The sequence below is a fragment of the Nonomuraea sp. NPDC050404 genome, assembly GCF_040655495.1.
Classification (GTDB): domain Bacteria; phylum Actinomycetota; class Actinomycetes; order Streptosporangiales; family Streptosporangiaceae; genus Nonomuraea.
In genome coordinates this window covers 315358-371037 of sequence record NZ_JBFAKB010000008.1, presented here as the reverse complement: position 1 = coordinate 371037, position 55680 = coordinate 315358, and the positions used below count along the sequence as shown (strand labels likewise).

Here is a 55680-nt window from a genome sequence, read left to right as displayed (position 1 = left end):
GACGACGCCCACCTGCTCGATCGGCCCTCGTGCGAGGCGCTCGGCTTCATCGCGCGGCGGCTGGGCCACGATCCCATCCTGCTCGTCGCCACCACCCGCACGGCCACCGCCACAGACCTCACAGCCACCGCCCGCACCGCCACCGCCGCCGCCACCGCCGGGAGTCACGCCTCCGCAGGCCCGGCTGCCGCCGCCGCTGGGAGTCATACCTCGGCCGGCGATGCGGAGCGCGCCGTGTCGCCGTTGACGCTGGACGTGCGGCCGTTGGACGACGTCACCGCGCGGGTGCTGCTCGGCAGGCACGCGCCCGCGCTCACGGTCACCGCCCGCGAACGCATCCTGCAGGTGGCCCGTGGCAACCCGCTGGCGCTGACCGAACTTCCGCTCGCCTGGCGGGACGGCGGCCCGTCCGGCTCGTGGACCTCCCCGGCGGTGACGCCCCGGCTGGCGGAGGCGTTCGCCGGCGGGCTGCGCGATCTCCCGCCGGCGACCAGGGACGCGCTGCTGGTCACGGCCGTGGACTATGTGGGTGACCTGCCGGAGATCCTGGCGGCCGCCGCGCTGCTGGCCGGGCACGAGGTCACGGGAGACCTCGACGCCGCGCGGGACCTCGTGCAACTGATCGGCACCACCCTCCGCTTCACGCACCCCGTGATCCGCGCCGCCGTACTGGCCGCCGAACCCCAGGACCGGCGCCGCGCCGCCCATGCCGCCCTGGCGCGGGTGCTCCCCATGGAGCCGCACCGGCGCACCTGGCACCAGGCCAAGTCCGCGGCGAACCCGGCGGGCGACCTCGCCGACGCGCTGGCCGACCTGCGGCCGAGCACCCCCAACCGCCGTGGCGTTGCGCCCATCGTCTGGGCGCTCGAACTGTCCGCCCGCCTCACCGCCGACCGCGTCGTACGCGCCCGCAGATTCCTCACCGCCGCCCAGTACGCGTCCGGTCTGGGCCGCCCGCACATCGTCCACGACCTGCTGAACGCCGCGGACCAGGCGGGCCTGACGCTCTCCGACCGCACCAGGCTGGAGTGGCTGCGCGACGTCTGCGACGAGGACACCTCCCCCGACCCGGCGCGTGTGACACGGCTGTGCGCGATCGCGAAGCGTTCCGCCGCCGCCGACGACCTGGGGGTCGCGCTCGACCTGCTGCTCGGGGCCGCGCTACGCATCCAGCGGACGGCGCCGGGCCCCGCCGCGCAGGCCGTCGTGGCCGCGACGGCCGACGTGCTGGCCGCCGGGGTCCCCGCGAGCACGGCCGACCCCCGGCACATCGCCGCGCTGGCGCTGGCCGAGCCCGTGCTCAGGAACCAGGCGGTGGCCGAACGGCTGCCCGCCTCCGCGGCCGTGTCGGACCTGCCCGACGCGGAGGGTCTGCGGCTGCTGGGCATCGCCGCGCACGCGATCGGCGATCCGGTCAAGGCCGTGGCGCTGCTCGGCAGGGCCGAGCCGACGCTGCGCGACCACGGCCGCGCGGGGCCGCTGGCCCAGGTCCTCATCCTGCGGATGTCCGACCTGTGCGTGCTCGGCGACTGGGAGCGGGCCATACCGGTGGCGGAGGAGGCGCACCGGGTGCTGGCCGGTACGCGGCAGCCGGGCTGGGCGGACGCGCTCATGGCCGCCGAGGCGGTGGCGGCCGGGCTGCGCGGCGACACCGAGCGGGCGCTCAAGCTGGCGGCCAGGGCCGACGGTACGCGCCGCTTCGACCTGGTGGCGGGTGTCCGGCTGGCCAGGGGGCTCGGCTGGCTGGCCGCGCGGCGGCACGAGCGGGCGCATGAGGAGTTGCGGCCGCTGTTCGTCAAGCCGATCGCGGGCCTGGGCAGGCAGGCGTTCGCCGCGGTGATCCCGTACATGGCCGCCGCCGTGGGCGCCGATCGCCTGGAGGAGGCGCGGGACGTACTGGCGAAGCTGGAGGACGTGGCCTGTATCGCGTCGGCCGCGCTGCTGCACGTGCAGCTCCCGTACGCGCGGGCCGTCCTGGCCCCTGACGCAGAGGCAGAGGAGTTGTTCCGGGCGGCGCTCGGCCTGGACCTGGCCCGCTGGCCGCTGGTGCGGGCGGCCACCGAGCTGGCGTACGCGGACTGGCTGCGCCGGCACGGCCGCACGCCCGAGTCCAGGACCGCGCGGGACGCGGCGCGGGACACGCTGCGCCTGCTCGGGGCGCCGCTCTGGGCCGACCCCGAGCGGGACGGCACCGTGCGGTGTCAGGCCGAGGACGTGCTCTCGCCACGGGAGTTGCGCATCGCGGAGCTCGCCGCCGCTGGGTTGTCGAACCGGGAGATCGGCGCGCAGGTGCATCTGTCCGCCCGCACGGTCGGCTCGTACCTGTCCGGAATGTTCCGCAAACTGGGTGTGACCGCGCGGGGACAGCTCGCGAGGCGGCTGCGCGGCCCGCTGATCACCTGAACCGGATCTCCTTCCCATGTCGCCGAACCCTTGCGCCCCCTTAAACCAAGGCTTAGCATAAGTCTTAACAAATGAGTCCGGAGGGTCGCCGTCATGGACGCGAAGCTCAGAACACATAGTCGTTTTGATGTACGCGCCTTCCCCGACGGGTTCGCCTGGGGCCTGTCCTCAGCGGCCTACCCGACCGAGGGCGCGACCGGCCGAGGCGGGTGCAGCTGGGACGCCTTCTCCCGCATCCACGGCACGATCCGCGACGGGAACACCGGCGAGATCGCCTGCGACCACTACCACCGCTGGGAGGCCGACCTCGACCTGCTCGCCTCGCTCAAGGTCGGCGTCTACCGGCTGTCGGTGTCCTGGCCACGGCTGCAGCCGGACGGCCGGGGCGAGCTGAACGCGGATGCCGTGAGCTTCTACCGCAAGGTGCTGGCCGGGCTGCGGGCCCGCGGCATCGAGCCGTACGTCACGCTGTACCACTGGGACCTGCCGGCCGCGCTGGAGGCCGGGGGCGGCTGGACGGAGCGGGAGACCGCCCGGTGCTTCGCCGAGTACGCCGGGCGTACGGTGGCGGCGCTCGGCGACCTCGCCACCCACTGGATCACGCTCAACGAGCCGTGGTCATCGGCCTTCCTCGGCTACGGCTACGGCACGCACGCCCCCGGCCGGACCGATCTGACGGCCGCCGTCGCCGCCGCGCACCACCTCGCCCTGGCCCACGGCCTGGCCACGATGGCCATCCGCGAGGCGGCCCCGGCCGCCAAGGTCGGGATCACCAACACCGTCACCGACGTCACCGCCGCCGGCGACTCGGCCGCCGACCGCGCCGCCGCCGAACGGCTGGACGCCGTGCTCAACCGGATGTTCCTCGCGCCGATCTACCGCGGCCGCCACGACCCGCTCACGCTCGACTGCGTGGACCCCATGGGCCTGTGGGCGCTCATGCGTACCGGCGACCTGGAGATCATGAGCACCCCCACCGACTTCGCCGGCATCAGCCACGGCCACCCGGTGATCGCCCGCCACGACCCCGCGGCCCCCTTCGAGGCGGGCCGGCAGCCGGCCCCCGAGGGCGCGCCCGCCCGCCTGCACCAGGTGCTGACCCGGATCGCCACCAATTTCACCCGCCTGCCCCTGTACGTCACCGAGAGCGGCGCCGGCTACCACGGCGGCGTCAGTCCGGCGGGCCAGACCCACGACCCCGAGCGGGTCCACCACCTCAGCGGCGCCTTCACCGCCGCCGCGCACACCCTTTCCGACGGCGTCGATCTGCGCGGGTACTTCGTGTGGTCCTTCATGGACAACTTCGAATGGGCCGAGGGGTACAGCAAGCGCCTGGGCGTCGTCTACGTCGATCACCGTACCCAGCAGCGGGTGCCCCGGCTGAGCGCGCACTGGTATCGCGATCTCATCGTCGCGCACGGCAATGTCCAGGACCTGGACTCCGCTCCGGCCGCCTGACCATCCAGGCGATTGAGGAACGCTCTATGAACGATCTCGTCACCGGCTTCGTCCGGGCCGACGGCGCCCGACTGGTCGACGGCACCGGCAACCCCCTCCTGCCACGCGGCATCGGCCTGGGCAACTGGCTGCTCGCCGAAGGCTACATGTGGAAATTCGGTGACGAGCTCAGCTCACAACGCCAAATCGAACAACACCTGCAAACCCTCGTCGGCCCCGCAAAAGCCGCCGAGTTCTGGACCCGCTTCCGCGCCACCTTCATCACCGAAGCCGACGTGGCCGCCATCGCCCGCCTAGGCTTCGACCACATCCGCCTGCCGTTGAACGCCCGCCACCTCGTCGATGCCGACGGCGTCTTCCTGGACGGCTTCACCCACATCGACGATCTGCTGCGCTGGGCCCGGACCCACGGCCTGCTCGTGCTGCTCGACCTGCACGGAGCCCCCGGCGGGCAGACCGGCACCAACATCGACGACTCCCATGGCGAACCCGAACTCTTCATGCACGAGCGCAACCGGCGGCTCACCATCCACCTCTGGGAAGAGATCGCCCGCCGCTACAAGACCAACACCACCGTGCTCGGCTACGACCTGCTCAACGAACCCCTGCCCAACCAATGGCAGCACGTGTATGCCGCCGACCTCATCACCCTTTATCGCGACCTGACCGCCGCCATCCGGGCGATCGACCCGTCCCACCTGATCATCTACGAAGGCTCACACTGGGCCACCAACTGGTCCATCTTCACCGAAGTCCTCGACCCCAACTCCGCCCTGCAATTCCACCGCTACTGGTGCCCACCCGACCGCGCCAGCATCCAGCCCTACCTCGACACCCGCGACCAGCTCGGCCTCCCCATCTACATGGGCGAAGGCGGCGAAAACACCGCCCAATGGATCTACGCCGCCCACCGCCTCTACGAACACCACACCATCGGCTGGAACCTCTGGCCGTGGAAGAAGCTCGACACTCTCACCTCACCCGTCTCCGCCAACCCGCCCGGCGACTGGCACCTCATCGCCGACCCAGCGCTCCCCCCGGACCGGGCCTGGGACATCCTCCAGCGCTACCTCGACGCCATCCCATGGGACGCCTGCACCCGGCGTCCCGAGGTCGTCAACGCCGCCTTCGGCCGCCCACCCCTCCACATCCCGGCCTGGGGCTACACCGACGACTCCCCGGATTACCGCGACCGCTTCGCCACATTCCAACTCAACGGCTACTGGCACCACTCCACCGGAGCTCTGCCCATAACCGTCCACGCCGGTCAGGAACTCCACTTTCCCCTCGAAAACCGCCCCTCGGCATGGACGGCCGACGCCGACGATCCGGACGCGTTCGACATCACCTGGCAGGACGACCGGCTGGTCGTCCGTGCGAGAAGAACCGCCCAGTTGCGGTCCCTACAAGCGTTGTAGATACCGGCGCGCCGTACCAGGATCCGCCAGCCACGCCCCGTATTCGCTCGGCTCACTGAACATCGAGGCGAAACGATGAGCGACCTCGGGAATGGACTGCGCCGCCGTTAATGTCTCGACCACGTGATCCGCCGGTGGCGCCAGCAGGTCATTGCTCAGGCGGGTCGAATGTTTCGCGTAATTCCAGTAGCGGGCGTAGCAGCCTTCCATGAACGCCCGGTCGAACCGCCGGCCCCCGTGGCCGAGGATCGAGTCGAGGTAGGAGACCGCACAATGTGCGGCGTTGTTCGCGCCTTGACCGGCGATCGGGTCATTGGTGATCGCCGCGTCACCCATCGCCAAGACGTACCTGCCGGACGGAAGGGTGCCCACCGCGTGGCGCACCGTGGGCGTCACGCGCCCGATCAGCGAATCCGACTGCCCCGCCGGCCAGGCGCCGGCGAAGACGTCCGCCTCCCAGGCGAAGTATCTCCGGATGAGCTCTCTGGTCAGCTCCCATTGTTGTTCGATGTCCGTGACGCCCTGCCAGCAGTCCAGCGGGCCGCCGGGAATGCCGGACAGGCAGAGACCGTGGACGGGTCCGTTGACGGAGAAGATCGGCAGCCAGTAGAGCTCTCCCACTCCGGGCTGCGCGTTGAAGGTGAGCTGAAGCGGTGGTGAGGTCGCGGAGCTGCCGTTGACCGACACGTAGATCAGCGCCAGGGCTCGTTGCGGCTCCCGGTACGGGGAGTGCGCGTCGTCGCGCCGGAACAGGGCGGAGAACTGCTCTCCGCGCCCGGTCGCGACCAGCACCAGGTCGTTCTGGGCCGCGTAGCGGTCCATGTCGTCGATATCGGCCCTGCCGATTCGCAGGTCGCCACCGCGTTTGACGAACTCCTCCAGCCAGCGCGACATTTTCAGGCGTTGATCCACCGAAGTGGCGGGGCGGTCGAATCGGGTGCTCCAGGAGACCTGCCGGTCGGGAGACTCGTTGCCGCCCATCGAGAACCGGAAGTCGACCACCCGCGCCGCCACGTCGTCCCAGTGGTGCAGGCCCAGTTTGCGCTCCTGGCGCAGTGCCGGGTCGAACAGGCACTGGCCGGAGAGCACCCGCCCTGCCTTGATCTCCTCGGCCGTGCGCTCCGACACGATCGTCACGTGATAGCCGGCACGCTGCAGTCCCAGCGAGACCATCAGGCCGGCCTGTCCGGCGCCGATGACGGCGATGCTTCGCATGGTTCCCTCCCGTTGTCGTGGCTTATCGGCCGTTGATCGTCCCGCCGTCGATGCGGTAGTTGACGCCGCTGATGTAGTCGGCCTTCGTCGAGCACAGAAAGGCCACGAGTTCGGCGACCTCTTCCACGCCGCCCATTCTTCCGGCGCAGTTCTTCCTGATTCCCGAGACGAGTTGCCTGCGGACCTCGGGCCAGGTGTTTCCGAAACTCGGCCCGGGGTCGCCGTTGGCGAATATCCTGGCCAGGCCGGGTGTCTCGATGGTGCCCGGACTCACGCAGTTCACCGTGATTCCGCTGCCGCCCAGCATTCTGGCGAGCCCGACGGAGAAGTTGAGCAGGGCGGCTTTCGTGGCTCCGTAGCTGATCTGCGTTCCTGGCGGCGGGGCGTCGGCCGAGATGCTGCCGATCTGGATGATGCGCCCCCAGCCGCCCTGCCGCATCTGCGGAAGCACGTTCCGCACGAAGCGGACGGCCCCGATGACATTGGTGTCGTAGAGTTCGAGCCATTCTCCGGTGGACGTCCTCTCCCAGTCCGGGAAGAAGTCCGGCATCCGGCCGGCGTTGTTCACGAGGATGTCGATCGGGCCGTGTGCCTCCTGCGCCCGCTCGACGATGGCGGCCACTTCGAGGTCGCTGCTCACGTCCCCGATGAGTGCGACGACCTCGGTGCCGTGGCTCGCGATCTTCTCGGCCACCTCGTTGGTCCGGTCGACATCGCGTCCGTGGACCGAGACGAGAATGCCCTCCTCGGCGAACTTCATCGCGATGGCGGCGCCGATCCCGCTGCTGGAACCGGTCACCAGGGCGTGCCGCCTGCCTGTGAGCGTCTTCATTGGGGCACCCGTCCCCACACCGAGTAGAGGGTCGACATCGGCTCGGAGGACTCGGCGCTTTCCAGATATCGCTCCAGCCGGCCGATGAATCCCTCCTCCAGCAGTCCGAGCCTGATCAGTTCCGCTTCGTTCTGCCGCAGCGTCAGGGTCAGAACCTGGTCGGTGGATTCGCCCTTTCCGACGATCATCCGGTTGCTGGTGAGGCCGATCTCGCGCAGTCCCAGTGACGCGAACGTCGCATCCAGGGTCCGGGGCCAGTGCAGATCGGAGCCCATCACCCTGGCGAAGTAGCGGCTCGCGATCTCCGCCGCCTGATTGACCATGGACGACGACGGGTCCGTCTGTTCCGGCTCCAGGCCGGCCGCCTCCACGACCAGCCAGCCTCCCGGTTTCAGCCAGCCCACGACCTTGTTCAGTGCCGCCTCGCGGTGTTCGCCGCCGATGTGCTCGAAGACGCACCTGGCGTGCACGAGGTCGAACCGCCGGGCGGGGAAGTCGTCCCTGACGACATCGTGCTCGACGACCTCCACGCCACAGTCGCGCGCGGTGGCCAGCAGGCTCAGGTCGAGTTCTGTGGCCACGACGCGTCCACCGGGGCCGACCATGCCCAGTAAATACTGCGCCATCGTGCCGGAACCGGCTCCGATTTCGAGGCAGTGCCAGCCCCTGCGGATGCGGACCGCGTTGAGAACTTTCATGGAGGTCGGGTCCAGCGCTCCGGTGAGGGCGCACAGCCGGTGTTTCTCGGTGTCCTTCCCGTAGGACAGCGGGCCGCTGCGGTACGCGCTGTTCTCGTAGAAGGACATGGGCTCGGTCCGGCCGAGCAGGTGTTCCGTGATCATTTTGACCTCGAGTGGATGTGGGTTATTCCGGCCATGCCAGGTAATGCCGGCGGCCGTACAGGAGCGGCGCCCGGTCCGAGAGCCGCCGGGCGTACACGACCTCGCCGAGCACGATCGTGTGGGTTCCTTCGTTCAGCAGGCCGCGCACGGAACACCCGGCGAGCGCGTGCGCGTGCTCGGCCAGGTGGGGCCCGGCGGGGCCGCCGGTCCAGCGCACCTTGTCGAATCGCGCCGGATCGCCGGAGCTGAACAGTTCCGCGATTTCGCGGCTGCCGTCGTGCAGCAGATTCACCACGAAGCTCGCGCTGTTCGTGACCGACTCCAGCGTGGGGCTCTCGTTACGCAGGCACACGAGCAAGGTCGGCGGTGCGATGCTGAGACTGCAGAGCGACGAACAGGTCATTCCGCGCGGCCGCCCTTCGCTTTCGGCGGCCGTCACAATGGCCACGCCGGTCGGGAACTCCGCCATCAGCGATCGATAATCGGCGGCCAGATCGACGGTCCCTTTTCTGACGGCCACGGAAAGGCTCCTGGAATGCGCGATTCGCGGACGCCTGTCATCGGCCAGCCCGCGCATCAGAAGGCTCCCGCCACGGCCGCCTGCCGCCAGTGCAACTGCCGGAGGTAGTCGAAAAGCGGTGGCGCCGTGTGCACGAGTTCGCGCTGCTCGCGCTTGATTCCGGCGAACACCGCCTCCGCGGACTCGATGGCCTCCCGGCGAAGTCCGGCCGGCGGGCGGCCGGGCAGGAAACCCAGCCCGGCGAGCACGCAGTGGTAACCGCCGTCGCTCCAGAACTCGCCGAGGCCGGCCGCGGGCATGTCGCCGGCGCGATACCTGCGCACCTTCTCCGTGAGCTCTTCAACCGGCTTGAGTTCCTTGCAGGCCCGCCAGAAAGGCGTGTCCTCGCGCGGCGCGAAGCGAAAGTGGCTCTGCACGAAATCGCGGGAGTCGGCGAACATCGCCTCGATCTCCTGGTTGAACCGATCAGCTGCCATCGGGTCGAACCGCCTGTCCGGGAAATGCTTGACCAGCCGGCACAGCGCCCCGTGGATGAAGTCGACGCCGGTGGACCCCAGCGGCTCCAGGAAAGAGCAGGACGGCCCGATGCTCACGCAGTTGCCCACCCACGCGCGCCGGTTGCGGCCGGCCCGGTAGCGCAGGTGGTTGAGCGGCTGGATCTCCGGATCCAGCCCCCACATCCGGCAGAACTCCCCGGTCGCCTCGTCCTGGCCGCCGAATCGGCTGGAGTACACGTAGCCGGTGCCGAACCGGCCCGGCATCGGGATCTTCCAGGTCCAGCCGGAGCTCATCGCGATGGCGGAGGTGAACGGCTCGACGCCGTGGGCGGCGTCGTCGTGCGGGACGGCGGTGGTCACCGCCCGGTCGTTGAGCAGGTGGTCGTCCAGGTCCAGGAACGGCTCGCGCATCGCCTGGTTGATCAGCAGCCCCTGGACCCCCGAGCAGTCCACGAACAGCTCACCCTCGATGGCGCGGCCGGCCTTGGTGCGCAGCGCCGTGATGTGGCCGTGCCGGTCGATGACCGCCTCGGTCAGCTGGTCCTCGATGTGCGTCGCGCCCTGCTTCTTGACGGCGAACCGGCACAGGAAGTCGGCGACCAGGTGGGCGTCGAAGTGCCAGGCGTAGCTGGTCCACCTGGTGCCGTCCATGCGGCGCGGCGACAACTTGTGGTCGAACGCCACCGGCCTGCGGTAGCAGGCGTAGTCGTACGGCTCCCCGGTCCGGCCGGTCAGCCGCCCGTGCGTCCAGTAGTGCGTCAGCGGCAGGCCGTCGTGACCGGCGGGCGGCCCGAAGAGGCGGTCGAAGTGATCGGCGCCGCCACCCAGAGGCCGCGGCGTGGCCCGACCGGTCCCCGGCGTACGCCAGTTGACGAACCGGGTGCCCATTCTGAAGCTGGCGTTGCACTCTCGCATCCACTCCTCCTCGGAAATTCCGAGAAAGTCGAAGAACGACGTGTGCAGATTGGGCGCGGTGGCCTCGCCGGCGCCGATCTCCGGAATCGCCGGGGCTTCCAGGACGGTGATGTTCACCGCCGGCCCGAGGGCCCTGCCGAGATATGAGGCCGTCATCCAACCGGCGATTCCGCCGCCGAGAATGACCACTTTCCTGATTCGGCGCTCTTCCCGATTCATGCCTCCATGACACACCGGCCGGCTCTTCCCGGGTGGCCGGCCGCCGTCCGGACCTGTCGAGTTTGTTTTGATGCTTGACAGCTTCGTGCCGGATGCCGCTTGACGTCTCCGGCCGGAAAAGCGGATGACCGGCGAGCGGCACGGGCGCGAGAATGCCTCCCATGTCCCAGGCGATGCTGCGTACCGGCCGGATCGAACTCGTCCCGCTCTCCGACGAGCACCTCGAACACCAAGTCGAGCTGGACGCCGACCCTGAGGTCATGCGTTACCTCACCGGCCGCGCACGCACCCGCGAGGAGGTCGAGGCCCTGCACCGCGAGCGGCTGGCCGCCGGGCGCCGCCGTGCGGGGCTCGGCTTCTGGGTCGGTTTCGTGGACGGGCGGTTCGTCGGCTGGTGGATCCTGGAGCCGCCCACCCGCGCCGACCAGGGCCCGGTCGAAGGGCAGGCCGAGCTCGGATACCGGCTCCTTCGCCGCCACTGGCGCCGGGGCCTGGCCAGTGAGGGGGCTCGCGAGCTCCTCCGTCACGGATTCGAGGACCTCCGGCTGACCCGGGTCTTCGCCGAGACCATGGCGGTCAACGCCGCCTCCCGCGCGACGATGGCCACCCTGGGCATGGAGCACGTCCGTACCTTCCACGTGGACTGGGACGAACCGCTGCCCGGCGCCGACCTCGGCGAGGTCGAGTACGCGATCACCCGCGAGCAGTGGCTCGCCCGATCGGCTCAGGACAGGCGGTAGCGCGTGGCGAGTTCCGGGCTCTGGGCCCCGAAGGCCGCCAGACCGGCCCGGAAGATCGCCTCCAGCAGGCCCGCGTCCTCGACGCCCGGAGCGGTGACCACCTCGCCCAGTTCCAGTCCGCGCAGGCCGGCGGAGACGACGTCGGCGGCCGGCATGCGGGGCACCGCGCTCAGGTCCATGCCCTGACGTTCGTGGAACTCGGTGGCCACCACGCCCGGGACCAGCACCTGCACCCGGACGCCCGTCCCCTCCAGCTCGGCGGACAGGGTCTGGGACATCGCGACGAGGTGGGCCAGCGTGCCGGTGTAGACCGCCCGCCGGGGCATCTGGGAGTGCGGGGCGGGGCCGCTGAAGGCCAGCATGCCGGCCACGTTCACGATCGTGCCGGCGCCGCGCTCCAGCATGCCCGCGACCACCGCCCGGCTGAGCAGCGTCGGCGCGACGACCTTGACGTGCACGACTTCCCCGGCCTTGGCGGCGGGCAGGTCGGCGAGCGGCATGTAGTGGGCGACGCCGGCGTTGTTGACGAGCATGGTCACCGGCTCGGCCGCAGCGATCCCGGCGACGGTGTCGATGCCCGCGTCGGTGGACAGGTCGGCGGCCACCACCCGTACCGCGGCCCGGGGGTGCGCGGCGGCGAACTCGTCCAGGCGTTCCTTGCGCCGGCCCACGATGATCAGGTCGTGTCCGTCGGCGGCCAGGCGCTCGGCGAAGGCCCGGCCGATTCCGGAGGTGGCGCCGGTGACGAGTGCGAGCTTGCTCATTGTCGTTCCTTCCGATGAAAGCCATGACGGCTCGATGAGCCGCCGGACCATGCTCAGGGGGCGGTGGCGGCCCTGCCAGAGCCCCCGCGATCCTGGGGGTGACAGGACCAGGCAGGCTCCCGACGTGGGGCGTTACGGTGGATTCATGACTGAGGAGCCGAACCGCCTGGGCGACTACCTGCGGGCGCGACGCCAGCTCGTCACCCCGGAGCAGGCGGGGCTCCCGGTGCTGGGGATCCGGCGGGTGGCCGGGCTGCGCCGGGAGGAGGTCGCGATGCTGGCCGGCATCAGCGCCGACTACTACCTGCGCCTGGAGCAGGGCCGCGACCGCAACCCCTCCGTGCAGGTCCTGGAGTCGCTGGCCCGCGTGTTGCGGCTGGACGACGACGCGGCGGCCTACCTGCTCGGCCTCGGCTCCCCCAAGCCACGCCGCCCGCGGCGCAGGCCACGCAAGGAGACCGTCCCGCCCGGCATCGCCAAGCTCGTGGCGACGCTGCCGCTGCCCGCGTTCGTGGAGGGCCGCTACTTCGACGTGCTCGCCGCCAATCCGCTGGCCACCGCGTTGTCGCCGCGCCTCGTGCCGGGAGGTAACCGGCTGCGGGACGTGTTCCTCGACCCTGCCGAGCAGAGCCTCTACCCGGACTGGGAGCTCGTCACCGCCGGCCTGGTGGCCGGCTTCCGCCAGTCCGTCGGCACCGACACCGACGATCCCCGCTTCATCGAGCTCGTCGGCGAGCTCTCCCTGGCCAGCCCCCGTTTCCGCCGGTTGTGGGCCCGGCACGACGTCCGGGCCAGGAACGGCGTGCCCGCGCCCGTGCACCTCGACCATCCGCAGCTGGGCGAGCTGTGGCTGAACCGCGAGAAGCTCAGCGTCAGCGGCACGGCCGGCCAGGTGCTCGCCATCTACCACCCCGACTCCGGCACCGGGGACGCCGACAAGCTGGCGCTCCTCGCCTCCGCCGTGCTGCCGCCGGCCGAGCGTACGACGGGTGACGGCCGCCGCCTACTCCCGGAGCCGTAGACGCGGGGGAACCTACGGTCACGGGCGTAGCGCGTACTGTCTCCGGCCGTACGACGACGGCGGCGGCCTCCCGCGGCGAGGATCAAGGCTCCACATCGCACAACCGTCGAGGGGCCACGAACCATGCAGTCACTGGTACGCCACATCACACCCGTCTCCCCGGACCGCGCGACCGGCGTCGTGGCGGAGGTCTACGCGCAGGTCAACGCCGAGTACAGCAACATCGGCCCGGCGGTGATGATGATGTCCCCGTCACCTGAGCTGCTGGCGGCCGGCTGGTCGCTCATGCGCGAGGCCCAGCTGGCCGGCGAGGTTCCGGCGCTGGAGAAGGCCGTGGTGACGCTGGGCGTGGCGCAGGTCAACGAGATGGACTTCGAGATCCAGGCGTTCCTGGGAGTGCTGCGGCTGCTCGGTCAGAAGGAGCTCGCCGACACCGTCGAGGGCGGCGGCCGGCCCGCCGATCCCGCGCTGGCGGCCCTGCTGCGATGGGCGGTCGCCACCGGAGGCGACCCGGTGGCGGCGCCGTTCGGCGGCGACGCGGTGGCCGAATATGTCGGTACGACGCTGTTCAGGCACTTCATCGACAGGATGGCGGCCGTCATGCTGCCTGCCGGGCTCACCCCGGGCAGCATGGTGGCCGGCGACGAGCCGCCGTTCGAGGGCGCCCCGGTCCTGCGCGACCTCGACCAGGACCTGCGGCCGGGCGTCACCCTGCCGCTGCTGGACGGGCTGCCCGCCGGCGAGGAGCCGGGGTGGGCGGCCGGTCGGCCGATCGGCACGGCGTACGCCGCGCTCGTCGCCACCGCCGCGCAGGGCGCCGGCCTCCTGTCGCCCGCCGCGGCGCAGGTGGCGGCCGGGACGATCGCGGAGCACCGTGGCCGCCGCAGGCCCGCCGGCGACTGGCTGGAGGAGTCGCTGTCTCCGCTGGCGGAGCACGAGCGAGCGGGGGCGAAGGTGGCGATCCTGGCGGGGCTGGCGCCCGAGGAGGCGACCGGCGAACTGGTCGCCGCCTGGCGGGCCACCGACCGCCGCTTCAGCGACCACTGCACGGTGTACCTGCTGGCCTACGGCGCCATGGCCGCGGTCACCCACATCGAGGCCGGCCTCACCGCCACCCTCCCCCGGTAGCCGGTCACCAGGTCACTTCGGCGCAGCAGGCGTTGAGGCCGGACCCCGCGCCCATCAGCAGGACCCGGTCGCCGCGGCGGAGTTTGCCCGCCTGCGCGGCGAGGGTGAACGGGATGGTCGCCGGACCCATGTTGCCGTAGGCCGGGAAGGTCAGCGGAACCCGCTCGGGATCGATCCCGACCGCCCCGCACAGCGCCCGGCTGTGAGCGGTGGAGACCTGGTGGGTGATGTACCAGTCCATGTCCGACCAGTCGAACTCCGCCGCCGCGGCCGCCCAGGTGGCCGTGGCGATGTCGGCGCCCGCGACGAGCAGCCCCTTGGCGTCGGTGTGCATGCCGTCGAGATCGCCGACGCAGAGCCGGTGGTGCTCGGTGTGGGCGCGGGTGGTCGTGGCCGTCAAGGGGTGCCCCTCGGGGTGCTGGTCACGCCGCCCGAGCACCATCGCGGCGGCGCCCGAGCCGAGGGTGAGGGTGGCGAACTGCGCGAACACCTCTTCCCGCGTGGCGTCCTGACGCGCCAGGCGCTCCAGGGTGCGGGTCTGCGTGAGGCGCGCGCATTCGCCGTCCACGATCAGGGCGTGCTCGACGCGACCGGCGTCGATCATGGTGGCGGCGAGCTGGACGGCGTTGAGGAAGCCGAGGCAGGCGTTGCCCAGGTCGAAGTTGAGGCACGAGGTCGGCAGGCCGAGGGCATGGTGCACGGCGACGGCCGACGACGGCTCCAGGTGGGCCCGGCTGACCGACGTGTCGATCAGCAGCCCGACCGAGTCGGCGCCGATCCCGGCCTCGGTGAGCGCGCGTGCCCCGGCCAGGGCCGCGACCTCGGTGAAGGTGACGTCGGCCGGCCACCACCGCCGCTCCCGCACCCCCGCCACATCCTCCAGCATCCCGGCGCGCAGCCGCAGCCGGGCGTACGTGGCGGCCAGCCGCTCGTCGAACTCGGCGGAGGTGACCACATGCGGGGCTTCGAGCCCGCACACCGCCAGCACGGCGGCGTTGCCGAAGTGCTGGGTGTCGTTGCCGGTGGCAGAGCCGCCGGCGCGGCGCGTGCCGGATCCTGTCGTCAGCGTCGTGAGCATGTCGTTCTCCTCCGGGAAGATGTGAAGCGCGGCTTGTCCAGGTGGAGACAGGACACACCCCGCCGTTACGGCATACTCAAGTCGCAGATCGGGTGATCTACCTCACTTGTGACGCTTTGTCGGGCGAAATCATGACGCAGTGTCACTAGTGGCAGAACGGAACCGGCAGGAAACTGGCGGCATACCCGCTGTCAGACCCCGGAGCCGCACCATGGACACCAGAACCCCGCGCATACTGCTGATGGCCAACACGGCCGTCTTCCTGCTGGTCTGCGCGGCGTTCTCCCTGCACAACCTCGGCCTGGCCCCCTTCTCCGAAGACGTGCGGTCGTGGCTGGATGACAACCAGTGGCTGATGTGGACGGCCATGGCCATCGCCGTGGCGAGCGCCCTGGCGCTCCCGCTGCTCAGCCCGAGACTCCGGCAGCCGGGTGACGACCGGTGAGCCCGTCCCATGGAGAATCACGCATGACGCGCAAACCCGGAACGATGACGCGGCGACGGCTGCACCAGATCAACGTCTGGGCTCAGCTCGCGGTCCTCGCCCCGATGGGTGCGCTGCTGGTGGTGATCGAGTCCGGGACGTGGTGGGAGGCCGTGGTCCTGAGCGCGGGGGTGCTGGCGGGGCTGGTGGCGATCGCGCGGTGGCCGGCCAGCGGCCTCTCCCGCGTCGCGATCCCCTGCCTGATCGTCAGCGCGGCGGTGTGGTTGTACGGCGTGCTGGTGTCGGGCGACATGACGGCCTTCTGCGGCATCGCCATCGTGGGCTCGATCACCATCCCCCACCTGCCGCGTCACCGGGGCATCGCCGCCGTGGGCCTGACCGTCTTCGTCGCCGCCGCGGGCGCCACGAGACTGATGGTGCCGCAGGACGATCTCGCCCGCGTTCTGACCAGTTACGTCCTCGTCCCCGCCGGGGTCGTGGTGCTGTCCACCGGCTTCATGTTCATCAACAAGCTCTTCTACGACCTCATCGCGGAGCTGCAGGAGTCACGCGACCGCGAGGCGGAGCTGGCCGTCACCCGGGAGCGCATGCGCTTCGCCAGCGATCTGCACGACATCCAGGGTCACACGCTGCACGTGGTGAAGCTGAAGAGCGCGCTGGCCGAGAAGCTGGTGCGTACCGACGCCGCCCGGGCGCAGGAGGAGCTGCGCGAGATCAACGCCCTGGTCGGCGACACCATCGCCCAGACCAAGGCGCTCGCCTACGCGCAGCGGCGGCTCAACCTGTCCGCCGAGCTGGAGAACGCGAAGAACCTCTTCGAGGCCGCGGGCATCCGGGTGCACGTCGAGCGTGAGGCCGAGGTCGACGCGCACGCGGGCGAGCTGCTCGGCCAGGTCCTGCGGGAGACGACGACCAACATCCTGCGGCACGCCCAGGCCGGGCAGGTGCGGATCACCCTGTCGAAGGCGGGTATCACCATTGTCAACGACGGCGTTCATGAGGCTGCGCCGCACAGGCTCAGCGGGCTCGCTACCCTCAGGGACCGGATGGCGACCAACGGGGGCGAGCTGACGGTGCAGCAGAAGGACGGGCGTTTCCTGACGGCGGCGGCATTCCCGCACGGCCGTTCGGCCGCGGCCCTCTGACGTGTGGAAGGACGACCGATCTTGACCGTGGAAGGACTGCCGATGACCACCGTGGTGCTCGCCGATGACGAGGCTCTCCTCCGCAAGGCGCTGGCGTCGCTGCTCCCTCTCGAGGGCGAGATCACCGTGCTCGCCGAAGCCGAGGACGGTGGGGCGGCCGTGCAGGCGACGCTGCGGCACGAGCCCGACGTGCTCGTCATCGACCTGGAGATGCCCAGCGTGGACGGGCTCGACGCCGTCGCGGAGATCCGCAGGGTACGCCCGCACCAGGTGATCCTCATGCTGACCCGCCACGCCAGGCCCGGCGTGCTCCGCAAGGCGCTCAAGCTCGGCGTGCAGGGCTTCGTCAGCAAGTCCGCTGAGCCGGCGCACATCGTCTCGGTGATCAAGACGCTGCACGCCGGCAAGCGGTGGGTGGACCCGGACGTCTCCGCGCTCGCCGTCGTCGACGACTGCCCGCTCACCGACCGCGAGATCGATGTGCTGCGGACGACCGGCGAGGGCTACTCGGTCGCCGACATCGCCACCCGGCTCCACCTGGCGGAGGGCACGGTGCGCAACTACCTCTCCAACGCCATGCAGAAGACCCAGACCAGAACCCGCCACGAGGCGGCCCGGTACGCGCGCGAGCACGACTGGTTGTGAGCCGGTTGCGTACGCGGTACCCAGTAACCTAGTCTGACCTCCTAACCGCGTACGTTGTACCCAATGGAGGGGCCGTGGCAGAACCGATCGTCAGCGAGGACGACCGCGACACGGCCGTGCGGCGCCTGCGGGACGCCTACGCCGATGGGCACCTCTCGCACGAGGACCTGGACGAGGCCCTCCACCACGCGCTCACCGCCAGGACGCGAAGCGAGCTCAGCTCGGCTCTGGCCGCCCTCCCGCAGCCGGACGCGGGCGCCACGGCCACGATCGCCGCCGCCGGCGGGCGCATCCGGCGGAGCGGCGCATGGCGGGTGCCCCGGACGCTCAAGGTGGAGTCCGCGCTGGGACGGGTGCACCTGGACCTGTCCCGGGCGGTCATCGAGCATCCGGTGGTCGACATCGAGCTGCGGCTCGGCACCGGCAGGGCCGTGATCACCGTGCCGCGCGACGCGATCGTCGACGTCGAGAGCCTGTTCACCGGGTGGAAGAGCCCGCTGCACAAGACCCCACGGGGAGCCCGCCCCGGCGGTCCGACGATCCGGATCTCGGGAGCCATGGGCCTGGGGCAGCTGAAGATCTGCCACGCGAGGCATTGAGCCCCCGGGCCGGGCGGCGCTATCGAGCCACGCGGAGCTTGAGACGGCCACGGACGCCGAACGCGAGCGCGCTCAGCAGGCAGGACACGACCGAGGCCAGGAGGATGGCGCCTTTGGCGTCGGTCAGGTGGGACGGGCTGGAGTAGGAGAGCTCGGCCATGAGCAGGGAGACGGTGAAACCGATCCCGCCGAGCAGGCCGACGCCCGCGATGTCGAGCCAGGACAGTTGCGGGTTGAGGTGCGCGCGGGTGAAGCGGGCGGTGAACCAGGAGGAGCCGAGGATGCCCACCAGCTTGCCGCCGACCAGCCGGGCCAGCACGCCCCAGGTGACGGTGCTGGACCAGAAGCCGCCCACCCCGGACAGGGTGATTCACGCCGACATCAGCGCGAAGAGGGGCAGCGCGACACCTCCTCCCCCGCCGCCCCCGCGTTGATCGCCAGGAACACCGCGGCGGGCACGATCACCCCGCCGAGCGCGGCGACGACGGGCAGCAGCGCGCGGCGGGGATCGCGCAGTTGGCCCAGATCAGCGCCACCAGGGCGGCGCCGATGAGCAGCAGGCCGCTGACCGTGTCCGAACGCAGCGCGGCGATGATCCGCGTGAGAGCAGGCATGAAGAAAACGTCTCCGAGACGGTACGAAGGATGGCTGCCGGCCTCTGGGGCCGGCCCCCGGGCCGTATGCGCTTCAGGCGACCTTCGTCGGCGGGCGAATGCCCATGATCACGCCCACGTGCTGACGTAGCCGTTCGTGCCGGTCGGACGGAACTCCAGCGGCCGAAGCGGCCGGACCCGGGCGCAGGGGCGGACATCGTACATCGCCGCCTCCCTCACCACCCGTTCCACCTGCCAGATCTCACCTTACCCGGATCAGTGCACCGCACCGAGTTCGATGACCAGCACACCACCGGCGATCAGGCCGATGCCCAGCCCCATCACCTTGGTGAAGGTCTCCTTGAACAACACCCGCGAGGCGAGCGCGGTCAGCGCGACGCCGGAGGCGACCCAGATGCCGTAGGCGACCCCGAGCGCCATGCCCTCACGCAGGGCGACGGTCATGAGGGCGAACGCCGCCAGGTAACCCCCGACCACGATCACGAACCACCCCTTGCGCGCGTCCGGCCGGGACGCCATGCGCAGCGCGAGGGTGGCCGCCACCTCGACGAGGATGGCCGCGATGAGCATGAACCACATCATGAGGGGCTTCCTTCCCGTACGCGGTGCGCGTTCTGACCGAGCTCCACGCACAGGACGCCCGCGATGACCAGGGCGATGCCCGCGCCCATCACGAGGGTGAGCGCGTCACCGAAGAACACCCTGGCCAGGAGGGCGGTCAGGGCGACGCCGGCCGCGCCCCAGATACCGTAGGCGACGCCGAGCGCCATGCCCTCGCGCAGGACCAGGCCGAGCGCCGTGAACGCGCCGAGGTAGCCGGCGACCATCAGCACGTACCAGGCGGGGTGGTCCAGGGCGGCGCGCATCGACAGCGTGGCGGTCACTTCGAGCAGGATCGCCGACACCAGCAACGACCATTTCCTCATCGCTACGCCTCCTCCCTCATGAGTTCGTCAACGACCCCGGACAACCGCGCGTGGTCGGCGGCGGGGACGGGGAAGACGCCGGTGGCCGCGGCCGTCCAGTAGCCGTCGGCCAGCAGCCGCGCGGCGGTCAGCCGTGCCCGGTCCCGTTCCGGCAGGTCGTCGGGCAGCGACAACCATGGCTCGAAGCGCCGCACCCAGCCGGCGGTGAAGGCCTCCCGGTAGACCGCGTCGAAGAAGACCGCGAAGTCCGCGCGGTCGAACTGCCCGGTCATGGCGACCTCGACGTAAACGCGGATCCGCTGGTGCGGCGTGGCCGTCTCCAGGGGCCGGCCCAGGCGGGCCAGCATCAGGTTCTCCCACCGCTCCGCGACGTACTCGACCACGCCGAGCACCAGCGCTTCTTTGGTGGCGAAGTGGTACATCAGGCCCGGTTTGGTCAGCCCGGCCTGCCGTGCGGCCGCGTCCAGGGTGAGCGTGCCGCCGCCGTCGGCGCGCAGCAGTTCCAGCGCGCCGTCCAAGATCTGTTCCCGTTTACTTGATCCCATGCACGTTACTTTACCATCCGGAAGGTAAAGCTACCTTCCGGATGGTAAAGCAAGGCCGGCTCAGGACTTCGTGCGGAAGGCCGCCAGTTCCTTGGCCGCCTCCCGCAGGTCCTTGGCCGTGTCGATGGCCCGCCAGTACACCCCCTGCGGCAACTCGTAACCCGCCAGAAGGCGCTGGCGGGCGAGGTGCGGGAACGTGCTGCGCTCGTGGTCGCCGCGGTCCGGCAACATCGAGGTGAACGAGGCGGAGAAGACGTAGACGCCGGCGTTGACGGGGTAGGGCGACGGCGGAGCCTCGACGAAGTCCAGCACGTTGCCGAACCGGTCGATGTCCACGGTTCCCCACGGGAGGCGGGGACGGGCCAGGGCGAGGGTGGCGTGGGCCTCGCGCTCGTGGTGGAAGTCGGCCATGGCGCGCAGGCTGAAGCGGGTCCAGATGTCGCCGTTGGTGGCGTACCAGGGCTCGTCCGGCCGGGGCAGTGAGGCGGCGGCGAACTTCAGCCCGCCGCCGCGCCCGAGCGCCTCGGCCTCGACGACCGGGGTCACGTTGAGCGGCAGCTTGGCCTCGTTCACCCAGTCGAGCACCACCTCGGCGAGGTAGCCGCAGGAGATGACGGCGTCGGTCACCCCCTCCGCGGCCAGCCATTCGAGCTGGTGGCCGATGATGGGAAGGCCGGTGCCCGGGATCTCGACCATCGGCTTGGGCCGCGTGTCGGTGTAGGGGCGCAGCCGCGAACCCTGACCGCCGGCGAGGATCACGGCCTGGGTCACCGGCCGCGACACGAGCGGGGACTCACCGGCGGAAGGGATGAGATCGTCGAAAGTCATGCCCCGCAATCTAGACGTCCTGCGGGGTCCGGGCACCCTGTCCGGCATCGCCAGGTGGTGCGGCGCACGCCGAAGGCGCCGAGCGAGCGGATGCGCACGAGTGCGGCCGCCGCGAAGCCGATGAGGCCGGCGATGCCCGACCAGGCCGCTGTGATCAGCCCGAACACCGATCCCATCGGTTGCCGTGCCCGCCCGGCAGTACGAAGGCGTCATGATCGCACCGTGACGTACTGTCATATGGGGTCATGACGCAGTGTCACTGATAGTGAAGGAGAGTGCCGTGCCGGTTGATCGTGAGCGCAGTGTGGTGTTCGGCGAGGCGGTCGAGTTGTACGAGTCGGCCAGGCCCGGCTATCCGGAACAGCTCGTCACCGAGGCGCTGGCGTACGCGCCGGCCGGCCCGGTGCTGGAGGTGGGGGCGGGGACGGGCAAGGCCACGACCGTTTTCGCCACCCGCGGGGTAGATCTGACGTGCATCGAGCCGGATGCCAGGATGGCGGCGGCGCTGGCGGCCAAGTGCCCCGGCGTACGGGTGGAGAGCGGGATTTTTGAGGATTACGTCCCCGACCGGCGGTTCGCCCTGGTGTATTCGGCGCAGGCCTGGCACTGGGTGGACCCGGACCGGCGCTGGGACCTGGCCCACGCGGCGCTGGCCCCCTCGGGAGCGCTGGCGTTGTTCTGGAACCACTATCTCGTCACCGACCCCGGCCTGCGGGCCGCTCTCGCCGAGGTGGCCCATCGCCGCGGCGTGACGAGCTACAGCCTGCACCAGGACGAGGTGAACCTCCGCGAGCGGCCCCCGCATCCGCTGGCCGGCGACCCGCGCTTCACCGACCTGGACGAGCGCTTCTACACCCGGACCGAGTGGTACGGCACCGACCGCTACCTCGACCTGGGCCGTACCATCTCCGCCTACCGGATCCTCGACCCCGGCGTCCGCGAGGAGGTGCTGCGCGAGCAGGCTGACCTGCTGGGCGACGGCGTGGACATGACCTTCACCACCGACCTCACCCTCGCCCGCCGAGCCGGCTGAAAAATCTTCCGAGATCCCTGTCGATCTCGGCCCGTGCCGTTCGACGCGTTGCCGGAAGCACCCGCAACGAGAGAAGGAACGGGCGATGAGGAAGATCATTGAGCAGGCCGTGGTGACGCTGGACGGGCAGATCAGCACCCCGCAGAACTGGCTCGGCGAGCTCTGGGCAGGGGAGTTCCAACAGCGCTCGCACGACCTGCTGTTCTCGGTGGACGCCCTGCTGTACGGGCGGGTCAGCTACGAGCAGCACGCGGCGGTCTGGCCGCACCTGGAGGAGCAGTTCGGCGACTACGCGGTCAGGATGAACACCATCCCGAAGCACGTCGCCTCGACCACGCTGAAGGAGACCTCCTGGAACGCCGCCCTCATCGAGGGTGACGTCGCCGAGCGGGTCGCCGAGTTGAAGAAGGGCCCGGGAGGCGACATCCTGAAGGTCGGCAGCGGCGGCCCGCTCAGCCGCACGCTGCTGGAGCACCAGCTGGTGGATGAGTACCTGTTCTGGCTGGTCCCCGTGATCGCGGGCAGCGGCGGGCGCCTGTACGAGGGCATCGACAACACGTTCCTGCGCCTGGTGGACGTCGTGCGGCTGGAGAACGGCATCCTCGGGCTCACCTATGCCGTGAAGTGACCAGGTGCGGCGCGAGCCGTTCGAGTTCGTCCACGGCCGAGGGCAGGTCGGCGGCCAGGGGGTGCAGCAGGACGTGGTCGGCCCCGGCGTCCAGGTGGGCGCGCAGGCGGCGGACGACCGCGGCCTCGTCCCCCCAGGCCAGGATGGCGTCCACGAGCCGGTCGCTGCGGTCGTCCGCCAGGTCGTCGTCGCCGTAGCCGAGCCTGCGGTAGTTGGCCGAGTAGGCGTTCTCGACGTTGCGCTGCCCGGCCCGGAACAGGGCGCGCAGCCGTTCCCTGGCCGTGTCCGGGTCGGGGTCGGCGGCCAGGATCTGGTGCGGGATGACCAGCGGGTCCGGCCCGAGTGACTCGCGGGCGATCCCGGTGTGCTCGACCGGCTGCAGGAAGGGGTGCACGCCGGCGGCCCGGGCGGCGGCCAGCCGGTGCGCCCTGGGGCCGAGGGCGGCCAGCACGCGGGGGTAGCCGATGCCGGGCAGGAGGCGGGTGGCGGCCTCGTCCATGGCGTCGAGGTAGTCGCGCAGGCCGCTGACGGGCCGCTCGCCGGGGTGGCCGCCGAGCCCGAGCACGAGCCGGCCCGGATATGCCTCCGCGAGCGTGGCGGCCGCCGTGTGCATGGCCGTCGGCTCGCGTACGCCGACGTTGGCGATGCCCGCGCCGGCGATCAGCCGCTCGGTCGCGGCCAGGACGACCGCGAGTTGCGTGAAGATCTCGCGCCCACCGGCCGGCGAGGCGGCGGGCGGCTCCCCGGTCCACAACGACCGGTAGCCCAGCCGTTCCATGCGGGCGAACTGTTCCCGTTGCACGGGTATCGGCGTGCCGAGCAGCGTCATGGGCGCGATCCACACGCCGTACGCGCCGAGCCTGTCCCTGGTCTCCCCGAGGTCCATCGCCGTCACACTCCTCATCCGGAACCATGCGGAGGCTGCCTCCGCTTCCTCTGCGGGATACGATACGGAGGCAGGCTCCGGTTGGCAACGGCGAAGGGGACGAGCATGGGCGGCGAGACGACCGCGCGACCGCTGCGGGCCGACGCCCGGCGCAACCGCGACCGGCTGGTGGCCGAGGCGCGGGCCGCCTTTGAACAGGACGGCGTGACCGCCTCGCTGGAGGACGTCGCCGCCCGCGCCGGGGTCGGCATCGGCACGCTCTACCGGCACTTCCCCACCCGAGAGGCCCTGCTGGAGGCGGTGCTGCGCGAGCGGTTCGACGCGCTCGGCGCCGAGGCCCGTACGCTGCTCGGACATGCCCGCCCCCGCGAAGCGCTCATCACGTGGGCACACGGCTTCGCCGCCGCCGGCACGACCTTCCGCGGTCTGACGGCCGCCCTGTCCGCGACCCTCCGGGACGAGTCCTCCGCCCTGCACGCCTCGTGCGTGTCCATGCGCGCGGCGGGCGAGGCCCTGCTGGCCCGTGCCCAGCACAGCGGGGAGATCCGCGCCGACCTGACCGTGATCGATCTGTCCACGCTGGTGTTCGGCGTGGCCTGGGCCTACGAGCAGAACTCCGGCTGGGGTCCCGGCGACCTCGACCGCCTGTTCCGCCTGCTGTTCGACGGCCTGACCGCGCGCTAGGACGGTTCAGAAACAGAACGGTTGGTTTGCCGCGTACACTGACAGACAGAACAGTCTGTTTAAGGAGTTGCGCTGTGCGAACAACCGTTGGTCTGCGGGCGGACGGATCGGCCCTGCGGCGAACCCCGCTGCGACGTCGCGACCTGCGCCCCGACGACCTCGCGGTCCGGGTCGACCACTGCGGCGTCTGCCACACCGACCTGCACGCGGTGAGCGGCCACGACGGCGCGGCGGGTGATCTCCTGGTGCCGGGCCACGAGTTCACGGGGGTGGTGACCGAGACCGGGCCCGCCGTCACCCGCTTCTCCCCCGGCGACCCCGTCGCGGTCGGCAACATCGTCGATTCGTGCGGCGAGTGCCCCATGTGCCGGGCCGGTCAGGAGAACTTCTGCCACGAGTTCCCCACCCTGACCTACGGCGGCACCGACCGGCACGACGGATCGCCCACCCTGGGCGCTTTCTCCCGCGAGTACGTCGTCCGCGACCGCTTCGCCCACCCCCTTCCTCCCGGTCTGGACCCGGCCGCCGCCGCTCCCCTGCTCTGCGCCGGGATCACCGTCTGGGAGCCCCTGCGAGCCCTGGGAGTGGGTCCGGGCACCCGCGTCGCCGTGGCGGGGCTGGGCGGCCTCGGGCATCTGGCGGTCAAGATGGCCGTGGCCCTGGGCGCCGGCACCTCGGTCATCAGCCGCACTCCGGGCAAGGCAGAGGACGCGCGCCGCCTCGGTGCCGACGAGCTCGTCGTGTCCACGGATCCGGCGCAAATGGCCGAGGCCAGAGACCGGTTCGACATCGTCATCGACACCATCTCCGCGCCGCACGACCTCGGCCCGTACCTGCGGCTCGTCGCCATGGACGGCACCCTCAGCCACCTCGGGCACCTGGGACCGGTCACCGTGGAGACCATGGACCTGCTCGTGGGGCGCAAGAGGCTCAGCTCCGCGGGCAGCGGCGGCGTGCCCGCGACCGCGGCCATGCTGGCCTTCTGCGCGGACAAGGGCATCGCCGCCGACATCGAGGTGCTGCCCTCTGCCCGCGCGAACGAGGTGCTCGACCGCCTCAGGGGCAACGATGTGCGCTACCGCTTCGTGCTCGACCTGTCCGACCTGGACTGACGGCCGGCCCGGCTCAGCCGTTCGGTGGATTCCCGGTTCAGCCTGCGTCCCATGAGATCGGCTGATGTGCGCCCGGTGGCGGCATTGGGAGGGTGAGGACGCCCGGTCGTCAGGGAACCGGGGGCCGGAAAGGGATCGGGATGAGTCGCCTCACAGGACGTAATCAGGTAAGCCGCCGCCTGCTGCTCGCGGGGGCGGGCGCCGTGGCGGGCGGCGCCTTGGGGGCCGGCGTGGCGGGGCACGCGGTGGCGGCGGCCGAGCCGGTGAAATTCGAGCCGGTACGGATCCGGCCGGGTGACGCGCGCTACGAGGGCCTGCGGCGGGGCAACAACTTCCGCTTCGCGGGGCGGCCGGAGGAGATCCGCGTGGTCGGCTCGACCGAGCAGGTGGTGCGCGCGGTGAACGAGGCGGTACGCGCCGGGCGGCGGGTCGCCGTGCGCAGCGGCGGCCACTGCTTCGAGAACTTCACCGCCGACCCGGCAGTGAAGACGCTGCTCGACCTCTCGCCGATGGACGAGGTCGGCTACGACGCCGACATGCGGGCCTTCTCGGTGCAGCCGGGAGCCACGCTCGGGCACGTGTACCGGACGTTGTTCAAGGGCTGGGGCGTGACGATCCCCGGAGGCAGTTGCCCGGCGGTGGGCGCCGGCGGGCACTTCTCCGGCGGCGGGTACGGGGTGTTGTCCCGCCGGTACGGCTCGGTGGTGGACCACCTGTACGGCGTGGAGGTCGTGGTGGCCGACCGCGACGGAAGCGCCCGAGCGGTGGTCGCCACCCGCGAGCGTGACGACCCCAACCGCGACCTGTGGTGGGCGCACACCGGCGGTGGCGGCGGCAATTTCGGCATCGTCACCCGGTACTGGCTGCGCTCGCCCGGCGCCAAGGGCGACCCGTCGCAACTGTTGCCCGCGTCGCCGAGCGAGATGCTCGAAGCCGTGATCGCCTGGCCCTGGCAGGGCATGACCGAGCGGACGTTCACCCGGCTGGTGCGCAACTTCGGCGTCTGGCACGAGCGCAACAGCGCGCCCGGCGCACCGGGAACGGGCCTGTACCCGATCTTCATGCTCTCGCACCGCAGCGCCGAGTACTTCCCGCTGGCCGTGCAGGCCGACGCGGGCCTGCCCGGCGTGGACCGGCTCGTGAACGAGTTCATGTCCGCGATGACCGCCGGCACGGACGTCGAACCGATCGTCAACTCCCGGCAGACGATGCCGTGGCTGCACAAGATGACCTGGCCCGGCACGGGAGAGTCCGGCGACGCGACCACCCGCCGGTACAAGAACAAGGCCGCCTACCTGCGCCGTTCACTCACCGGCGGGCAGATCGCCGCCGTGCACCGCCACCTGACCAACGCCACCGGCGACCCGGGCTCCGGCATGCTGCTCATCGGCTACGGCGGCCAGGTGGGCGCGGTGGCGCCCACGGCCACCGCGGTCGCCCAGCGCGACGTGGTCATGAAGGCGGTTTACCACACGGCCTGGGGCGCCGAGGCGGACGACGCGGCCCGCCTGTCGTGGGTCCGGAACTTCTACCGCGACGTGTACGCCGGCACCGGCGGCGTCCCGGTGCCCGGCCCGGTCAACGACGGCTCCTACATCAACTACCCGGACGTCGACCTGGCCGACCCGGAGTGGAACACCTCCGGCGTGCCGTGGCAGACCCTCTACTACAAGGGCAACTACCGCCGCCTCCAGCAGGTCAAGGCCCGCTGGGACCCGCGTGGCGTCTTCCGGCACGCCCTGTCCGTCGAACCGCCCGCCTGACCTGCTTGGTCCCGGCCTCGGATCAGACCTTGGATTCGACGCGGCCGATCGCGCCCGTGCCGGTCGTCAGCGCGTCGCGCGCCTCCTGCCAGGCGGGATCGCCGGGGTGGAGCTCGCTGCGCAGGTAGGCCCAGGTGAGCCGCTGGACCGCGGCCACCCGCTCGGGGTTCTCGTCCGTGGTCTCGGCGACGTCGTATCCGGAGATGCCGCCGAACCCGTGCTCCGCGCCGTACAGGGTGAGCAGGGACTTGGGGCCGGGGGCGAGGACGTACGGGTCGGCGTGCCATCGCGCGCCCACGACCGTCAGATGGGCCGAGTCGTCCTTGTCACCGGCGACCACGAGCGCGGGGGTCGTCATCGCGGAGAAGTCCATGCTCAGGAAGAAGGGCCAGTTCCTGGCCACGGTCTCGGTGAGGGCGTCGCCGCCCCTGCCGGGCGCGCCAAGCAGGACACCCGCCTTGATCCGCGGCTCGGCCAGGTCCGTCTCCTTCCCGTCGTACGGATCGGTGAGGCGGGCGCCCAGCAGCAGGCTCGCGGTGTGCCCGCCCATCGAGTGGCCCGCCACGGCGACCTTGTCCGGGTTCAGGCGTCCGCGCAGGTACGGGACGGCGGCCTCGATCGCGTCGAGCCGGTCGAGGATGCGCGTCATGTCCTCGGCCCGCGATCGCCAGTACATGGGCTCCCGCGGGTTGGCGAGGTCCAGCTTGAGCGTCGCGGAGCTCAGGTGGGTGGGCTGGATGACGGCGAAGCCGCGTGCCGCCCAGTGGTTGACGAGGGGGGCGTAGCCGTTCAGCGAGGACAGGTGGTTGGAGTGGCCCTGCCCGTGCGAGAGCAGGATGATCGGCAACTCGTCCCCTGTCACGGGTGCGGAGACCCGGACCGCCAGATCGACGGCCCGGCCGGGAGCCGGGAGCACCACAGGGCTGACTGACAGAACTGGCTTGTTCATTGCGGGTGGTTCCTTTTCGGAGAAAACGGATCACTGTTCCGATTAATATACGGATCACCGTTCCGTTTTGTCAATCGGCCGTCGCAGCCCTGTCAGCCGACACCGAGCAGTGCGTGCGCCCGTGCTCGGTCGGCGCGGAACTCGGGTGTCGGGCCGCGGTGCACGATCCGCCCCTTCCGCATGACCGTCACCTCGTCGGCCAGGCGGAAGGCCAGATGCAGGTCCTGCTCCACCAGCAGGATCGCCAGGCCCTCGCCGCGCAGCCCTTCGAGCAGGCCGGCCACCTGGTCCACGACGGCGGGCGCCAGGCCGTCCGACGGCTCGTCCAGCAGGAGCAGGCGGGGGGCGCGTACCAGGGCGCGGCCGATCGCGAGCATCTGCTGCTCGCCGCCGGACAACTCGTCGCCGCGGTGGTCGCGGCGCTCGGCCAGCGCGGGCATCAGCTCGTACATCCGCTCCACCGAGCCACCGCGACCGGCCGCGAGCCGCAGGGTCTCCGCGACCGTGAGCGGGGCGAACACGCGGCGGCCCTGCGGGACGATGGCGACGCCGGCCCGGGCGACGGTGTGCGCGGGAGCGCCGGCCAGGTCGCGCCCGCCGATCGTGACGCTGCCCGAGTAGGGCTTGAGCAGGCCCATGACGGCGTGCACGAGCGTGGACTTGCCGGCGCCGTTGCGGCCGAGCAGCGCCACGACCGCGCCCTCGGGCACGCTGAGGTCCACTCCGTCGAGCACGGTGGTGCCCGCGTAGCCGGCGCGCAGCCCGCGCACGGTGAGCACGTCCGTCATCAGGCCCTCCGGAAAAGGTCGTCGGTCCTGGTGGTGCCCAGGTAGGCGGCCCGTACCGCGGCGTCGGCCCTGATCCGCGCGGGCGGCCCGGAGGCCAGAACCCGCCCCAGGTGCAGTACGGTGACCCGGCCGGCCAGCCGGAACACCACGTCCAGGTCGTGTTCGACGATGAGCAGGGTCAGGCTGTCCGGCAGCCGTTCGACGAGTTCGGCGAAGCGTTCGGTCTCGGCGGCGGACATGCCCGCCGTCGGCTCGTCGAACATCACCAGCGTCGGCCGCGCGGCCAGCACCATCGCCACCTCCAGTTGCCTGCGCTCGCCGTGCGAGAGCGCGGCGGCGTGGTCGGCCGCCCGCCCGGCCAGCCCGACCGCCTCCAGGTGCTCGCGGGCCCTGGCCTCGGTACGGCCGAAGCGCCGCGCGGACCGGTCGAACCTGTGCGCCACGCGGTCCACGCGCTGGACGGCGAGCGCGACGTTGTCCAGCACCGAGCAGTTCAGGAACAGGCTGGCCTGCTGGTAGGTGCGCAGCAGGCCCCGCCTGGCCCGTTCTGATTCCGGCAGGGCGGTGACGTCCTGCCCGGCGAACAGCACGTTCCCGGCGGTGGCGGGCAGTGTCCCGGCCACGGTGGCGAACAGCGTCGACTTTCCCGCGCCGTTCGGGCCGATGAGGGCGTGCCGCTCGCCCGGCAACACCGCCAGATCCACTTCATCGACCGCCCGCAACGAACCGTAGACGTGCGTAAGGCCACGCAGCTCCAGCAGGGGCGCCACCGGAGCTCCTCCTCCTTGCGACTTGGAGAGAGCCTCTCCTTCCTCCGGCTTCAAGCGAGCCTCGCCGTCCTGCGGCTTCAAGCGACCCTCTCCTTTCTGCGGCGGATCCCGGCTGCTCGCAGGCCGGCGATGCCGCGCGGGAGCAGGAAGACGACGGCCACGAAGACCAGGCCCAGGAGCAGCGGGCCGTGGCCGCCGATGGAGGCCGACAGGTTGTCGCGGACGAGCAGCACGAGCGCCGCGCCCAGGCAGGGCCCCCACAACGTGCCGGCGCCGCCGATGACCACGCTGAGCAGGGCGAGCGCGGCGACCTCGAAGCCCAGGTCGCCGGGTGAGACGAAGCGGGCGTGCGCCGCCCACAGCGCCCCGCCGGCGCCCGCCACCGCTCCCGCCATGCAGAACACGCCGTACCTGGCCAGTGCCGGGCGGTAGCCCAGGGCCCGCAGCCGGGGCTCGTTGTCGCGTACGCCACGCAGCGTCCTGCCGTACGGGGAGCGCACGACCAGCGCGACCGCCGCGAACACGGTGATCGCGACCGCGAGCACCCACCAGTAGACGAACCCGGCGGCGATCAGCGGCGGCCCGCCGAACAGGCTGATCGGCGGCATCCCCGCCAGGCCGTTGCTCGCGCCGACGACCGTCCAAGTGTCCGCGATCTGGTGGATCGTCTCGCCGATGGCGAGCGTCAGCATGAGGAAGACGATCCCCCGGGCCCGCACCGCCACCCAGCCGGTGAGCGCGGCGGTGACCAGTCCCGCGGCCAGGCCCGCGACCGTCTGTGCGAGCGCGTCGGTGGTGAGGTGGATGCCGGTCAGCGCCGCGGTGTAGGCGCCTGCGCCGAAGTAGGCCGCCTGGCCCAGCGTGGGCAGCCCCGCGACACCGGTCAGCAGGTCGACGCTGAGCACCAGCACCGCGAAGGCGAGCACGCGCGTCATGGTCGAGACCGGGTACGCGCCCAGCACCAGCGGCACGGCCATGAGCACCACGACCACCGGCACGGCGACGAGCGCCTTCCGCGAACCCGGCCGAGCCCGCGCGCCATCAGCGCCGGCAGCCGCCGCCTCGGCCCGGTGTGCGGCCTTCACGCCTGCACCCCCGTCTTGGTCCGGTGCCTTCACACCCGCACCGCCGTCCTGATCCGGTGCCTTCACGCCCGCACCGCCGTCCTGATCCTGTGCGCGGCCCTCACGCCTGCACCGCCGCCGCCCGAGCCGGAAGGAGGCCCGCCGGGCGCAGCAGGAGCACCAGGCCCATCGCCGCGAAGATCAGGAAGGACGCGTACTCCGGCAGCAGCGCCGTACCCAGCGCCTGGACCTGCCCGATCAGCACGGCCCCGAGCAGCGCGCCCCGGACCGAGCCGAGCCCGCCGATCACCACCACGACCAGCGCCAGCAGCAGCACCTTCTCATCCAGACCCGGCTGCGCGCCCAGGATGGGACCGGCCAGCACCCCGGCGACCGCCGCGAGCCCGGCCCCCGCGGCGAAGACGCCGGCCAGCACCCTGCCGGTGTTGACGCCCAGCGCGGAGACCATCCCGCGGTCGGCGACCGTGGCCCGGATCAGCGCGCCGAGCCGGCTCCGTTCGACCAGCACGTACACCCCGGCGGCCAGCACCAGCCCGAAGCCGATCACCAGCAGCCGGTAGACAGGATAGGTCTCGCCGAACACGGTGACGCCGCCCGGCGCGGGCGCGGCGATGGAGTGCACGTCGTCGCCGAAGACCGCCGACAGCGTCTCGGCGACGACCAGCGAGACCCCGAGGGTGAGCAGCGCCTGGTCGAGGTGGTGCGGGGTGGCCCTGGCCAGGCCCGCGAGCAGGCCGCCGAGCACGGCTCCCGCGCCCGCGGCCAGCAGCACCGCCAGCACGAAGGCCGTCACACTCGCGCCGTCGCCGGCGAAGGCCACCGCGAGGTACGCGCCGACCAGGTAGATCGCGCCGTGGGCGAGGTTGAGCACGTCCATCATGCCGAACACCAGCGACAGTCCCAGCGCGATGGCGAACAACAACGAGCCCATGGCCAGTCCGTTGAGCACGCTCACCAGGTAGGCGGCCATCAGCTCAGCTCGCTGACGACGGCGTTGACGACCGCGCCGCCGCTGGAGCGGACCTCGCGCAGGTAGTACTTCTGCAGGGCGTCCCGGTCGGCGTCGAAGCTCCACTGACCGCGGGGGCTGTCCACGGTCCCGACCCCGCCCAGCGCCTTGACCAGCTCCGCGCCGCCCCCGCCCGGCGCGGCGGCGAGCGCCTTGTCCAGCACGGACGCGGAGTCGTACGCCTGCACCGCGTACACCGTCGGAGCCTCGTCGTACGCCTTGCGGTAGGCGGCCACGAACTCCTTGTTGCGCGGGTTGTCCAGCTCGGTGGAGTAGTGCAGCGAGGTCTTCACCCCCACCGCGGCCTCCCCTTGCGCGTCCAGCACGCCGCCCTCGGTGAGGAACCCGGTGCCGTACAGCGGTGTGCCGCCGGCCAGCCCGAACTGCTGGTACTGCTTGACGAAGCTGACGGCCTCGGCCCCGGCGTAGAAGCTGTAAACGGCCTCGGCTCCGGAGCCGCGGATCGCCGACAGGAAGGGCTGGAAGTCCTGGGTCTTGCCGAACGGGGTGTACTTCTCCCCCGCGACCTTGCCGCCCGCTGCCTCGAACGTCCTGCGGAACCCCGCCACCATCTCCCGGCCGGCGGCGTAGTCGGCGGCGATGAGGTAGACGCCGCCCTTGACCTCCTTGGCCACGGCGGGCCCGAGCGCCGCCGAGACCTTGCCGTTGGCGAAGCTGGTGCGCCACACGTACTCGGACTTGCGGGCGCCGGTGATGTCATCGGCCCCCGCGTTGGCCACCAGCAGCGGCTTGCGCGACTCGTGGAAGAAGTCCCGCAGGCCCAGCGCGGTCGCGGAGTTGACGACGCCGACCACCGCGGTCGCCTGGTCCTGGGTGACGAGCTTCTGCGCGGCCGGCACGCCGGTCTGCGGGCCCTCGCCCTCGTCGGCCCTGACCACTTCCGCCGTGCGCCCGCCGAGCTTGCCACCGTGCTGGTCGAGGTAGAGGGTGAAGCCGTTGCTCATGTCCTCGCCGAGCGGGGCGTAGACGCCTGACAGCGGCACCAGCAGGCCGATCTTCACCGGGCCGGCGCTCTGGGCGCCGCCGGACTGGTCGAGACTCGAACCCGCGCACCCCGGGAGCACGAGAACCGCCACCATGAGGGCGAGGGCGGTCGTGCGTGAGGCGCGCGGGAGGGCGGGGAGAACGATCATGGCTACTCCAGGGGAGATGAGCATCGGCGCCCCCGCGCCAACATGATGCGCTCAGAATCTACATACGCGTGTCACGGCGTCAATAGCATGTAGTGCCTTTCGGGCGGCTAGTGCCGCGTGGCCGCCTCCTCCTCCATGCGGTCCCAGTGGGCCTGGGCGCGCCGGTGCCACCGGTTGCGCAGGTCGTGGAAGACGGCCGCCGCCCGTGGGCCCGGCCAGTCGTGGTCGAGCAGTTCGGCGGGCAGGTCGGGGTCGAGGAAGGGGAAGCGCCGCCACTCCTGGATCATCAGGACCTGGTGTACGAACGCCTCCCTGTCGGTGCCCGCCGCCCGGCCATCGAAGGTCTCGATGAAGGCGAGATAGCGCTTCTCAACGTCGTCGAGGTCCCACGCGGCGCTGATCAGCTTGGCTGCGTCGCCGACCTCGGCCGACGGCCCCGTCCAGGCGAACGCCCGGTCGGTGAGGTCCAGTTCGCGGACGACCTCGCGGACGGCGGCCTCTTTCGAGGCGTCGGGGATCACCCAGAGCGTGGGGGCGGGCGAGCCGAGTCCGAGCCAGGTGAGCTTGGTGCGCAGGCGGTGCCGCAACCCCCGCTGGCTCTCCGGCACGCCGGCCGTGAGGATCAGCCAGCGCCCGTCCCAGGTGTGCGGGCCGCGCATGAAGCCGTAGATGCGCTCGGTCCCCTCGCGCAGCAGCCGGTCACCGGCCTCGGTCAGGTTCCAGCGCACCTTGCGGCCGTGGCGTACGGACTCCAGCAGTCCCTCGGCGGCCGTGCGGGACAGCGCCTGGCGGGCGGACTTCTCCTCCACGCCGAGCGCTCCCAGCGCGTCGATCAGGCTGCCCGTCCAGGCTTCGCCCGCGCGCGGGAGCACGAACTCGCCCAGCACGGTCAGCAGCAGCGAGCGGGCCCTGGGGCGCCCGGCGGCCGGCTCGGCCACCTGCCCGGCGTCTGCGCGCGAGACCACTTCGCCCTCCTGTCATGCGACGTCCTGATGACGCGCATTCTGCCAGGAAGGGTATGTCCACTCAGTTGCCGGAGCCGTTGTCCAGGCCCGCGGGCTCCGAGGACGCGTCGCCGGACGACACCACCTCGACCCGTCTCCAGCCCGAGCCCTCGCAGAACTTGCACCGCTCGTGCAACGTCGCGGTGCCCATCACGGGCGTGCCGTGCAGCGTCGCGGACACCGCTCGCGGGGTGGCGACCTGGCCATGCCCGTAGCAGTTACCGCAGGTCTGATTCACTGTCCGAGTCGAGGCCACCAGCGCCGTCCCATTCCCACCGCACCACCGGCGGCCGTTGCCCGGCCGTCCCGGTGATGATCTCGTCCTGCTTCCAGCGTGCCGAGTTTCCTAGCCTAGGGCCCCCGCGGCTCACATGTTCCTGGCTCCGGCCTTGATGGCTTCGCGGATGCGGAAGTAGGTGCCGCAGCGGCAGATGTTGCGGATGCCGTCGAGGTCGGCGTCGGTGATCTCGCGGCCCTCCGCGGCGAGGCGGCGGACCAGGGCGACGGCGGCCATGATCTGGCCGGGCTGGCAGTAGCCGCACTGGGCGACGTCGTGATCCAGCCAGGCCTGCTGCATGGGGTGCAACTCCTGGCCGGTGGCGAGCCCTTCGATGGTGGTGACCTCGTCGTCCGGGCGCAGGTCCTGAACGGGGATGGCGCAGAGGTTGACCGCCTCGCCGTTGACGTGGCTGGTGCAGGCCTGGCAGACGGCGATGCCGCAGCCGTACTTGGGGCCGGTGATGCCGAGCAGGTCGCGCAGCACCCACAGCAGGCGTACGTCGCCGGAGGCGTTCACGGTGACCTGTTCGCCGTTGACGCGGAAGGTGTGGTCAGGCACCCGGCGCTCCTCGGTTCAGGCCGTCGGTGGGGGACGGCGGGATGGGCGGGACGGTGGGTTTGGGGGTGAAGGAGAGGGTGGCGTGGTTGATCGGGAAGCTGGTGGGCATCGTGCCGGTGGCGCGGCCGTAGGCGCAGGCGACGGCGGCCATGGACGCGGCCACGCCCAGCTCCCCGGCGCCGCCGGGGTGGTCCGAGGTGGAGGGCATGACGATGATCCGCAGGTCGGGCGGGCTGTTCCATTGCCGGGTGTAGAAGTAGTTGTCCCAGCTGGCTTCCAGGAAATAGCCGTCGCGCAGGTGCAGGCTGGAGGTCAGGGCCAGCGCGATGCCGTCCATGACGCCGCCCATCATCTGCGCCTCCAGGCCGCGCGGGTTGACCGCCAGGCCGACGTCCACCGCGAAGACGACCTTGGTGACGCGCGGCCCGGTCACCCCGTCCCGGATGGGGCGGTTGACGGTTTCGGGGCGGCAGTCGATCTCCACCAGGCAGGCGCTGACCGCCTTGTACTCGGCGTGGAACGCGATGCCCTGCGCGGTCCCGGCCGCCATCGGCCGCCCCCACCCGCCCTCCTCGGCCACCTTCGCCAGCACCGCCCGGGAGCGGTCGTCGCTCAGGAAATCTCGCCGGAACCGGTAGGCGTCCTTGCCCATCCGCGCGGCGAGCTGGTCAACGATCAGCTCGCGGGCGCAGGTGACGTCGGGCGAGTAGACGTTGCGCATGCTGCCGGTGTTGAAGCTCTTGTCCGTCTCGCTGAGCAGCTGGCTCGCGATCCCGAAGTTGTAGGACATCTCCTGGCTCAGATGGAAGAACGTCTGGGAGAAGCCGATGTCCCCCACCGGGAGCCGGGCGGCCAGGGCGGTGATGATCTCGCCGAGCCCGTGGCTGAGGTCGGTGGAGACGCTGGTGTGCCGCTGTTGGTAACTCAGCACGGCCCCGCCGAGGTACGCGGCCCGTACTCGGGAGGTGGCCATCGGATGGACGCGGCCCTGGCGGGAGTCGTCGGCGCGGTGCCACATGAGCTTGACCGGCTTGCCGATCTTCTGTGACACCTCCGCGGCCTCCAGCGCGGCGTCGAAGAACAACTTGCGCCCGAACGAGCCGCCACCCTCGCAGACGTGCACGGTGACCCGGCCGACCGGCAGGCCGAGCTTGGCGGCGATGGTCTGCTGGGCGACGATCGGCGACTTCAGCGCCGACCAGACCTCCGCGCGATCGGCCCGGACGTCGGCGATCGCGCAGTTGGGCTCCAGCGCGCTGTTGCCACGGAAGGCGAAGGTGAACCTGCCCTCCACGACCGGCGTCGGCGGCCTGATCCCGAGCGGCAACTCCGCGGCCTCCAACGCGCGCAGGACGCTCTGGTCAGACTTGCCCGCCGCGCTGCCCGGCCGCCAGGACACCGACAGCGCGCGTACCGCGTCGATGCACTGGCCGAAGGTCTCGGCCCGCACCGCCACCCCAGTGGAGATCACCACCACGTCCGTGACCCCCGGCATCGCACGCACCGCGGCGAGATTGGCCACCGCACCCACCCGGCCGTTGATGGTCGGCGCCCTGCACACCATCACCGGCTTCGCGCCCGGCACATTCAGGTCCATCGCGAACTTCTTGCGCCCGGTCACCGCGTCCAGCGCGTCAATCCGGTTGTGCGGCCTGCCGATGACGGTGAAACTCTCGCGCGGCACGAGTTGCACGGACACCTGCCGGGTGCGGCTGCTCGCGGCCTTCGCCGCCAGCGCGCCGATCCCGACGCTGCCGCCGGCCCGATCGGTGATCACCCCGGCTTTAAGCGTCAGGCCGGTGACCGGCGAGCCGAGTTCGGTCGCCGCGGCCTCCAGCAACCGCCGGCGGGCGATGGCGGCGGCGACGCGAATGGGGGTGTAGGTCGCGAAGGTGGTGTTCGATCCGCCGGTGAGCTGGTTGAACAGCAGCTCGGGGCGGGCGTCGGCCAGCGTGACGCGTACCCGCTCCAGGGGCAGGGCCAGTTCCTCGGCGATCAGCATGGCCGTCGAGGTGGTGATGCCCTGGCCCACCTCCGCGCGCGGCAACGCGAACGACACCGTCCCGTCCGCGTGCACCTCGACCGAGATGAGCCCCGAGGTCGGCAGCGCCGCCGCGGTCATCAGGTCGTTGAGGTCGAGCAGTTGCCCGGCCGACGGGAGCTTGGCATCGGGCGGCGGGGCCAGTTCGGCGGCGGCCACCAGGGTCGGGGCCGCAAGCACATACCCGAGGAACCGCCGCCGCCCGATGGCCCCGCTGTCGTTCATGAGCCTGGACGGTTGGTCGTGGGGATCTCGATCTTGGTCTCCTTGCCCTTGGTGAGGAAGAACAAGATGTACTGCCGGACGGCTTCGTCGATGACCCAGGCGGCCTGGGGCACCAGCGGCAGTGGGATGAGGCCTTCGCGGAACCTGACCAGCTTAGGCCAGGCGGAGCTGATCAGGGGGCCCCATACCGGTTCCCGTCTGATGCCGTCCCAGTCGGCCACCTGGTCGCCGACCAGGTACCGGGCCAGCGCGTTGCACAGCGGCCGGCTGATGCTGCCCGGGCTGGTCTGCTCGGCGAGCTGGCTCAGCAGGATGTCGGTCAGCTCGACGCCTTCCGGGGTCGGACCCATGTTGCGCGGCAGGATCTGGTCCGACTGGGCGTTGGCCGCGTCCCAGGTGGCGGGGACGTACTCGTCCTTGATGCCGAGCAGGTGCGCGCTCACCTGCCACACGTGCAGGTACGCAGCCGACTCGGCGGGCCTGATCGGGACCCGCCATTCGAGCATCTTGCGCATGGCGAAGGTCGGCAGGGTGTGCCAGGTGACCAGCATGTCCTCCTGGCTGATCGGGATGTCGCCGCTCCAGTGCGGCGACTGTTGCAGCAGGTGCCGTACCGCGGCGTGCACCAGCCGGGTCTTGACGCACTCGACGACGCAGGAGCCCTCGGGCCGGTAGGCGTTCAGTGACCCGACCGCGAACCCGAAGATGCTCGTCTTGGCGACGCGGTCCTCCATGTCCGCGCCGCCTTTGGAGTAGTAGACCGACCGTGCCTCGTCGGGGATGGCGGTGGCCAGCATGCCGCCGCCCACCCCGTTGAGCAGGTTGAGGTAGATCCCTCTGGACTTGTTGAACTCGGCGGCGGTCTCCAGTTTCCCGCGATCGGCCCAGGAGGGGAGCTGACGCGCGTGCTCCATGAAGTCCCGCAGGTCCGACGGCAGGCCGTCGGGCAGCGGCTGGTCGTTGCGGGTCCAGTTCCACAGCAGGCGGTTGACCTCGGGGATGGCGCCGCGGTCGAGCAGCGAGGCCAGCAGCGGATCGGCCTCCTCGTCCCACACCCACCGCGGATCGAGGCCCGCGCCCGCACCCGCCACCGAGCCCTCGGGAGACCAGGTCCACGGCGACTTCGCCATTCCGAGCGCTCCGAGCGCTCCCAGGGCGCCGCCTGTAATCAGTACCCGGCGCCTGCTCAACTCCTCCATGTACGCACTCCTCAGGACGGCCGGTTGGTGTCGGGGATCTCGATGCTGATCGGCTTGGCCTCGGACAGGAAGAGCAGGGCGGCCTTGCGCAGGAACTCGTCGAACAGCCAGTACGCCTCGGGCGCCCCCGGGAAGGGCAGCAGACCTTCGCGTACCGCGATGAAGGGCTTCCACGACAGCCTGAGCAGCGGATCCCAGACCGGCTCGCGGCGGATCTTCAGCCAGCCGGCGATCTGGTCGCCGAGCATGAAGCGGGTGAACGCCCCGAGTATGGGCTTGCTGAGGATGGCCCCGTCGACAGAGGCGCCGAGGTTGAGCAGGATGTCGGCCAGCTTGACGCCCTCGGGGGTCGGCGCGAGCACCGGGTCCAGCACCTGGTCGGCCTGCGTGTTGGCCTCGGCCCACGACGCGGGGATGTACTCGTCCTTGATGCCGAGCATGTGTGCGCACAGCTGCCAGGAGTGCAGGAACGCCTCCGACTGGGCGGCCGGGATCGGCACCTTCCACTCGACGAGCTTCTGCATGACGGTCGTGGGCAGGCTGTGCCAGGTGACCATCATGTCCCGCTGGCTGATCGGGATGTCCTCGTCGGCGGCCTGCTGCCATTGCGGCGACTGCGGCAGCAGGTGCCGCACCGCCGCGTGCACCATCCGGGTCTTGACGCAGGTCACGATCATCTCGCCGTCGGGCTGGTACGCGGTCCGATGCATGATGTCGTAGCCGAGCTTGGCGGTCTTGGAGATGCGGTCCTTCATGTCCGCGCCGCCCTGCGAGTAGTAGACGGCGCGCGCCTCCTTGGGGATGACGGTGCTCATCATGCCGCTGGCCAGCCCGTACAGCAGCCCGAGGTAGAGCCCGCGCTTCTGGTTGAACTCGATGACGGTGGTCAGCTTGCCCTGGTCGGCCCAGGACGGGAGCCGGCGGGCCTCCTCCATGAAGTCCCGGACGTCCGCGGGCATTCCGGCCGGTATCGGCTGGCTGTTCTTGGTCCAGGTCCGTAACAGTTCGTTGACCCTGGGCACGTCGCCCCGGTCGAGCACCGAGGCGATGAGCGGGTCGGCCTGCTCGTCCCACACCCACCGCGGGTCGAGGCCGGCGCCCGCGCCCGCCACCGAACCCTCGGGTGACCAGGTCCACAACGAGTGGGCCTGTGCCGGCGTGGCGACGCTCAGTGCGCCGAGTGCGCCCAGCGCCCCGCCCGCCTTCAACATGTTGCGCCTGCTGAGTTTGCCCATGCCTGGTTCCTCCTCCAGGTCGAGGCCGCGCGATTGATACGCTGAAACACGGAATGCGTCCGTGTATCATTTGTCATCACAGCACAACGTGTCGCACATCACAAGACGGTGGCGGCCGCTGTTGGGGACTGGGGCAGAATGAGGGCACAGGAGGAGTTCGTGGAAGCTGCGCTGTCCGTGTTCATGACGCCGCCCGACTCGGAGTCGTTGCTGGAGCGGGCCTACACCGATGCGGTCGAGCAGGTCGGCGACTCGGACGAGCTTCGCGCGCGCATCCTCGACGCGGCGTACGAGCAGTTCTGCCGCATGGGCATCCGGCGTTCCACGATGGAGGACGTCGCCCGCCGCGCCGGGGTCTCGCGCATCACGGTCTACCGGCGCTTCGCCACGAAGGACGCGCTGGTCGAACACGTCGTACGCCGGGAGTTCCGCAGGTATTTCGACCAGTTCCTGATCGACATCGAACAGGCCCGCACCCCGGCCGACCGGGTGGTCCTGGGCTTCGTCAGCTCGCTGCGCGCCATCCGGAGCAATCCGCTGATCGGCGGGCTGATCGCCGCGGAACCGGACCTGCTCGTCCCCTCCATGATCAACGACGGCGGCCAGACCCTCGCGACCGTGCGGCAGTTCGTCGCGGGCCAGCTCCGGCGCGAGCAACGCGCGGGCCACGTCCCGGACGGCCTGGACGTCGACCTCGTGGCCGAGCTGATGGTACGGGTCTCCGCCTCCTTCCTGGCGATCCCGAGCCAGGTCGTGGACCTCGACGACGACGAACAGCTGGCCGGGGTGGCCAGGAGGTTCCTGGTGCCCATGTTGAGCGTTTCCTAGGACTCCTAGTTTTGGGCTATTGTCCCTAGTTGCAGTCAAATGCTCCTAGGGAAGGGTGAACGCATGGCGCGGGCCGGGTTGACGGCGGACCGGGTGACGCTCGCCGGTGCCGAACTGGCGGACGAGATCGGGCTCGACCATGTGACCATGTCGGCGGTGGCCAGGCGGCTGGCGGTGAAGGACGCGAGCCTTTACGCGCACGTACGCGGCCTGGAGGACCTGCGCGGGCGGATCGCGCTGCTGGCGGCCGACGAGAAGACCATCCGCATCGCCGAGGTCACCGCCGGACGCGCCGGCAAGGACGCGCTGGTGGCGTACGCGAACGCCTGGCGGGACTACGCCCACGAGCATCCCGGCCGCTACACCGCGACGCAGATCCCGCTGCAGATCGACCCCGACCTCGTCGCCCAAGCCAGCGGGCCGCGGCGCGCGGTCGAGCTCACCTACAGCATGTTGCGCGCGTACGAGCTGGAGGAGCCCGACCTGACCGACGCGGTCCGGTTGATGCGCAGCACGCTGCACGGCTTCGTCAGCCTTGAGGCCGCCGGCGGATTCGCGCACGCCCGCACCGCGCAGGACACCTGGGCCCGCTGCCTCGACGCCCTGCACACCCTCCTGGAGCGCTGGCCCGCACCACACCACGAAGGAGATCCGTCTTGACCACCCCGACCGCCGGCCGCCTGCGCGTGCCCGGCGCCACCCTGCACTACGAGGTACGCGGCAGCGGCCCGCTGCTGCTGCTCATCCCCGGCGGCACCGGCGGCGCGGCCTCCTTCGACGGCATCGCCGACGACCTGGCCGCCGATCACACGGTCGTGTCCTACGATCCCCGCGGCCTGTCGCGCAGCCCTCTTGACGATCCGCAGGCCCGGCAGGAGGTCGCGCAGCACGCGGACGACGCCTTCCGGCTCCTGGAGCTGGTGGCTCCCGGCGCGTCCGCCCGGGTGGCGGGCTGCAGTTCCGGCGCCATCGTGGCGCTGCACCTGCTCACCGCTCATCCCGAGCGGATCTCGCTCGTCGTGGCGCACGAGCCGCCGGTGGTGGAGGTGCTTCCCGACGCCGCCGGGCATCGCGCGATGCTTGCCCGCGTCCAGGACACCTTCCATCGGGAGGGGCTGATGCCCGCGGCGGCCATCTTCGCAGCCGCCCTCACCCGCCCCGCCACTTCTTCCCCTGACACCACCACTCCTCCCGGCCCTGCCACTCCTCCCGGCAGTTCTGCTCCTCCCGCCACCACCACTTCCCCCGGCACCGCCACTCCTCCCGACACCGCCACTTCTCCCGACACCGCCACTCCTCCCGACACCGCCACTTCTCCCGACACCGCCGCTCCTCCCGGCAGCTCGACTCCTCCCGGCACCACCGCTTCCGCTGTTGTCGCGGCCGAAGCCGAGCTGCCGCCCGAGGCGGCGGCCCGGGTCCAGCGGACGATGGCGGACATGCCCTACTTCCTCGGACGTATCGTGCCGAGCTTCATGGCCTATGTCCCGGATCTGGACCGCCTGCAGGCTCTCTCGGACCGGCTCGTACTCGCGGCCGGAACGGACTCCCGCGGCGAACTGCCCTACCGTCCCGCAGCCTTCATGGCCGAACGGTTCGGCACGGAACTCGTCCACTTCCCCGGCGGCCACACGGGCCTCAGCACGCACCCGGCCGAATTCGGCAAGCTCCTGAGCGCGAAACTCTCCGAGAGAGTGATGTAGATCACTCCATCCCCGGGGCAGGAATGATCGCGCGCAGCGAGGGCAGCGTCGAAGGCCATGATCAAGCTCAATGACCGCGCCCCCTTTCCCTCACTGAGATCATGACGCAGTGTCACTGGTGCTGTCATGGAGCCCGCAAGAGGCTGAAGAACACGCGCATGACCGTTCTGCCCTGAGGAGATTGCCTATGGCCACCGGAAACACTCTCAAGCACACTTCGGTGCTGGCGCTGCTGCTGGTGCCCGTACTCGCCGCGTGCGGTACCCCCGGCAGCGCGCCGGCTCAGGCACAACCGCCGGAGACCTCGGCCCCGGACAAGCCGCCGGCCGAGCTGCAACGTTTCTACGACCAGAAACTGGCCTTCGGCCCCTGCGCCGAGTACGCCATCACCGCGACGGAGAAGAAGGCGTTCGTCGGTGACAGTTTCCAGTGCGCCCGGCTGAAGGTGCCGCTGGACTACGACGCCCCCGAGGGTGAGACCGCCCAGCTCGCGGTACTGCGGATGCCCGCCCGCGGCAAGAAGATCGGTTCGCTGGTGACGAACCCCGGCGGCCCCGGAGGCGCCGGGCTGCTCTCCGCCGTGGCGATGAGCCTGACCCTCAAGAAGAGCCCGACGACCGAACGGTTCGACCTGATCGGGTTCGACCCGCGCGGCGTCGGCGCCTCCACTCCGGCCATCAAGTGCTTCACCGACGCCGAGCAGGACCGCGCCGACAACCAGACGACCCTCATCGGCTCGGCAGGACAGTGGACGGAGCGCGACACCCGGCAGCTGGTCGACAAGTGCGCGGACGCCTCCGGCGGCAAGGACAGCCTCGCCGCCGTCGGCACCCGCGACGTCGCCCGCGACCTGGACGTCCTGCGCGCCGCGCTGGGCGATGACAAGCTCACCTACGCCGGCCAGAGCTACGGCACCCGGCTCGGCGCGGTCTACGCCGAGATGTTCCCGGCCAACGTACGCGCGATGGTCTTCGACGGCGCCGTCGATCCCAAGCTCGGCACCGTCGAACGACGCAAGACCCAGTACGCCGGCTTCCAGCGCGCCTTCGAGAAGATGGCCGCCGCCTGCGCCGCCGACCCCGGTTGCCCGCTGGGCAAGGACCCGGCCAAGGCCACGAAGGTCTTCCAGGATCTCATGCGACCGCTGATCGACAAGCCCGTCCCCGCGGGCAAGGGCCGGGAGCTCACCTACAACCAGGGCACCGCCGGCGTCATCTCCGGCCTGTACGTGTCGGCGCAGTGGCCGGCCATCATCAAGGGCATCGCCGAGGTGAAGCAGGGCCGCGGCGAGACCCTGCTGGCTCTGGCCGAGGGCTTCGCCGGGCGTGACGAGACCGGCAAGTGGAACAACTTCGGCCCCGCCAACTACGCGATCAACTGCATGGACGAGCAGCGCCGTACCCCTGAGCGGGAGGCCGACCTGCGCGCCCAGCTCAACAAGGCGGCCCCCTTCCTCGACCCCGGCCAGGGCGTCAAGGGCACCCGGGACGGCTGCGAGCACTGGCCGGCCAAGCCCACCATGGACTATCCGTACGCCGACCAGATCAAGGGCCTGCCCAAGACGCTGACGGTCTCCATCACCGGTGACCCCAGCACCCCGTACGACGGCGGCGTCAGCCTGGCCAAGTCGCTCGGCGGCAGCCTGCTCACCGTCGATGGCGAGCAGCACACCGTCGTCCAGGGCGGCACCAGCCCCTGCGTCAACGACATCGTCGCCGACTACCTCGTCAACCTGAAGACACCGGCCGACGGCGCCCGCTGCAAGCTCAAGTAAGAGCTCACCGGCAGGCGGCGGCCTGCGGACCGTACAGATGGGCATACCAGCCGGACAGCATCGATGATGCGCCCGCCGTCGAGTACGCCGATCAGGCCGGCCATCCTGATGGTGGAGAACCGGTGTGACACCAGCAGGGCGACCCCGCCCTTCGCGTGCTGCCACTCCCGGGCGGCCTCCGCGTAGCGCTGGTGGAACTCGTACTCGCTGGCGGGGTCCAGGGCGGCGGCCGGCTCATCCAGCACGGCGAGCAACGGCCTGGTTCGCATGAACGCCCGCGACAAGGCGGTCTTCTGCCACTGACCGCCGAACAGTTCGACGCCGTCGCCGAGGACCTCGCCGAGCCGGTCTACCCGCCCTGCAACAGCGGGCGGGTAGACCCGGCTCGGCGCGCGCGATGCCGTGCATCCTGGGCAGCTCGCCCACGCCTACGGTCTCGCGAGCCAGGAACCGGAACCGGCTGAAGTCCTGAAATGCCGAGGTAATACGTTCCCGCCATGCGACCCGCTCCAGTTCGGTGAGCGGGGCTGCCGTCCACGGTGATGGTCCCCGCGGCCGACCGGTGGAATCCGCAGAGCAGCTTGACCAGCGTCGTTTTCCGCTGCTCGTGGTGGTGCAGGTGAGCAGCCTCGACGACACCACCACGGCTCCCCGAACCCACACCACGCCTTCGCACCACCGCCCCGCACCACCGCTCAACATCGCCGCCCCGCACCACCGCTCAACATCGCCGCCCCGCACCACCGCTCAACATCGCCGCCCCGCACCACCGCTCAACATCGCTCCTCACCCGACCCCTCCTCACCCGACCCCTCCTCAGAGGTTGTCTTCGAGTAGAGATATGATCGTTTAGCCGTGGGCCGAGCCCAGGCTTCGCTGGCTGTTGGAGCTTTGTTCCCCAACTTCTCCTCCGTCTAGGGCTGGTTACCAGGCCGCCTGGATCTCTGATCGGTGCCCCAAAGCATCGGGAGATCCGGGGCGGATCAAGGGCGTGATGCGTCCGTCGTCGACTCTGCTCAGTGGATCGAAATTCCCCGCGAGCAGCAGATGGTGCCCAGTGCCGTCGTAACGGATCAGGTTCCAGCGCGCGCCTTCGTTGCCGTCGTGGTTCCTGCTCACCAGGGTGCGAATTTTGCGTCCGTCTGGGACGGAGTACTCGTCTATGGTGTAGTGATGCGGTTGCCGACCATTGGACGGTTGGAGATGGCCGATCAGCATGCTGCGTCCGTTCGGGTTGATCGCCGAGGTGGTGGCTTCCTTTCCTTGAGCTATGACCTGACTGGTCGCGAGTGTGGTGCCAGAGGCGGTCGTGTCCAGAACCCGAGCCTCAGATTTGACCACTAGGCCGAGCGTGCGGCGATCGGCGGCCCAGGAAAGGCTCTCGATCTGTCCTGCGATGTTCGTCGTCCATGTTCGTGTCCTTCTCGCGGGCAGATCGACGACCGTGAGCTGCGCTCCGGGGCAGAAGCGCAACGTTTTCCCCTGACCGCATACCTTGCCGTCGAGGCTGTAGGCGAGTCGAGTGCCGTCACTGGTAACGGCAAGGGAGCTCGCTGTCGTACCGATCACTTTGGGAATCACGTCGCGAACCAACTCGGCTGGTTTGCCTTGTTCATCGACCTGGGCTCGGTAGAACCTCGTGCTGCTTTCCTGTGTCTCGCGGGACTTGACGCTCTGGGCGATGTAGAAGGTCTCACCGTCGCCAGCGCCTGCGAGCAGGTATCCACCGGGCTCCCGCAAGCTTCCCTCCGGGGTCGGGGGCAGCCCGAGCCGGCTCGCGACCTTCCCGGTGCGAGCGTCGTGGACCGTCACGCCGTCATTGCCGGCGATCAGCAGGAAACGCGGGCCAGTGAGAGTGTGCGTTGCGGGCCCGGTTGGGGTCGTGCCTCCTGTTCCGGCCACCATGGCGGCGACTGTGCCTATGACCACGACGACGAGCGCGGCTGCGAGCGGAACCGCCAGGGCGAACCGGCGTGCGGAAACGATGGTCTTCGTTCGCGCCGCCTGTTCGGCAGGGCGCAAGGTTTCCGGGCGAATCTGCTCGGCGTCGGCGGCGAGGGCATCACGGAGCTGATCTTCGAGCCATGACGTCATCGGTTTCCCTCCAGTTTGACGGTGAGTGCCTTCAGGGCTCGAAAGACGGTCGATTTCACTGTGCCACGGCTGATTCCCATGGTTTCGGCGATTTCTGCCTCGGACAGGTCGAGGTAGTAACGCAACACCACGGCTTCTCGCTGGCGGCGGGGTAAGGCGCGTACTGCCTCGGACACCTCCCGGCGTGTCTCTCCGAGCAACGTGACGGCCTCCGCCGACCGAAATGGCGTCTGCCGATCGCCGGTGAACCTGCTCATGATGGACCGGCGCCGGCGAACCATCCGGCATCCGTTCACCACACTCGCCCGTAGGTAGGGCAGGACTCGATCATGGTGGGTCAACCGGCTCCATCGGCGGTGCAGCGCGGCGAAGGCGTCCTGGACGACGTCCTCGGCCGTTTCCTGGTCACCCACCAGCAGGAACGCCAACCGGACCAGGCCCAGCCGGTGAGTCAGGAACAGGTCGGCCACGGCAGCCTCATCCATGGCCGCAGCAGGCGGCCCTCCCTGCGGGGATGGCGCTGGTTCGTCCACCGCTCGTTGAATTGCGAATCGCATACCTCTTCCATGCATACTCGCTGTCCAGGTTGCTTCGTGAGACGGAAGTCACACTTGCGGGGTTCGGCTCGCCGTCAGGTGCGGTAGTGACGAGCAGCGGTGTCAGGGCTGACGTCCAGAACTGCGGCGATCTCGTTCCAGGTGGCTCCGGCCGCTCGGTCGGCGGCGACGGCCGCGGCCAGGACGGCGCGGGCCTGGGCGAGCAGGGGCAGCGCGGCGGCGGTGTAACCGGCGATGGGCCCGGGTTTCCAGCCGGTCTGCTGGGTGGGCGAGACGAGATCTTCGGCGTGCAGGTCCAATGCCAGCTTCCCGGCCGCCTGAGCAAGGTGTTCGGCCTGGTCGCGGAGATGGCGGCGCTGTTTGCGGGTGCCGTCCTGGCGTTGGTGGCGCTGGGTCAGGGGGCGCCAGCGCCTGACGCGGGTGCGGCCGAAGGCCCATCGACAGGCGTCGGAGCAGAACTTGCGGGGCCGACGGCGTCGTCTTCATGGCATTCCCGGCCGCCAGTGACGGCGTGGCGCAGATCATGCAAACGGATCGGCGGCAGGCCGGCTTTGAACGCCAACCGCTCGAAGTGTGTACTGACCGAATCCGGCATCAGGGCACGCCCATACTCCCACGTGAAGACACGCCCCGAATCAACCCAGGCCGAACCCCCAAGCCAGCCGTCGAGTGATGCATCTCCGGCGCACCCTCCTTGACCACTCGACCGACCTTGGTGAGCCGCTTCACCGTCGCCGGCAAACCCTCACCCAGATCGGCATCCACCCACCGCACCCCACACACTTCACCACGACGCAGACCGCAGAAGCGCGGGCGGCGAGCAATTCCTCATTCTTTCGATCGATCTCGACGAGCACCCGCTCGACCACCGGAACGAACAACCGGTCCATCCGCACATCCGCAAGAACTTCCCGGATGTGCGTTCTCCAATTGCTTTCGTATCTGATGAGAGTGCTTTTCGCGGAGATCTTTGAGGTGATTTCGGACTGGCCTGGCGCAGAACTTTGAAAGTGGCGGTGAGCAGGGTATCGGCGCGCCCACCGACGCACCCGGCATGCTGTGCCTGGCCAGACCGGATGACGCTATGTGATGCACATCACATCTCAGAACGTGAATTCGTGGCCGTCGTACGGGCGAAAGCCGACGAACCACTACACAAGGGCTGGAGCACCATGTGATCGCAGAAGAACCCGGCAGGGTCGACGACGCCGAGTTGATCCGGCGCTCGGAACGCGCCCCGGAGGTGTTCGCCGGTCTCTTCGACCGGCACGCGCCCGCACTACGGCGCTATGTCGCCCGGCGACTGGGTCCCTCGCTGGCCGACGACATCGTCTCCGACGCCTTCCTGGCCGCCTTCCGGCGCCGCCACCGCTACGACACGAGCCACCTCGACGCGCGGCCCTGGTTGTACGGCATCGCCGCCCGGCTCATCAGCCGGCATCGGCGGGTGGAGGTCCGCCTCTACCGGGCACTGGCCCGCAGCGGCATCGATGAGATCGCCGAGCCGTACACCGAACGCGTCGACGACCGGATCGCCGCCCAGCAGGCCGGGCTGGCAGGGGCGCTGGCGGAACTGTCGCCCGGTGACCGGGAGGTGCTGTTACTCGTCGCCTGGGCCGAGATGTCGTACGACGATGTGGCCCGCGCGCTGGACATCCCAGCCGGAACCGTCGCATCCCGCTTGCACCGGGCCAGAGCAAAGACGCGCCAGGCGCTCGGCGAATCCCACCCTGTGACCACCCGAGAGGAGTCCTTCGATGGATGATGACCTGCGATCGCTGCGCGAGTGGCGCGCAGAGATCCCCGAGCCGGGCCAGGAATGGACCATTCCGCAGCGCCGCCGGATGCTGACGCGGATCCGGGGGCGCGGGCTAACACTGGGACGCCGCCTGCTCCTGGTCGGAGCGCTGGGAGCCGCCACCGCACTCGCCGTGACCACCCTGCCACCCGCACCGCCCATCCCAAACCCGGCGAACACGCCGCCGGTCGCCCAACTCGACTCCAGCGTGGTGCTCGCCCACGCCGCCGAAGTGGCGGGCAGGCGCAAAGGCGACCAGGTCCCCCTGCCGACGCAGTGGCACTACACCAAGACCCTGGACAAGCAGCCGAACTCGGACACGGTCACCACCAGCGAGGGATGGATGCGCTACGACGGCAGGCAGCACGCCAACGTCGATAGAGGCGGAAAAGTGGTCGTCAGCACCATTTCCCCGGATCCGGGCGACGACGACCTGTCGCCGCAGCAGTACGACGCCAAGCTCCGCGAACTGCCGACCGACCCGAAGAAGCTGCTGGCCAAGGTCACGGCCGATCGACACTGGATCGATTACCCCAAGGAGGAGGGCGTCACCAAGAGCCCTGAGCCCGACGCCGACCGCGCCTACCGGGTGATCATGCTCTATCTGAGCAGGTACGGCACGATGCCGCCGCGGCTGGAGGCGGCCATGTTCCGCGCCCTGGCACTCATTTCCGGCGTCCGCATCGAGCAGGGTGTGAGCGACGCGGCGGGCCGCACCGGCCTGGGCATCTGGATGGAGGGAACCGACACGATCTCCCGCACCTACCACATCCTCGACCGGGATACCTACCGCTACCTGGGAACGCGGGCGGTCTGGCTGCGCGACAGGTTCCTCGGCGGCGAGAGCGAACCCGCCTTCCGCAAGGGCTCGGTGTGGAGCACGGCCCTGCTGTCCTCCATGATCGTCAACCGTCCCGGCCGGCGAGGCTGACCTTCGCCGCACCAACGGGACTCCGGCGAAACCAGCTTTGAGCAGCAGGAGTTCCGGTAGTAGTCGCCGAAGATCCGCCTGCAGGATGCGTCATGCTCGGAACCCTCCACCAGCGAACCCTGAGATCGTCGCAACACATTCCGTGGCGCGACGATCCCTGGAACCCGCCCTCGGTCCATGGGCGGGGCTTCTTTTCTACGGCCCTCTCGGAACTCGTCGGCCGTCGACTGGTCGGCCATGGGATCTCCCCGGGCGACTCGCCCTCGGCAGGGCTCTCGGTCTCGGGCTCAGCACCAGTCGCCTCGGTGGCAGCCATAACGGTCGCCGCCGCTCCCTTCGTGCCGGTGACCATGGCAAGGCTCTGGCCTGCCTGGAGCATGGCTGTCGAGCTTCGAGAGCCCCTACCCTTCACTGAGACTTGAGTGACGGCCCGCCGCCAACTGCGGCATCCCCGCCGAACTCGTTGGTACCGAGGATGAGACACCTTCTGAGATCGCAGGGTTTGTGCATATCAAGCTTGGTTGCTAATGTTCCGGCATATCGATAAACGATAAACCGGGAGCGTCCATGCGCAGCAGCCACCGTTCCTATGTCCGCCCCTCCCTCATACGATTCATGGCATCTGCCACCTTGTGGATCGGCGCCATCGCCGCGTTCTGGGGCATCGCGTACGCCATCAACGGCGCGACACAAGCAGGCGCCTACGTCACCGTTCCCGTCCCCCTGGACGCATTCATCGATCCCGAGTCGGCATTCGCCCACCCCAAACAGCTGCCGGAAGGCACCTCGCTGCAGCCCTCCGGCAACTCCGTTGACCTGCGCGCCTGGGATTCCACCATCCTCGAACAACTCCTTTCCCGCGGAGACACCGCGGTGACCGGCGTTGCTCTTGGCCTGGGCGCAGTCCTACTGCGGAGGCTGCTGCTGTCGATCCTCGAGGGCGAGCCCTTCCGCAAGGGCAACCCTTCCCGGATCGCCCGCCTGGCAGGTCTAGTGGTCCTGAGCGGCTTCGTCGCCAACTTCTTGCCGCAAATAGCGGCGACGATGGTGCTCACCAGAGTAGGTCTCTCCCCTTCAGGCATACCAACGGTGCACATCCCTTTGCTGCCCATAGCGGCGGCCCTGCTGCTTCTCATCCTGGCGGAAGCATTCCGCCGCGGCAGCGAACTCGCCGACGACACCGCAGCGACCATCTGAATGGAGCAAGGACACCAGGTAGTGTGCCACCTCGACCGGCTCCTCGCCGCTCGGAGGATGACCCTGGCCGAGCTCTCCACGCGGATCGGCGTGACTGTGGTGAACCTGTCCATCCTCAAGAACGGACGGGCGAAGGCGGTCCGATTCTCCACACTGACCGCCATCTGCCAGGTCCTCGGCTGCCAGCCCGGTGACCTGCTCACTGTTACGCCACCGACAAGAGAGCCAGCACAGCGACACAAACCCCGCGGCAACTGACGCACCGACGATCCGCTATCCCTTCATCCCACGAAGTGAGTCCTCAAAGGGGCGACGAGCGGTCGAGCATGCACGATGAGCAATCCCGTAATCCCCCGCGGCACGTGCTCATCGTGATCGAGTGGTCACTGTCCACGGCCCTGATGCGGCCGATGCAACACGCCGACCAGGCTAGTGAGGCTGTTCTCGCCATACCCCGCAGCAACACCTCGACGAAAAATCTCCAAGACCGCGGCGGGAAGTGAGCCGTCCACGCCGGACACCCGGGTGGTGTGCAGCACATGTTCCAAACTCGCCACCCCCATGGAGATCCGATCGACATCCCCTTCGTGATTACCCGCGGCAATACGCGGCGCGTAGAACTCCAGGAAATAACGCAGGTCCATGGTCTTCACGGCCTGCGGCAGGAAATCCTCCGCCGAGATCCCATTGGCCTCCGCCACCGCCTGCCCGTGCAGGTAGCCTGCCAGCGCCGTCCAGAACATGTCGATCCCGATCTGGTAGTACAGCGCCGCCAGTCCATGGTCCTCGCCGAGGTAATCGATCCCGGTGAGCACCTCAAGAGCAGGTCTGTGCGCCTCGATGGCGTCCTTGGGCCCGCTGTAGTACGTCATCGCGTCCGGCGTACCGATGCCCGGAGGCGGCACCTGCACCCCACCAGTAATCTGCACGGCCCCGCTTTCGGCCAGCCACGCGGCCGTCCGACGGGCCCTGTCCGGGTTGTCGGAGGTGAGGTTGGCCAGGGTACGCCCGTCCAGAGCCGCAGACGGAGCCTGCGCCAGAATCGCATCGAACGCGTCGTAGTCGATCAGGCTCAGCACCACCAGTTCGTTGGCGGTGAGCGCCGCCTCAACCGTTTCCGCCCTCCTCGCACCCCGCGCCACCAGCCCTTCCGCCTTGGCAGGCGTGCGGTTCCACACGGTCACCTCGTAACCACTGTCGAGATAGGCGCTGGCCATGGCCTGCCCCATGGGCCCCAACCCAACAACCGTCACAGACTTCATCCACGCCTCCTTCCACTACCACTAGAACGAACGCTCTATCTAGCCCGCACGCTAGCACACCCTTAGAACGAACGCTCTATCCAGTACGATGGCAACCATGCGAACCCAGCACGAGGTCGGCACCCGGGAGCGAATCGTCCAGACGACCTCCCGCCTGATGCAGCGCCAGGGATACGAGGCGACGGGCCTCAAGCAGATCTCCCAGGAGGCCCAGGCCACGCTCGGCTCGGTCTACCACTTCTTTCCGGGCGGCAAGCGGGAGCTGGCGGTAGAGGCGGTCCGCCACGGAGACAGAGAGTTCGCGGAATTCCTGCGCACGGCGTTCGACCAGGAAGACGACCCCGCCGTGGCGATCGTCACCTGCACCCGCGACCTGGCAAACGGGCTGCGCGAGTCCGCCTGGCTGGACGGCTGTCCGGTAACCACCACCGCACTGGAGAGCGCAGGACGAGAGCCCGAGATCCAGCAGGCCGCAGAGGACGCCTACGAGAACTGGCGCTCCCTGGTCCGCAACAAGCTCAGACACTCCGGCTTCACCGACGACACGGCTCACGACCTCGCCCACAGCGTAATCAACATGCTGGAGGGCGCAGAACTGTCAGCACAGGTATCCCAAAGCGTGACACCCCTAGAGATCGCTGGCAAACACCTCGCCCGACTCATCAACTCCTACCGCTAAACCACCAACCCACCAAAACGCCAAACCACCAAGACGCCAAACCACCAAGACGCCAAACCGCAAGAAACCGCCGAACCACCAAGGCCACCAAACCGCGAGGAACGGCGAACCCGGGAACCACAAACAGCCGAACCACGAGGAACGGCGAACCGAAGCACCACCGAGACAGCCGAATCGCTGAACCTCTGAACCGCCGAAACCGCCAGCCACCGCACTGCCCGGCACCCCAACCCGTCCACCCGATTGCGGATGATCAGCAGGGATAGAGTGACGGCGTGTCAGACACTGGACTTTTCGCCGGAACAGGCCCGTTCTATGCACAGTTTCGCCCGGGCTACCCAAAGGAATTCCTCGATGACCTGGTTCAGCACTTCACCCTCGACGGTTCCGGACGTCTACTCGACCTTGGCTGCGGCACCGGCCAACTGACCATTCCACTCGCCGAACACGTCGCAGAAGCCGTCGGCATCGACCCCGAGCCGGACATGCTCGCCGAGGCCACTCGCGAAGCACGCGCAAAGGCAATAGGCAATGTGACCTTCGTACGCGGCAGTTCAGCAAACTTACCCAGCAACCTGGGGCGATTCCACCTGGTGACCATGGGGCGCTCATTCCATTGGATGGATCGCGACCAGGTCCTGAGAGCGCTGGCCAACATGGTCGAAGACGACGGCGGCCTGGTGATCGCCAACGACAGTTGCCTGGCGCGACCGATCACCCCTTGGCAACACGCCATCGAAGCAGTCCAGCACCGCTTCCTGGGCCCACTACCTCAATCCGGCGCCACCCTGCCACCCGAGCCACACGAGACAACACTCGCCCGCTCCCCATTCCCGACCTTCACCAGCCTCGTCTACAAATTCGAACGATCGTGGACGACGGAACGCATCATTGGCTACCTGTATTCGACATCACTACCGCTGCGTCAACTACTCGGCAACCGTCGACCAGCTTTCGAACAAGAGGTCACCAACGCCCTACTCGCAGCCAACCCAACCGGACATTTCATCGAACCTGTGGTCCTCCAGGTTCTACTAGCCCGGAAGACTCTCCCCGGTCCTGCCACATAAGCGCGCTCAGCATCACCTGCGCCAACCCACCTCCCCAGCAACACCAAACATTCATCTTCCCAATTCAGCACAGGACGACCACCTCTCCCGCCCAATCCGGTTGCGCGCCCGCCTGACCGCCCTGCTTGGCCACCATTACTGCAAAGTCCTCGCGCACCGACTCGAAGCCGTCCGCGACCGTGCCGTGCACATCCATCCTGCTCATCGCCTGCCACCCTTCGAGGGTGAGTGCTGATCGCCGACAATGGATAGTCGCGTCCTGACCTGGCCCCACGACGTCATATCACGCGTTACCGCTGCTCCTGCGAGCGTTCAGGTGACGTGACCGGAACGACGTGAGACAAGGCGCTGCGGAGGATGCTGGCGAAGGAATCGGTGGTGCCGGGCTTGAGCCAGTGTCGGCCCGCCACGCGAATGGCGCCGGCCACCGCGGCGGCCGTGACCGCGGGGAACAGGCCGCTGCCAGGGGCGATGCCGGTGCGGTCCGCGATGGCCTCGGCGAGCGGGCCCTCCGCCACACTGAACGCTTTCAATGCCTCGCCCTCCAACTCGGGTGTCGACATGATCATGCTCAGGCCGGCCTTATCGGGCTCCGGGTCGGTGTACAGCTCGATCACAGCCGCGATGACGGCCTGCTCCAGTGACTCCTCCACGGGCCGGGAGCGCAGCGCCAGACCCACCCGCCTGGATTGGTCTGCCTGGAATGAGCAGATCGCCTCCTCCCTGCTCGCGAAGTAGTTGTTATACGTGCGCGGCGAGACGCCCGCAGCCATGGCGATGTCATGGACGCGCACGAGAGCGAGTCCGTTAGGGCCTTGCTCGATGGCCAACTGGAGCGCGGCGTGGCCGATCGCCTGCCGGGTGGCCTGCTTGTTGCGCGCCCGCAGGTCCATGGCGTCGTCGTTCATGGCTGAAGCATATCCGATATTGCGCGCCGCGCAACTGATGCGTGACGCGCAAGTTGTGTGTAGAGTTCGGGACGACGACCGGCACTCGCACCGAGAGTGCCGCCCAACCTGACGTGCGCCGGGACAGGGAGATCCGCAGGTGGGGCAACACGCCTCGCGAGGACCATCCGCCCGGGCGGGGCAGTACGCCCACACGCAAGTCGCTCGTCCAGGGGAAGGCCAGAATCCCGCACAGAAGCCATTCGTCCAAATATCGGGATGCCTGCACGAAAGCCATTCGTGCAGGAGGCAAGGCGTCCGTACGACAACCATTCATGCAGGAAGCGGGCGCCCGTACGGCGACCACCCGTCACCGGCATCGTCACGGCGGCGTCCTGGGGCGGCGTCCTGGGGCAGCGTGCCGGGGCTGGTCGAGTAGCAAACACCCTAGGCGTGGTTCCGGGCGACTCCTGGGCCTGGGCCTGGGCCTGGGCCTGGGCCAGGGCCGTGCCAAGCCGTCTGAATTTCGCCCAGACCACGGTTATCGGTCCGCCTCCCCCAGGAGGTCGCGCAACCGTTCCCTCTCATGTTCCACCCGCACGACGATCACATTCGGAGGCTCTTGATGCGTGTCCATGGTGTCACCTACGACACCGGCTTTCTCTCCGCCGGAACCACCACCCACGAACCCTTCGATCCGGACATTGTCCGCCGCGAGATGCAAATCATCCGCGAGGACCTGCATTGCGACGCAGTCCGCATCACAGGAGGAGACGCCGATCGCCTGGAGATCGCAGCGCGTCACGCCGCCCAGGCGGGCCTGGAGACCTGGTATTCGCCGTTCACGAACGGCCTCACCCAAGGCGAGTTGATGGCCTTCATCATCGACAGTGCCGAACGGGCCGAACGACTGCGGCGGGAAGGAGCTCGCGTCATCCTCCTCACCGGCTCTGAGATCAGCCTGTTCACCAGCGGATTTCTGCCCGGCGACAATTTTCAGGAGCGGCTTGGCTTGATGGCCGAGCCCGCGCGGCTACGCGCCGCGCTTCCCGGCCTGCACGCCCGCGTCAACGCCTTCCTCCGCCGAGCCGTCGTCGCGGTGCGCGAACGTTTCGGCGGCCCGATCAGCTACGCTTCCCTGCCTCTCGAAGGCGTGGACTGGGGTCCGTTCGACATCATCGCCACCGACGCGGGGTACCGCGACGCGACCAGCGCGCCCGGTTTCCGCGAGGGCGTACGCACCCAGACCGCTCAGACCAAGCCGTTCGCCGTCACCGAGTTCGGCTGCACCACCCACCGCGGAGCCACCGCTCTGGGCGCACGCGGAGACTCCATCGTCGAATGGGACGAGCGTGGCCGCCCCCACCTGACCCAGACCCCCGAACGGGACGAGGAAGAACAAGCTGCCTACGTGCGGGAGCTTTTCGAGATCTACGACGATGAGGGTACGGACGCTGTCTTCGTCTACACCTTCGCCTCCCGGCATCTGCCCACGTCCTCCGAGCCCGCACGTGACTTCGACACCGCAAGCTTCGGCATCGTCAAGGTCCTTGAGCGCGACCGTACAGGCAGGGCCTATCCGGGTTTGCCATGGGAACCCAAGGCGGCCTTCCACGCCGTGGCCGAATACGGGCAGGCCAGGACAGCCACACGGCCCCAGACGACCGACCAGACTCAAACGACCGAACAAACACGAGTTC

Annotated in this window: 60 protein-coding genes (1 of these 60 only partly in view); 26 read left to right on the top strand and 34 right to left on the bottom strand. The window is 69.8% G+C overall.

Going from position 1 to position 55680, the window contains the following annotated elements; translation table 11 throughout:
• The 3 genes from AB0I81_RS24860 to AB0I81_RS24850 form a co-directional block, all read left to right on the top strand.
• A protein-coding gene (locus AB0I81_RS24860; RefSeq protein ID WP_360660578.1) for an AAA family ATPase crosses the window boundary here: on the top strand, positions 1-2403 show its 3' portion. Its footprint begins 432 nt before the window's first position; only the last 2403 of its 2835 coding nucleotides appear in the window; the start codon falls outside the window, past its left edge; the stop codon is at positions 2401-2403.
• Positions 2404-2496: 93 nt separating this feature from the next.
• Positions 2497-3861, top strand: a complete 1365-nt coding sequence (locus AB0I81_RS24855) for a family 1 glycosylhydrolase (protein WP_360660576.1) — start codon at positions 2497-2499, stop codon at positions 3859-3861.
• A 26-nt stretch (positions 3862-3887) separates the two neighbouring features.
• On the top strand, positions 3888-5279 hold the full coding sequence (locus AB0I81_RS24850; RefSeq protein ID WP_360660573.1) for a cellulase family glycosylhydrolase: 1392 nt from the start codon (positions 3888-3890) through the stop codon (positions 5277-5279).
• Here the strand turns inward: AB0I81_RS24850 and AB0I81_RS24845 are convergent.
• The 5 genes from AB0I81_RS24845 to AB0I81_RS24825 are packed head-to-tail and all read right to left on the bottom strand — an operon-like array spanning position 5265 to position 10319.
• Positions 5265-6494, bottom strand: coding sequence for a styrene monooxygenase/indole monooxygenase family protein (locus tag AB0I81_RS24845; protein WP_360660571.1), 1230 nt, complete (start codon positions 6492-6494; stop codon positions 5265-5267). The genes AB0I81_RS24850 and AB0I81_RS24845 overlap by 15 nt on opposite strands.
• 22 nt (positions 6495-6516) lie before the next feature.
• Positions 6517-7326 carry an SDR family oxidoreductase gene (locus AB0I81_RS24840; protein WP_360660568.1) on the bottom strand — a complete coding sequence of 270 codons (810 nt, stop codon included), beginning with the start codon at positions 7324-7326 and terminating at the stop codon, positions 6517-6519.
• On the bottom strand, positions 7323-8168 hold the full coding sequence (locus tag AB0I81_RS24835) for a methyltransferase (protein WP_360660565.1): 846 nt from the start codon (positions 8166-8168) through the stop codon (positions 7323-7325). Before AB0I81_RS24835 ends, AB0I81_RS24840 begins: the two co-directional genes overlap by 4 nt.
• A gap of 22 nt (positions 8169-8190) precedes the next feature.
• Positions 8191-8745, bottom strand: coding sequence for a flavin reductase family protein (locus AB0I81_RS24830; protein ID WP_360660562.1), 555 nt, complete (start codon positions 8743-8745; stop codon positions 8191-8193).
• Entirely contained in the window at positions 8745-10319 is a 1575-nt protein-coding gene (locus AB0I81_RS24825; RefSeq protein ID WP_360660559.1) for a tryptophan halogenase family protein, read from the bottom strand. Before AB0I81_RS24825 ends, AB0I81_RS24830 begins: the two co-directional genes overlap by 1 nt.
• Before the next feature lie 161 nt (positions 10320-10480).
• Between AB0I81_RS24825 and AB0I81_RS24820 the strand changes: the two genes are divergently transcribed.
• Entirely contained in the window at positions 10481-11059 is a 579-nt protein-coding gene (locus AB0I81_RS24820) for a GNAT family N-acetyltransferase (protein WP_360660556.1), read from the top strand.
• Here AB0I81_RS24820 and AB0I81_RS24815 read toward each other — a convergent pair.
• Complete coding sequence (locus AB0I81_RS24815; protein WP_360660553.1) at positions 11044-11823, bottom strand: SDR family NAD(P)-dependent oxidoreductase; 780 nt, start codon at positions 11821-11823, stop codon at positions 11044-11046. The genes AB0I81_RS24820 and AB0I81_RS24815 overlap by 16 nt on opposite strands.
• A gap of 145 nt (positions 11824-11968) precedes the next feature.
• On the opposite strand from AB0I81_RS24815, the gene AB0I81_RS24810 reads away from it, so the two are divergent.
• Together AB0I81_RS24810 and AB0I81_RS24805 are read left to right on the top strand one after the other, a co-directional pair.
• Complete coding sequence (locus tag AB0I81_RS24810; RefSeq protein ID WP_360660551.1) at positions 11969-12844, top strand: helix-turn-helix transcriptional regulator; 876 nt, start codon at positions 11969-11971, stop codon at positions 12842-12844.
• Positions 12845-12967: 123 nt separating this feature from the next.
• Positions 12968-13972: a hypothetical protein gene (locus AB0I81_RS24805; protein ID WP_360660548.1), complete on the top strand. Its 1005-nt coding sequence runs from the start codon at positions 12968-12970 to the stop codon at positions 13970-13972.
• Positions 13973-13976: 4 nt separating this feature from the next.
• Here AB0I81_RS24805 and AB0I81_RS24800 read toward each other — a convergent pair whose 3' ends face one another.
• Positions 13977-15050, bottom strand: a complete 1074-nt coding sequence (locus tag AB0I81_RS24800; protein WP_360660546.1) for a 3-oxoacyl-ACP synthase III — start codon at positions 15048-15050, stop codon at positions 13977-13979.
• 211 nt (positions 15051-15261) lie between these two features.
• Here AB0I81_RS24800 and AB0I81_RS24795 point away from each other — a divergent pair, with 211 nt between their 5' ends.
• From AB0I81_RS24795 to AB0I81_RS24780, 4 genes are all read left to right on the top strand, one after another.
• A complete protein-coding gene (locus AB0I81_RS24795) occupies positions 15262-15495 on the top strand; it encodes a hypothetical protein (RefSeq protein ID WP_360660543.1) in 234 nt (77 codons plus the stop codon).
• A gap of 23 nt (positions 15496-15518) precedes the next feature.
• Entirely contained in the window at positions 15519-16640 is a 1122-nt protein-coding gene (locus tag AB0I81_RS24790) for a histidine kinase (RefSeq protein WP_360660541.1), read from the top strand.
• Between the two features lie 42 nt (positions 16641-16682).
• Entirely contained in the window at positions 16683-17285 is a 603-nt protein-coding gene (locus AB0I81_RS24785; RefSeq protein WP_360660725.1) for a response regulator transcription factor, read from the top strand.
• A gap of 74 nt (positions 17286-17359) precedes the next feature.
• Positions 17360-17884, top strand: coding sequence for a DUF1707 domain-containing protein (locus AB0I81_RS24780; protein WP_360660538.1), 525 nt, complete (start codon positions 17360-17362; stop codon positions 17882-17884).
• Positions 17885-17903: 19 nt separating this feature from the next.
• Here AB0I81_RS24780 and AB0I81_RS24775 read toward each other — a convergent pair whose 3' ends face one another.
• From AB0I81_RS24775 to AB0I81_RS24745, 7 genes are all read right to left on the bottom strand, one after another.
• Positions 17904-18239 carry a Na+/H+ antiporter NhaA gene (locus tag AB0I81_RS24775; protein WP_360660535.1) on the bottom strand — a complete coding sequence of 112 codons (336 nt, stop codon included), beginning with the start codon at positions 18237-18239 and terminating at the stop codon, positions 17904-17906.
• A gap of 26 nt (positions 18240-18265) precedes the next feature.
• Entirely contained in the window at positions 18266-18376 is a 111-nt protein-coding gene (locus AB0I81_RS24770) for a Na+/H+ antiporter NhaA (protein WP_360660723.1), read from the bottom strand.
• Entirely contained in the window at positions 18346-18498 is a 153-nt protein-coding gene (locus tag AB0I81_RS24765) for a hypothetical protein (protein WP_360660532.1), read from the bottom strand. The genes AB0I81_RS24770 and AB0I81_RS24765 overlap by 31 nt, the downstream gene beginning before the upstream one ends.
• A 255-nt stretch (positions 18499-18753) precedes the next feature.
• Positions 18754-19080 carry an SMR family transporter gene (locus AB0I81_RS24760; protein WP_360660529.1) on the bottom strand — a complete coding sequence of 109 codons (327 nt, stop codon included), beginning with the start codon at positions 19078-19080 and terminating at the stop codon, positions 18754-18756.
• A complete protein-coding gene (locus tag AB0I81_RS24755; RefSeq protein WP_360660526.1) occupies positions 19077-19424 on the bottom strand; it encodes an SMR family transporter in 348 nt (115 codons plus the stop codon). Before AB0I81_RS24755 ends, AB0I81_RS24760 begins: the two co-directional genes overlap by 4 nt.
• Positions 19425-19426: 2 nt before the next feature.
• On the bottom strand, positions 19427-19969 hold the full coding sequence (locus AB0I81_RS24750; protein WP_360660523.1) for a TetR family transcriptional regulator: 543 nt from the start codon (positions 19967-19969) through the stop codon (positions 19427-19429).
• Positions 19970-20029: 60 nt separating this feature from the next.
• Positions 20030-20797 (bottom strand): nucleotidyltransferase family protein, encoded by a 768-nt coding sequence (locus tag AB0I81_RS24745; protein WP_360660521.1) that lies wholly within the window; start codon positions 20795-20797, stop codon positions 20030-20032.
• Positions 20798-21077: 280 nt separating this feature from the next.
• On the opposite strand from AB0I81_RS24745, the gene AB0I81_RS24740 reads away from it, so the two are divergent.
• Entirely contained in the window at positions 21078-21830 is a 753-nt protein-coding gene (locus AB0I81_RS24740; RefSeq protein WP_360660519.1) for a methyltransferase domain-containing protein, read from the top strand.
• Positions 21831-21915: 85 nt separating this feature from the next.
• A complete protein-coding gene (locus AB0I81_RS24735) occupies positions 21916-22458 on the top strand; it encodes a dihydrofolate reductase family protein (RefSeq protein WP_360660516.1) in 543 nt (180 codons plus the stop codon).
• On the opposite strand, the gene AB0I81_RS24730 is transcribed toward AB0I81_RS24735, so the two are convergent.
• Positions 22439-23344, bottom strand: a complete 906-nt coding sequence (locus tag AB0I81_RS24730) for a TIGR03620 family F420-dependent LLM class oxidoreductase (RefSeq protein ID WP_360660513.1) — start codon at positions 23342-23344, stop codon at positions 22439-22441. The two genes, AB0I81_RS24735 and AB0I81_RS24730, sit on opposite strands and share 20 nt — an antisense overlap.
• Before the next feature lie 105 nt (positions 23345-23449).
• On the opposite strand from AB0I81_RS24730, the gene AB0I81_RS24725 reads away from it, so the two are divergent.
• The 3 genes from AB0I81_RS24725 (at position 23450) to AB0I81_RS24715 (ending at position 26903) form a co-directional block, all read left to right on the top strand.
• The gene (locus tag AB0I81_RS24725) at positions 23450-24028 is read left to right on the top strand and encodes a helix-turn-helix domain-containing protein (protein ID WP_360660510.1); all 579 of its coding nucleotides are present in this window, start codon (positions 23450-23452) and stop codon (positions 24026-24028) included.
• A 74-nt stretch (positions 24029-24102) separates the two neighbouring features.
• Complete coding sequence (locus AB0I81_RS24720; RefSeq protein WP_360660507.1) at positions 24103-25140, top strand: NAD(P)-dependent alcohol dehydrogenase; 1038 nt, start codon at positions 24103-24105, stop codon at positions 25138-25140.
• 140 nt (positions 25141-25280) lie between these two features.
• Positions 25281-26903 carry an FAD-binding protein gene (locus tag AB0I81_RS24715; protein ID WP_360660505.1) on the top strand — a complete coding sequence of 541 codons (1623 nt, stop codon included), beginning with the start codon at positions 25281-25283 and terminating at the stop codon, positions 26901-26903.
• A gap of 22 nt (positions 26904-26925) precedes the next feature.
• Here AB0I81_RS24715 and AB0I81_RS24710 read toward each other — a convergent pair whose 3' ends face one another.
• The 12 genes from AB0I81_RS24710 to AB0I81_RS24655 all read right to left on the bottom strand — a co-directional run bounded on the left by AB0I81_RS24710 (position 26926) and on the right by AB0I81_RS24655 (position 39200).
• On the bottom strand, positions 26926-27852 hold the full coding sequence (locus AB0I81_RS24710; protein WP_360660502.1) for a chlorophyllase: 927 nt from the start codon (positions 27850-27852) through the stop codon (positions 26926-26928).
• 92 nt (positions 27853-27944) lie between these two features.
• A complete protein-coding gene (locus AB0I81_RS24705; RefSeq protein WP_360660500.1) occupies positions 27945-28640 on the bottom strand; it encodes an ABC transporter ATP-binding protein in 696 nt (231 codons plus the stop codon).
• Positions 28640-29410: an ABC transporter ATP-binding protein gene (locus AB0I81_RS24700; RefSeq protein ID WP_360660497.1), complete on the bottom strand. Its 771-nt coding sequence runs from the start codon at positions 29408-29410 to the stop codon at positions 28640-28642. The genes AB0I81_RS24705 and AB0I81_RS24700 overlap by 1 nt, the downstream gene beginning before the upstream one ends.
• 77 nt (positions 29411-29487) lie before the next feature.
• Positions 29488-30495 (bottom strand): branched-chain amino acid ABC transporter permease, encoded by a 1008-nt coding sequence (locus tag AB0I81_RS24695; RefSeq protein WP_360660494.1) that lies wholly within the window; start codon positions 30493-30495, stop codon positions 29488-29490.
• A gap of 100 nt (positions 30496-30595) precedes the next feature.
• Positions 30596-31465, bottom strand: coding sequence for a branched-chain amino acid ABC transporter permease (locus tag AB0I81_RS24690; protein WP_360660491.1), 870 nt, complete (start codon positions 31463-31465; stop codon positions 30596-30598).
• A complete protein-coding gene (locus AB0I81_RS24685; RefSeq protein ID WP_360660488.1) occupies positions 31465-32658 on the bottom strand; it encodes an ABC transporter substrate-binding protein in 1194 nt (397 codons plus the stop codon). The genes AB0I81_RS24690 and AB0I81_RS24685 overlap by 1 nt, the downstream gene beginning before the upstream one ends.
• A gap of 107 nt (positions 32659-32765) precedes the next feature.
• A complete protein-coding gene (locus AB0I81_RS24680; protein ID WP_360660485.1) occupies positions 32766-33623 on the bottom strand; it encodes a PaaX family transcriptional regulator C-terminal domain-containing protein in 858 nt (285 codons plus the stop codon).
• Between the two features lie 61 nt (positions 33624-33684).
• Positions 33685-33900 carry a hypothetical protein gene (locus AB0I81_RS24675; RefSeq protein ID WP_360660482.1) on the bottom strand — a complete coding sequence of 72 codons (216 nt, stop codon included), beginning with the start codon at positions 33898-33900 and terminating at the stop codon, positions 33685-33687.
• A gap of 129 nt (positions 33901-34029) precedes the next feature.
• Positions 34030-34500, bottom strand: coding sequence for a (2Fe-2S)-binding protein (locus AB0I81_RS24670; protein WP_360660480.1), 471 nt, complete (start codon positions 34498-34500; stop codon positions 34030-34032).
• Positions 34493-36766, bottom strand: a complete 2274-nt coding sequence (locus AB0I81_RS24665; RefSeq protein WP_360660477.1) for a molybdopterin cofactor-binding domain-containing protein — start codon at positions 36764-36766, stop codon at positions 34493-34495. Before AB0I81_RS24665 ends, AB0I81_RS24670 begins: the two co-directional genes overlap by 8 nt.
• Positions 36763-37965, bottom strand: coding sequence for an oxygenase MpaB family protein (locus AB0I81_RS24660; RefSeq protein WP_360660474.1), 1203 nt, complete (start codon positions 37963-37965; stop codon positions 36763-36765). The genes AB0I81_RS24665 and AB0I81_RS24660 overlap by 4 nt, the downstream gene beginning before the upstream one ends.
• Positions 37966-37976: 11 nt before the next feature.
• Positions 37977-39200 (bottom strand): oxygenase MpaB family protein, encoded by a 1224-nt coding sequence (locus AB0I81_RS24655; RefSeq protein WP_360660472.1) that lies wholly within the window; start codon positions 39198-39200, stop codon positions 37977-37979.
• A 183-nt stretch (positions 39201-39383) separates the two neighbouring features.
• Between AB0I81_RS24655 and AB0I81_RS24650 the strand changes: the two genes are divergently transcribed.
• From AB0I81_RS24650 to AB0I81_RS24635, 4 genes are all read left to right on the top strand, one after another.
• Entirely contained in the window at positions 39384-40028 is a 645-nt protein-coding gene (locus AB0I81_RS24650) for a helix-turn-helix domain-containing protein (protein WP_360660720.1), read from the top strand.
• Positions 40029-40091: 63 nt separating this feature from the next.
• Positions 40092-40688 (top strand): TetR-like C-terminal domain-containing protein, encoded by a 597-nt coding sequence (locus AB0I81_RS24645; protein WP_360660469.1) that lies wholly within the window; start codon positions 40092-40094, stop codon positions 40686-40688.
• Positions 40685-41731, top strand: a complete 1047-nt coding sequence (locus AB0I81_RS24640; RefSeq protein WP_360660466.1) for an alpha/beta fold hydrolase — start codon at positions 40685-40687, stop codon at positions 41729-41731. The genes AB0I81_RS24645 and AB0I81_RS24640 overlap by 4 nt, the downstream gene beginning before the upstream one ends.
• 187 nt (positions 41732-41918) lie before the next feature.
• Complete coding sequence (locus AB0I81_RS24635) at positions 41919-43505, top strand: alpha/beta hydrolase (protein WP_360660464.1); 1587 nt, start codon at positions 41919-41921, stop codon at positions 43503-43505.
• Here AB0I81_RS24635 and AB0I81_RS24630 read toward each other — a convergent pair.
• The 4 genes from AB0I81_RS24630 to AB0I81_RS24615 form a co-directional block, all read right to left on the bottom strand.
• Entirely contained in the window at positions 43451-43774 is a 324-nt protein-coding gene (locus AB0I81_RS24630) for a hypothetical protein (protein ID WP_360660461.1), read from the bottom strand. The genes AB0I81_RS24635 and AB0I81_RS24630 overlap by 55 nt on opposite strands.
• 655 nt (positions 43775-44429) lie before the next feature.
• Positions 44430-45599 carry a hypothetical protein gene (locus AB0I81_RS24625; protein ID WP_360660459.1) on the bottom strand — a complete coding sequence of 390 codons (1170 nt, stop codon included), beginning with the start codon at positions 45597-45599 and terminating at the stop codon, positions 44430-44432.
• Positions 45596-46069: a SigE family RNA polymerase sigma factor gene (locus tag AB0I81_RS24620; protein ID WP_360660456.1), complete on the bottom strand. Its 474-nt coding sequence runs from the start codon at positions 46067-46069 to the stop codon at positions 45596-45598. The genes AB0I81_RS24625 and AB0I81_RS24620 overlap by 4 nt, the downstream gene beginning before the upstream one ends.
• 161 nt (positions 46070-46230) lie before the next feature.
• Positions 46231-46455: a hypothetical protein gene (locus AB0I81_RS24615; protein ID WP_360660453.1), complete on the bottom strand. Its 225-nt coding sequence runs from the start codon at positions 46453-46455 to the stop codon at positions 46231-46233.
• 875 nt (positions 46456-47330) lie between these two features.
• Here AB0I81_RS24615 and AB0I81_RS24610 point away from each other — a divergent pair.
• The 4 genes from AB0I81_RS24610 (at position 47331) to AB0I81_RS24595 (ending at position 50340) form a co-directional block, all read left to right on the top strand.
• Positions 47331-47921: an RNA polymerase sigma factor gene (locus AB0I81_RS24610; RefSeq protein WP_360660451.1), complete on the top strand. Its 591-nt coding sequence runs from the start codon at positions 47331-47333 to the stop codon at positions 47919-47921.
• Positions 47914-48885: a CU044_5270 family protein gene (locus AB0I81_RS24605; protein WP_360660449.1), complete on the top strand. Its 972-nt coding sequence runs from the start codon at positions 47914-47916 to the stop codon at positions 48883-48885. Before AB0I81_RS24610 ends, AB0I81_RS24605 begins: the two co-directional genes overlap by 8 nt.
• Positions 48886-49500: 615 nt before the next feature.
• Positions 49501-50082, top strand: a complete 582-nt coding sequence (locus tag AB0I81_RS24600; protein WP_360660446.1) for a DUF2975 domain-containing protein — start codon at positions 49501-49503, stop codon at positions 50080-50082.
• Positions 50083-50340, top strand: a complete 258-nt coding sequence (locus AB0I81_RS24595; protein ID WP_360660443.1) for a helix-turn-helix transcriptional regulator — start codon at positions 50083-50085, stop codon at positions 50338-50340. It begins immediately after the preceding gene.
• Between the two features lie 125 nt (positions 50341-50465).
• Here the strand turns inward: AB0I81_RS24595 and AB0I81_RS24590 are convergent, their stop codons facing one another.
• Complete coding sequence (locus tag AB0I81_RS24590; protein ID WP_360660440.1) at positions 50466-51344, bottom strand: NAD(P)-binding domain-containing protein; 879 nt, start codon at positions 51342-51344, stop codon at positions 50466-50468.
• Between the two features lie 97 nt (positions 51345-51441).
• On the opposite strand from AB0I81_RS24590, the gene AB0I81_RS24585 reads away from it, so the two are divergent.
• Complete coding sequence (locus AB0I81_RS24585; RefSeq protein ID WP_360660437.1) at positions 51442-52023, top strand: TetR/AcrR family transcriptional regulator; 582 nt, start codon at positions 51442-51444, stop codon at positions 52021-52023.
• 275 nt (positions 52024-52298) lie between these two features.
• A complete protein-coding gene (locus AB0I81_RS24580) occupies positions 52299-53093 on the top strand; it encodes a class I SAM-dependent methyltransferase (RefSeq protein WP_360660435.1) in 795 nt (264 codons plus the stop codon).
• 64 nt (positions 53094-53157) lie between these two features.
• On the opposite strand, the gene AB0I81_RS24575 is transcribed toward AB0I81_RS24580, so the two are convergent.
• Together AB0I81_RS24575 and AB0I81_RS24570 are read right to left on the bottom strand one after the other, a co-directional pair.
• A complete protein-coding gene (locus AB0I81_RS24575; RefSeq protein ID WP_360660432.1) occupies positions 53158-53298 on the bottom strand; it encodes a hypothetical protein in 141 nt (46 codons plus the stop codon).
• A gap of 85 nt (positions 53299-53383) precedes the next feature.
• Entirely contained in the window at positions 53384-54001 is a 618-nt protein-coding gene (locus AB0I81_RS24570; protein ID WP_360660431.1) for a TetR/AcrR family transcriptional regulator, read from the bottom strand.
• 565 nt (positions 54002-54566) lie between these two features.
• On the opposite strand from AB0I81_RS24570, the gene AB0I81_RS24565 reads away from it, so the two are divergent.
• On the top strand, positions 54567-55680 hold a 1114-nt coding region (locus tag AB0I81_RS24565; RefSeq protein ID WP_360660428.1), incomplete at its 3' end, for a hypothetical protein.

Bases quoted from the DNA above. Each gene is read 5' to 3' on its own strand.
- AB0I81_RS24855 (WP_360660576.1), top strand. From the start codon at position 2,497: ATGGACGCGAAGCTCAGAACACATAGTCGTTTTGATGTACGCGCCTTC.
- AB0I81_RS24850 (WP_360660573.1), top strand. From the start codon at position 3,888: ATGAACGATCTCGTCACCGGCTTCGTCCGGGCCGACGGCGCCCGACTG.
- AB0I81_RS24845 (WP_360660571.1), bottom strand. From the start codon at position 6,494: ATGCGAAGCATCGCCGTCATCGGCGCCGGACAGGCCGGCCTGATGGTC.
- AB0I81_RS24840 (WP_360660568.1), bottom strand. From the start codon at position 7,326: ATGAAGACGCTCACAGGCAGGCGGCACGCCCTGGTGACCGGTTCCAGC.
- AB0I81_RS24835 (WP_360660565.1), bottom strand. From the start codon at position 8,168: ATGATCACGGAACACCTGCTCGGCCGGACCGAGCCCATGTCCTTCTAC.
- AB0I81_RS24830 (WP_360660562.1), bottom strand. From the start codon at position 8,745: ATGCGCGGGCTGGCCGATGACAGGCGTCCGCGAATCGCGCATTCCAGG.
- AB0I81_RS24825 (WP_360660559.1), bottom strand. From the start codon at position 10,319: ATGAATCGGGAAGAGCGCCGAATCAGGAAAGTGGTCATTCTCGGCGGC.
- AB0I81_RS24820 (WP_360660556.1), top strand. From the start codon at position 10,481: ATGTCCCAGGCGATGCTGCGTACCGGCCGGATCGAACTCGTCCCGCTC.
- AB0I81_RS24815 (WP_360660553.1), bottom strand. From the start codon at position 11,823: ATGAGCAAGCTCGCACTCGTCACCGGCGCCACCTCCGGAATCGGCCGG.
- AB0I81_RS24810 (WP_360660551.1), top strand. From the start codon at position 11,969: ATGACTGAGGAGCCGAACCGCCTGGGCGACTACCTGCGGGCGCGACGC.
- AB0I81_RS24805 (WP_360660548.1), top strand. From the start codon at position 12,968: ATGCAGTCACTGGTACGCCACATCACACCCGTCTCCCCGGACCGCGCG.
- AB0I81_RS24800 (WP_360660546.1), bottom strand. From the start codon at position 15,050: ATGCTCACGACGCTGACGACAGGATCCGGCACGCGCCGCGCCGGCGGC.
- AB0I81_RS24795 (WP_360660543.1), top strand. From the start codon at position 15,262: ATGGACACCAGAACCCCGCGCATACTGCTGATGGCCAACACGGCCGTC.
- AB0I81_RS24790 (WP_360660541.1), top strand. From the start codon at position 15,519: ATGACGCGCAAACCCGGAACGATGACGCGGCGACGGCTGCACCAGATC.
- AB0I81_RS24785 (WP_360660725.1), top strand. From the start codon at position 16,683: ATGACCACCGTGGTGCTCGCCGATGACGAGGCTCTCCTCCGCAAGGCG.
- AB0I81_RS24765 (WP_360660532.1), bottom strand. From the start codon at position 18,498: ATGCCTGCTCTCACGCGGATCATCGCCGCGCTGCGTTCGGACACGGTC.
- AB0I81_RS24760 (WP_360660529.1), bottom strand. From the start codon at position 19,080: ATGATGTGGTTCATGCTCATCGCGGCCATCCTCGTCGAGGTGGCGGCC.
- AB0I81_RS24755 (WP_360660526.1), bottom strand. From the start codon at position 19,424: ATGAGGAAATGGTCGTTGCTGGTGTCGGCGATCCTGCTCGAAGTGACC.
- AB0I81_RS24750 (WP_360660523.1), bottom strand. From the start codon at position 19,969: ATGGGATCAAGTAAACGGGAACAGATCTTGGACGGCGCGCTGGAACTG.
- AB0I81_RS24745 (WP_360660521.1), bottom strand. From the start codon at position 20,797: ATGACTTTCGACGATCTCATCCCTTCCGCCGGTGAGTCCCCGCTCGTG.
- AB0I81_RS24735 (WP_360660516.1), top strand. From the start codon at position 21,916: ATGAGGAAGATCATTGAGCAGGCCGTGGTGACGCTGGACGGGCAGATC.
- AB0I81_RS24730 (WP_360660513.1), bottom strand. From the start codon at position 23,344: ATGGACCTCGGGGAGACCAGGGACAGGCTCGGCGCGTACGGCGTGTGG.
- AB0I81_RS24725 (WP_360660510.1), top strand. From the start codon at position 23,450: ATGGGCGGCGAGACGACCGCGCGACCGCTGCGGGCCGACGCCCGGCGC.
- AB0I81_RS24715 (WP_360660505.1), top strand. From the start codon at position 25,281: ATGAGTCGCCTCACAGGACGTAATCAGGTAAGCCGCCGCCTGCTGCTC.
- AB0I81_RS24710 (WP_360660502.1), bottom strand. From the start codon at position 27,852: ATGAACAAGCCAGTTCTGTCAGTCAGCCCTGTGGTGCTCCCGGCTCCC.
- AB0I81_RS24705 (WP_360660500.1), bottom strand. From the start codon at position 28,640: ATGACGGACGTGCTCACCGTGCGCGGGCTGCGCGCCGGCTACGCGGGC.
- AB0I81_RS24690 (WP_360660491.1), bottom strand. From the start codon at position 31,465: ATGGCCGCCTACCTGGTGAGCGTGCTCAACGGACTGGCCATGGGCTCG.
- AB0I81_RS24685 (WP_360660488.1), bottom strand. From the start codon at position 32,658: ATGATCGTTCTCCCCGCCCTCCCGCGCGCCTCACGCACGACCGCCCTC.
- AB0I81_RS24665 (WP_360660477.1), bottom strand. From the start codon at position 36,766: ATGAACGACAGCGGGGCCATCGGGCGGCGGCGGTTCCTCGGGTATGTG.
- AB0I81_RS24660 (WP_360660474.1), bottom strand. From the start codon at position 37,965: ATGGAGGAGTTGAGCAGGCGCCGGGTACTGATTACAGGCGGCGCCCTG.
- AB0I81_RS24655 (WP_360660472.1), bottom strand. From the start codon at position 39,200: ATGGGCAAACTCAGCAGGCGCAACATGTTGAAGGCGGGCGGGGCGCTG.
- AB0I81_RS24650 (WP_360660720.1), top strand. From the start codon at position 39,384: ATGACGCCGCCCGACTCGGAGTCGTTGCTGGAGCGGGCCTACACCGAT.
- AB0I81_RS24645 (WP_360660469.1), top strand. From the start codon at position 40,092: ATGGCGCGGGCCGGGTTGACGGCGGACCGGGTGACGCTCGCCGGTGCC.
- AB0I81_RS24635 (WP_360660464.1), top strand. From the start codon at position 41,919: ATGGCCACCGGAAACACTCTCAAGCACACTTCGGTGCTGGCGCTGCTG.
- AB0I81_RS24630 (WP_360660461.1), bottom strand. From the start codon at position 43,774: ATGCGAACCAGGCCGTTGCTCGCCGTGCTGGATGAGCCGGCCGCCGCC.
- AB0I81_RS24625 (WP_360660459.1), bottom strand. From the start codon at position 45,599: ATGACGTCATGGCTCGAAGATCAGCTCCGTGATGCCCTCGCCGCCGAC.
- AB0I81_RS24605 (WP_360660449.1), top strand. From the start codon at position 47,914: ATGGATGATGACCTGCGATCGCTGCGCGAGTGGCGCGCAGAGATCCCC.
- AB0I81_RS24600 (WP_360660446.1), top strand. From the start codon at position 49,501: ATGGCATCTGCCACCTTGTGGATCGGCGCCATCGCCGCGTTCTGGGGC.
- AB0I81_RS24595 (WP_360660443.1), top strand. From the start codon at position 50,083: ATGGAGCAAGGACACCAGGTAGTGTGCCACCTCGACCGGCTCCTCGCC.
- AB0I81_RS24590 (WP_360660440.1), bottom strand. From the start codon at position 51,344: ATGAAGTCTGTGACGGTTGTTGGGTTGGGGCCCATGGGGCAGGCCATG.
- AB0I81_RS24585 (WP_360660437.1), top strand. From the start codon at position 51,442: ATGCGAACCCAGCACGAGGTCGGCACCCGGGAGCGAATCGTCCAGACG.
- AB0I81_RS24575 (WP_360660432.1), bottom strand. From the start codon at position 53,298: ATGAGCAGGATGGATGTGCACGGCACGGTCGCGGACGGCTTCGAGTCG.
- AB0I81_RS24570 (WP_360660431.1), bottom strand. From the start codon at position 54,001: ATGAACGACGACGCCATGGACCTGCGGGCGCGCAACAAGCAGGCCACC.